The 56,939-nt window shown below is 70.7% G+C and carries 54 protein-coding genes and 3 riboswitches (2 of these 57 only partly in view); of the genes, 15 read left to right on the forward strand and 39 right to left on the reverse strand.

All coding sequences use genetic code 11. From position 1 onward, the window contains the following. The 3 genes in view from HFP48_RS20610 to HFP48_RS20620 are tightly spaced (at most 59 nt apart) and all read right to left on the reverse strand, a layout consistent with a single transcriptional unit that may run on beyond the window. Positions 1-369, reverse strand: partial view of a superoxide dismutase family protein gene (locus HFP48_RS20610; RefSeq protein WP_006938245.1) — the 5' portion only. Its footprint begins 279 nt before the window's first position; the window shows 369 of its 648 coding nt (coding positions 1-369); it begins with the start codon at positions 367-369; the stop codon falls past the left edge of the window. Positions 370-428: 59 nt separating this feature from the next. Further along, entirely contained in the window at positions 429-977 is a 549-nt protein-coding gene (locus tag HFP48_RS20615; protein ID WP_006938242.1) for a LytR C-terminal domain-containing protein, read from the reverse strand. Positions 978-1,025: 48 nt separating this feature from the next. Beyond that, positions 1,026-1,406 (reverse strand): DUF3263 domain-containing protein, encoded by a 381-nt coding sequence (locus HFP48_RS20620; protein WP_006938240.1) that lies wholly within the window; start codon positions 1,404-1,406, stop codon positions 1,026-1,028. A gap of 134 nt (positions 1,407-1,540) precedes the next feature. Between HFP48_RS20620 and HFP48_RS20625 the strand changes: the two genes are divergently transcribed. From HFP48_RS20625 to HFP48_RS20635, 3 genes are read left to right on the forward strand one after another with little or no spacing between them, the layout of a single operon-like run. Continuing rightward, on the forward strand, positions 1,541-2,140 hold the full coding sequence (locus tag HFP48_RS20625; RefSeq protein WP_006938238.1) for a peptide deformylase: 600 nt from the start codon (positions 1,541-1,543) through the stop codon (positions 2,138-2,140). Between the two features lie 7 nt (positions 2,141-2,147). Next, on the forward strand, positions 2,148-3,116 hold the full coding sequence (locus HFP48_RS20630; protein ID WP_065922267.1) for a GNAT family N-acetyltransferase: 969 nt from the start codon (positions 2,148-2,150) through the stop codon (positions 3,114-3,116). Between the two features lie 9 nt (positions 3,117-3,125). Further along, the gene (locus HFP48_RS20635) at positions 3,126-3,929 is read left to right on the forward strand and encodes an exodeoxyribonuclease III (RefSeq protein WP_029545336.1); all 804 of its coding nucleotides are present in this window, start codon (positions 3,126-3,128) and stop codon (positions 3,927-3,929) included. Positions 3,930-3,963: 34 nt separating this feature from the next. On the opposite strand, the gene HFP48_RS20640 is transcribed toward HFP48_RS20635, so the two are convergent. Beyond that, the gene (locus HFP48_RS20640) at positions 3,964-4,314 is read right to left on the reverse strand and encodes a GNAT family N-acetyltransferase (protein ID WP_029545338.1); all 351 of its coding nucleotides are present in this window, start codon (positions 4,312-4,314) and stop codon (positions 3,964-3,966) included. Between the two features lie 181 nt (positions 4,315-4,495). Then, positions 4,496-4,605, forward strand: a riboswitch (TPP riboswitch). On the opposite strand from HFP48_RS20640, the gene thiC reads away from it, so the two are divergent. Continuing rightward, complete coding sequence (gene thiC, locus HFP48_RS20645) at positions 4,597-6,213, forward strand: phosphomethylpyrimidine synthase ThiC (protein ID WP_006938227.1); 1,617 nt, start codon at positions 4,597-4,599, stop codon at positions 6,211-6,213. It overlaps the preceding riboswitch by 9 nt. Further along, a complete protein-coding gene (gene thiD / locus HFP48_RS20650; protein ID WP_006938226.1) occupies positions 6,210-7,052 on the forward strand; it encodes a bifunctional hydroxymethylpyrimidine kinase/phosphomethylpyrimidine kinase in 843 nt (280 codons plus the stop codon). The genes thiC and thiD overlap by 4 nt, the downstream gene beginning before the upstream one ends. Here thiD and HFP48_RS20655 read toward each other — a convergent pair. The 5 genes from HFP48_RS20655 to HFP48_RS20675 form a co-directional block, all read right to left on the reverse strand. After that, positions 7,024-7,854 (reverse strand): adenylate/guanylate cyclase domain-containing protein, encoded by an 831-nt coding sequence (locus HFP48_RS20655; RefSeq protein WP_168579940.1) that lies wholly within the window; start codon positions 7,852-7,854, stop codon positions 7,024-7,026. The two genes, thiD and HFP48_RS20655, sit on opposite strands and share 29 nt — an antisense overlap. Next, positions 7,847-9,307, reverse strand: coding sequence for a M28 family peptidase (locus HFP48_RS20660; RefSeq protein WP_185712937.1), 1,461 nt, complete (start codon positions 9,305-9,307; stop codon positions 7,847-7,849). Before HFP48_RS20660 ends, HFP48_RS20655 begins: the two co-directional genes overlap by 8 nt. A gap of 13 nt (positions 9,308-9,320) precedes the next feature. Continuing rightward, on the reverse strand, positions 9,321-10,130 hold the full coding sequence (locus HFP48_RS20665; protein WP_050035671.1) for an ABC transporter permease: 810 nt from the start codon (positions 10,128-10,130) through the stop codon (positions 9,321-9,323). Beyond that, the gene (locus HFP48_RS20670; RefSeq protein WP_006938220.1) at positions 10,127-11,071 is read right to left on the reverse strand and encodes an ABC transporter ATP-binding protein; all 945 of its coding nucleotides are present in this window, start codon (positions 11,069-11,071) and stop codon (positions 10,127-10,129) included. The genes HFP48_RS20665 and HFP48_RS20670 overlap by 4 nt, the downstream gene beginning before the upstream one ends. A gap of 71 nt (positions 11,072-11,142) precedes the next feature. Beyond that, complete coding sequence (locus HFP48_RS20675) at positions 11,143-11,664, reverse strand: XRE family transcriptional regulator (protein ID WP_006938219.1); 522 nt, start codon at positions 11,662-11,664, stop codon at positions 11,143-11,145. Positions 11,665-11,812: 148 nt separating this feature from the next. Between HFP48_RS20675 and HFP48_RS20680 the strand changes: the two genes are divergently transcribed. Continuing rightward, positions 11,813-12,598, forward strand: coding sequence for an aldolase (locus tag HFP48_RS20680; RefSeq protein ID WP_006938218.1), 786 nt, complete (start codon positions 11,813-11,815; stop codon positions 12,596-12,598). Positions 12,599-12,663: 65 nt separating this feature from the next. Next, entirely contained in the window at positions 12,664-13,545 is an 882-nt protein-coding gene (locus HFP48_RS20685; protein ID WP_006938217.1) for a dihydrodipicolinate synthase family protein, read from the forward strand. Positions 13,546-13,624: 79 nt separating this feature from the next. Here the strand turns inward: HFP48_RS20685 and HFP48_RS20690 are convergent, their stop codons facing one another. The 3 genes from HFP48_RS20690 to thiO form a co-directional block, all read right to left on the reverse strand. Continuing rightward, entirely contained in the window at positions 13,625-14,419 is a 795-nt protein-coding gene (locus tag HFP48_RS20690) for a thiazole synthase (RefSeq protein ID WP_006938216.1), read from the reverse strand. Beyond that, positions 14,412-14,627 carry a sulfur carrier protein ThiS gene (gene thiS, locus HFP48_RS20695; protein WP_029545344.1) on the reverse strand — a complete coding sequence of 72 codons (216 nt, stop codon included), beginning with the start codon at positions 14,625-14,627 and terminating at the stop codon, positions 14,412-14,414. Before thiS ends, HFP48_RS20690 begins: the two co-directional genes overlap by 8 nt. Then, the gene (gene thiO / locus HFP48_RS20700) at positions 14,624-15,688 is read right to left on the reverse strand and encodes a glycine oxidase ThiO (protein WP_006938214.1); all 1,065 of its coding nucleotides are present in this window, start codon (positions 15,686-15,688) and stop codon (positions 14,624-14,626) included. The genes thiS and thiO overlap by 4 nt, the downstream gene beginning before the upstream one ends. After that, a riboswitch (TPP riboswitch) is annotated at positions 15,688-15,800 on the reverse strand. Its footprint overlaps the gene before it by 1 nt. Before the next feature lie 26 nt (positions 15,801-15,826). On the opposite strand from thiO, the gene thiE reads away from it, so the two are divergent. Continuing rightward, a complete protein-coding gene (gene thiE, locus HFP48_RS20705; protein WP_006938213.1) occupies positions 15,827-16,516 on the forward strand; it encodes a thiamine phosphate synthase in 690 nt (229 codons plus the stop codon). 65 nt (positions 16,517-16,581) lie between these two features. Here the strand turns inward: thiE and HFP48_RS20710 are convergent, their stop codons facing one another. Continuing rightward, positions 16,582-17,433, reverse strand: coding sequence for an NUDIX hydrolase (locus tag HFP48_RS20710; RefSeq protein ID WP_006938212.1), 852 nt, complete (start codon positions 17,431-17,433; stop codon positions 16,582-16,584). Positions 17,434-17,561: 128 nt separating this feature from the next. On the opposite strand from HFP48_RS20710, the gene HFP48_RS20715 reads away from it, so the two are divergent. The 3 genes from HFP48_RS20715 to HFP48_RS20725 are packed head-to-tail and all read left to right on the forward strand — an operon-like array spanning position 17,562 to position 22,221. Next, entirely contained in the window at positions 17,562-18,923 is a 1,362-nt protein-coding gene (locus tag HFP48_RS20715; RefSeq protein WP_006938198.1) for a hypothetical protein, read from the forward strand. Next, the gene (locus tag HFP48_RS20720; RefSeq protein ID WP_029545345.1) at positions 18,920-19,885 is read left to right on the forward strand and encodes a glutamate ABC transporter substrate-binding protein; all 966 of its coding nucleotides are present in this window, start codon (positions 18,920-18,922) and stop codon (positions 19,883-19,885) included. Before HFP48_RS20715 ends, HFP48_RS20720 begins: the two co-directional genes overlap by 4 nt. Positions 19,886-19,893: 8 nt before the next feature. Next, positions 19,894-22,221: a serine/threonine-protein kinase gene (locus tag HFP48_RS20725; protein ID WP_029545346.1), complete on the forward strand. Its 2,328-nt coding sequence runs from the start codon at positions 19,894-19,896 to the stop codon at positions 22,219-22,221. 81 nt (positions 22,222-22,302) lie between these two features. Here the strand turns inward: HFP48_RS20725 and HFP48_RS20730 are convergent, their stop codons facing one another. From HFP48_RS20730 to HFP48_RS20755, 6 genes are all read right to left on the reverse strand, one after another. Then, a complete protein-coding gene (locus tag HFP48_RS20730; RefSeq protein ID WP_065922264.1) occupies positions 22,303-23,172 on the reverse strand; it encodes a DUF559 domain-containing protein in 870 nt (289 codons plus the stop codon). A gap of 146 nt (positions 23,173-23,318) precedes the next feature. After that, entirely contained in the window at positions 23,319-24,518 is a 1,200-nt protein-coding gene (locus HFP48_RS20735; RefSeq protein WP_006938194.1) for an acetate kinase, read from the reverse strand. Beyond that, the gene (gene pta / locus HFP48_RS20740; RefSeq protein WP_006938193.1) at positions 24,515-26,599 is read right to left on the reverse strand and encodes a phosphate acetyltransferase; all 2,085 of its coding nucleotides are present in this window, start codon (positions 26,597-26,599) and stop codon (positions 24,515-24,517) included. Before pta ends, HFP48_RS20735 begins: the two co-directional genes overlap by 4 nt. A gap of 80 nt (positions 26,600-26,679) precedes the next feature. Further along, on the reverse strand, positions 26,680-27,528 hold the full coding sequence (gene catA / locus HFP48_RS20745) for a catechol 1,2-dioxygenase (protein WP_168579941.1): 849 nt from the start codon (positions 27,526-27,528) through the stop codon (positions 26,680-26,682). 19 nt (positions 27,529-27,547) lie between these two features. After that, positions 27,548-29,167, reverse strand: a complete 1,620-nt coding sequence (locus tag HFP48_RS20750; protein WP_029545350.1) for a 4-hydroxyphenylacetate 3-hydroxylase N-terminal domain-containing protein — start codon at positions 29,165-29,167, stop codon at positions 27,548-27,550. 31 nt (positions 29,168-29,198) lie between these two features. Continuing rightward, positions 29,199-29,771, reverse strand: a complete 573-nt coding sequence (locus tag HFP48_RS20755) for a flavin reductase family protein (RefSeq protein ID WP_168579942.1) — start codon at positions 29,769-29,771, stop codon at positions 29,199-29,201. A gap of 237 nt (positions 29,772-30,008) precedes the next feature. On the opposite strand from HFP48_RS20755, the gene HFP48_RS20760 reads away from it, so the two are divergent. After that, positions 30,009-30,953 carry an AraC family transcriptional regulator gene (locus tag HFP48_RS20760; protein WP_168579943.1) on the forward strand — a complete coding sequence of 315 codons (945 nt, stop codon included), beginning with the start codon at positions 30,009-30,011 and terminating at the stop codon, positions 30,951-30,953. Positions 30,954-31,031: 78 nt separating this feature from the next. Here the strand turns inward: HFP48_RS20760 and fgd are convergent, their stop codons facing one another. The 10 genes from fgd to HFP48_RS20810 all read right to left on the reverse strand — a co-directional run bounded on the left by fgd (position 31,032) and on the right by HFP48_RS20810 (position 43,814). Then, positions 31,032-32,045 carry a glucose-6-phosphate dehydrogenase (coenzyme-F420) gene (gene fgd, locus HFP48_RS20765; RefSeq protein ID WP_168579944.1) on the reverse strand — a complete coding sequence of 338 codons (1,014 nt, stop codon included), beginning with the start codon at positions 32,043-32,045 and terminating at the stop codon, positions 31,032-31,034. Between the two features lie 70 nt (positions 32,046-32,115). Beyond that, on the reverse strand, positions 32,116-32,583 hold the full coding sequence (locus HFP48_RS20770) for an RDD family protein (protein WP_168579945.1): 468 nt from the start codon (positions 32,581-32,583) through the stop codon (positions 32,116-32,118). Continuing rightward, complete coding sequence (locus HFP48_RS20775) at positions 32,580-33,371, reverse strand: hypothetical protein (protein WP_043802318.1); 792 nt, start codon at positions 33,369-33,371, stop codon at positions 32,580-32,582. Before HFP48_RS20775 ends, HFP48_RS20770 begins: the two co-directional genes overlap by 4 nt. Positions 33,372-33,446: 75 nt before the next feature. Next, positions 33,447-33,929, reverse strand: coding sequence for a hypothetical protein (locus HFP48_RS20780; RefSeq protein ID WP_168579946.1), 483 nt, complete (start codon positions 33,927-33,929; stop codon positions 33,447-33,449). A 140-nt stretch (positions 33,930-34,069) separates the two neighbouring features. Continuing rightward, positions 34,070-35,872, reverse strand: a complete 1,803-nt coding sequence (locus tag HFP48_RS20785) for a helix-turn-helix domain-containing protein (RefSeq protein WP_246872443.1) — start codon at positions 35,870-35,872, stop codon at positions 34,070-34,072. A gap of 108 nt (positions 35,873-35,980) precedes the next feature. Further along, entirely contained in the window at positions 35,981-36,793 is an 813-nt protein-coding gene (locus HFP48_RS20790) for a hypothetical protein (RefSeq protein ID WP_168579948.1), read from the reverse strand. A gap of 116 nt (positions 36,794-36,909) precedes the next feature. After that, positions 36,910-39,237, reverse strand: a complete 2,328-nt coding sequence (locus HFP48_RS20795) for a hydantoinase B/oxoprolinase family protein (RefSeq protein WP_006945517.1) — start codon at positions 39,235-39,237, stop codon at positions 36,910-36,912. A 24-nt stretch (positions 39,238-39,261) separates the two neighbouring features. After that, positions 39,262-41,388: a hydantoinase/oxoprolinase family protein gene (locus tag HFP48_RS20800; RefSeq protein WP_006945516.1), complete on the reverse strand. Its 2,127-nt coding sequence runs from the start codon at positions 41,386-41,388 to the stop codon at positions 39,262-39,264. A gap of 30 nt (positions 41,389-41,418) precedes the next feature. Next, positions 41,419-41,841 carry an acetone carboxylase subunit gamma gene (locus HFP48_RS20805; protein WP_006945515.1) on the reverse strand — a complete coding sequence of 141 codons (423 nt, stop codon included), beginning with the start codon at positions 41,839-41,841 and terminating at the stop codon, positions 41,419-41,421. A gap of 53 nt (positions 41,842-41,894) precedes the next feature. Further along, a complete protein-coding gene (locus HFP48_RS20810; protein ID WP_168579949.1) occupies positions 41,895-43,814 on the reverse strand; it encodes a hydantoinase/oxoprolinase family protein in 1,920 nt (639 codons plus the stop codon). Positions 43,815-44,220: 406 nt separating this feature from the next. On the opposite strand from HFP48_RS20810, the gene HFP48_RS20815 reads away from it, so the two are divergent. Then, entirely contained in the window at positions 44,221-44,991 is a 771-nt protein-coding gene (locus HFP48_RS20815) for a sulfite exporter TauE/SafE family protein (protein WP_006945513.1), read from the forward strand. Between the two features lie 65 nt (positions 44,992-45,056). After that, the gene (locus tag HFP48_RS20820) at positions 45,057-45,815 is read left to right on the forward strand and encodes an HAD-IIA family hydrolase (protein ID WP_044476465.1); all 759 of its coding nucleotides are present in this window, start codon (positions 45,057-45,059) and stop codon (positions 45,813-45,815) included. A gap of 200 nt (positions 45,816-46,015) precedes the next feature. Here the strand turns inward: HFP48_RS20820 and HFP48_RS20825 are convergent, their stop codons facing one another. The 10 genes from HFP48_RS20825 to HFP48_RS20870 form a co-directional block, all read right to left on the reverse strand. Continuing rightward, positions 46,016-46,705, reverse strand: a complete 690-nt coding sequence (locus tag HFP48_RS20825) for an MspA family porin (protein WP_168579950.1) — start codon at positions 46,703-46,705, stop codon at positions 46,016-46,018. 63 nt (positions 46,706-46,768) lie between these two features. Continuing rightward, positions 46,769-47,476, reverse strand: coding sequence for an MspA family porin (locus HFP48_RS20830; protein WP_168579951.1), 708 nt, complete (start codon positions 47,474-47,476; stop codon positions 46,769-46,771). A gap of 353 nt (positions 47,477-47,829) precedes the next feature. Then, positions 47,830-49,176: a bifunctional adenosylcobinamide kinase/adenosylcobinamide-phosphate guanylyltransferase gene (locus HFP48_RS20835; RefSeq protein ID WP_168580618.1), complete on the reverse strand. Its 1,347-nt coding sequence runs from the start codon at positions 49,174-49,176 to the stop codon at positions 47,830-47,832. After that, complete coding sequence (locus HFP48_RS20840) at positions 49,176-49,982, reverse strand: ABC transporter ATP-binding protein (protein WP_102799912.1); 807 nt, start codon at positions 49,980-49,982, stop codon at positions 49,176-49,178. Before HFP48_RS20840 ends, HFP48_RS20835 begins: the two co-directional genes overlap by 1 nt. Next, positions 49,979-51,007: an iron ABC transporter permease gene (locus HFP48_RS20845; protein WP_006945506.1), complete on the reverse strand. Its 1,029-nt coding sequence runs from the start codon at positions 51,005-51,007 to the stop codon at positions 49,979-49,981. The genes HFP48_RS20840 and HFP48_RS20845 overlap by 4 nt, the downstream gene beginning before the upstream one ends. Beyond that, positions 51,004-51,978 (reverse strand): ABC transporter substrate-binding protein, encoded by a 975-nt coding sequence (locus HFP48_RS20850; protein ID WP_168579952.1) that lies wholly within the window; start codon positions 51,976-51,978, stop codon positions 51,004-51,006. Before HFP48_RS20850 ends, HFP48_RS20845 begins: the two co-directional genes overlap by 4 nt. A gap of 79 nt (positions 51,979-52,057) precedes the next feature. Continuing rightward, a riboswitch (cobalamin riboswitch) is annotated at positions 52,058-52,201 on the reverse strand. Positions 52,202-52,290: 89 nt separating this feature from the next. Further along, positions 52,291-53,241, reverse strand: a complete 951-nt coding sequence (locus HFP48_RS20855) for a DUF808 domain-containing protein (protein ID WP_029545373.1) — start codon at positions 53,239-53,241, stop codon at positions 52,291-52,293. A 212-nt stretch (positions 53,242-53,453) separates the two neighbouring features. Further along, positions 53,454-54,677, reverse strand: coding sequence for an O-succinylhomoserine sulfhydrylase (locus HFP48_RS20860; protein WP_006945502.1), 1,224 nt, complete (start codon positions 54,675-54,677; stop codon positions 53,454-53,456). Continuing rightward, entirely contained in the window at positions 54,674-55,084 is a 411-nt protein-coding gene (locus tag HFP48_RS20865) for a rhodanese-like domain-containing protein (RefSeq protein ID WP_006945501.1), read from the reverse strand. Before HFP48_RS20865 ends, HFP48_RS20860 begins: the two co-directional genes overlap by 4 nt. A gap of 62 nt (positions 55,085-55,146) precedes the next feature. Continuing rightward, positions 55,147-55,575, reverse strand: a complete 429-nt coding sequence (locus HFP48_RS20870; protein WP_029545375.1) for a membrane protein — start codon at positions 55,573-55,575, stop codon at positions 55,147-55,149. A 293-nt stretch (positions 55,576-55,868) separates the two neighbouring features. Here HFP48_RS20870 and HFP48_RS20875 point away from each other — a divergent pair, with 293 nt between their 5' ends. Continuing rightward, a protein-coding gene (locus HFP48_RS20875; protein WP_050035686.1) for an FAD-dependent oxidoreductase crosses the window boundary here: on the forward strand, positions 55,869-56,939 show its 5' portion. It continues 315 nt past the right edge of the window; the window shows 1,071 of its 1,386 coding nt (coding positions 1-1,071); the start codon lies at positions 55,869-55,871; its stop codon lies beyond the right edge, outside the window.

A 56,939-nucleotide genomic window follows, 5' to 3' on the forward strand; every position in this document is an offset into this window, starting at 1 on the left:
GTGGACGTGGACGCCGCGGTAGCCGACCGGCATGCCCTCGAGCTCGACGGTCGCCTCGACGCGTCCGTCGACCTCGGTGAAGGTGACCGTGCCGGCGGCCGCACCGGCCGGGGTCCGCAGCTCGGCGGAGTGCTCCGCGCCGCCGGTGCCGCCCGCCGCGCCCGTCGTGGCCTCCCCCGGGACAGCGCTGCCGCCGTGGGCCTCGTCGGCGCCCTCCGGCGCCGCGGAACCCGTCCACACCGGCGGGGTGGTGCCGGGGGTGTCGCTCGGCTCCTCGCTGTTCGAGCACGCGCTCAGGCCCACCGCAGCGATCGCGACGATCGGGGCCAGGGCACGCCAGGACATGCGACGGGTGGAACTCGAGGCCATCAAACCGCTCCTTCGAAGTGGCGAAAAGTCACCTGATCATAGCCGGGGGGCGGAAGCCCTCACGGCGAGGTGACGATGACGATGACGCCCGGCGACGAGTCCCGGATCCCGGCGAAGCGCGGCTGGGCCGTCACCCCCAGCGCCTCGGCCACCGCCTCCGCGGTCTGCCGCTCCCCCGGGCCCGTGCCGTAGTACACGGACGTGGTTTCGATCACGCCGTCGCTGTAGTTGCCCGTCTCCGCAACGGTGAATCCCTCGTCCTCGAGCAGGCCGGCCGTCTGGGCGGCCAGGCCCGAGACGTTGCTGTTGTTGAGCACCCGCACGGGGGCGGCGGCCCCCGCCGACGTGGTGGCGGAGACCGTCGTCGTGGCCGACGGAGCCGCACCGGGGGCGGTCGTCCTCGCCGACGTCGCGGCGAGCGGCGCCGACGTCGCGGACGTGGTCGCCGGCGCGGCCGCGGGCTCGGTCGTCGGCTCGGGAGCCGGGCTCTCGGAATCGGAGCCTCCGAGCGAGGCGAGACCGAGGCCGGCGAACAGGATGGCGAGAGAGATCAGCACCATCGCGAGCGCTCGCAGCGGCGGACCCGACGATTCCGAGGTTGTGCTCACGCTCTCGACCTTAGTTGCCGCGCCCGCCGGATCACCGTCGTACTCGTACTACTTGGTGATCTCGAAGCCGAGCCGGCGCGCGGCGCGGGCCTTCTGCCGGCTGGCCCGCAGCCGGCGCAACCGCTTGACGAGCATGGGGTCGGCCGCCAGCGCCTCCGGCCGGTCCACCAGCGCGTTGAGGACCTGGTAGTAGCGGGTCGCGGACAGACCGAAGAGTTCCTTGATCGCCTCTTCCTTGGCACCGGCGTACTTCCACCACTGCCGCTCGAAGGCGAGGATGTCGCGCTCCCGGCGAGAGAGACCGTCCGTGCCGGCCTCGTCCGGGCCGGCCGCGGGGTGGTTGTTCTCGGCGTGGTTGTTCTCGGCGTGGTTGCTCCGGTCGGAAACCTGCTCGGATTCGTTACCGATTTGCGCTGCTGCGCCGTCCATCTCACTCCTCGACTGCCTCGAATCACGCCGAGGTCCGATCGGACCCGGGTGTTTCCGAGGGCAATTCAACCACGGTGGTACGACAGGTACCGGCTCAACGGACAGGCGAGTCCTGCCCACTATCCTCTTGCACCATGGCAATACTTCCGATCCGGATCGTCGGTGACCCCGTCCTGCATCACCCGACGAAACCGGTCACCCAGTCGCCGGCCGAACTGGCCCAGCTGATCGCCGACATGTACGAGACGATGGATGCGGCGAACGGCGTCGGTCTCGCCGCCAACCAGGTCGGTGTCGACCTGCGGCTGTTCGTCTACGACTGCCCCGACCTGGACGAGGCCGGCAACGTGGTCCGCCGCCGCGGCGAGGTGATCAACCCCGTGCTCGAGACGTCGGAGATCCCGGAGACGATGCCCGACCCCGACGACGACGTCGAGGGGTGCCTGTCGGTCCCCGGCGAGCAGTTCCCCACCGGGCGCGCCGAGTGGGCGAAGGTCACCGGCACCGACGCCGAGGGCAACCCGATCGAGATCGAGGGCCACGGCTTCTTCGCCCGGATGCTGCAGCACGAGGTCGGCCACCTCGACGGCTACCTGTACGTCGACAAGCTCATCGGACGCAACGCCCGCGCCGCCAAGAAGACGATCAAGCGGGCGGGGTGGGGCGTGCCCGGCCTCAGCTGGGTGCCCGGGACGGTCGAGGACCCGTTCGGCCACGACGACGACGAGGACTGACGCGCCGGTGACGACCGAGCAGTCCGTACCCGTCGGCACCCGGGTGGTGCTGCGCTACCGGCTGCCCGCCGGCTACAGCCACCCGATGACCGACGTGATCGGCGAGCTGGTCTCCCTCGAACCGGCCGTGGTGGTGCGCACCGCCGGCGGCCGCCTCGTGCAGGTCGCGCCCGAGGCCGTGGTCGCGCTCAAGGCCCTCGGTGCCCGGCCGATCCGCACCGGTGAGATCCGCGCCCTCGAGAACGCCGCGGCTGCCGCCTGGCCCGGGCTGGAACAGGGCTGGATCGACGGCTGGCTCCTGCGGGCCGGCGCCGGCTTCACCGGCCGCGCGAATTCCGCCACCCCGCTCGGCGACCCGGGCACGGTCGCCGACCCCCTCGATCCGGACGCGCACGCCCGGATGCGCGAGTGGTTCGCGGTCCGCGGCCTGCCGCTGCGGCTCCTGCTGCCGGACCGGCTCGCCCGGCTCCCGCACGGGTGGGCACCGAGCGACGAGGTGCAGGTGCTGGCCGCCGACCTCGACAACGTGCCGCTGCCCGGCGTCGCCACCCCCGTGACCGTGAGCGCCGGCCCGGACCCCGGGTGGCTGTCGCTGTACCGCTACCGCGGCGCGCCGATGCCTGCCGATGGCCGGGCGGTCGTCGAGTCCGTCCTGGGCGGCGTCCTGGGCTTCGGCCGCATCGGCGGCGACACGGAGACCCTGGCGATCGCCCGGGCCGCGGTCACCGACGCCCCCGACGGCCGCCGCTGGGTAGGCCTGACCGCGGTCGAGGTGGCCGCCGCGCACCGCCGGAACGGCCTCGGCACGCTCGTGTGCGGGGCCCTGCTGCAGTGGGGTCGCGACCACGGCGCCACCCACGCATACCTGCAGGTCGCGGCGGGGAACACCGCCGCTCGGGGCCTGTACCGGGCGCTCGGATTCGTCGAGCACCACCGCTACCGGTACGCCACGGAACCTGTCGGTCCGCTCGCCTAGAGTGGGGACGTGCGTCTTGCTACCTGGAACGTGAACTCCGTCCGTGCCCGTACCGACCGGATCCTCGACTGGCTGCAGCGGACGGGCACCGATGTGCTCGCCATGCAGGAGACCAAGTGCAAGGACGAGCAGTTCCCGTACGAGCGGTTCGAAGAACTCGGCTACCGGGTGGCGCACGTGGGGCTCTCCCAGTGGAACGGCGTCGCCATCGCCTCCCGCATCGGTCTCGACGACGTGCAGGTCGGGTTCGAGGACCAGCCCGGGTTCACCAAGGACCCGGACGCCGACCCGGCTCAGGAGGCCCGGGCGATCGGCGCGACGTGCGGCGGCGTGCGGGTGTGGAGCCTGTACGTGCCCAACGGCCGTGAGCTGGCCGATCCCCACTACGTCTACAAGCTCGAGTGGCTGGCGAAGCTGCGGGCCGACGCACAGGCCTGGCTCGCCGCCGACCCGCAGAAGCAGATCGCGCTCGTCGGTGACTGGAACATCGCTCCCACCGACGAGGACGTGTGGGATCCGGCGTTCTTCGAGGGTCGGACGCACACGTCGGAGCCGGAGCGGGAGGCGTTCCGCGCCTTCCTCGACGGCGGCTTCACCGACGTGGTGCGCCCGCACGCCCCGGGCCCGGGTGTGTACACCTACTGGGACTACACCCAGCTGCGCTTCCCGAAGCGCCAGGGCATGCGCATCGACTTCGTCCTCGGCTCCCCCGCGCTCGCGGCGCGGGTCTCCGGCGCGGAGATCGACCGCAACGAGCGCAAGGGCAAGGGCGCGAGCGACCACGCGCCCGTCGTCGTCGACCTCGCCGACTGAGGCGACCCGGTCACGGCGGGGCGGAATCCGCGCGTCAGCGACGGCCGGCGGTCGGCTCGAGCGGCAGGACGACGTCCCGGTACTCGGGGTGGGCGGTGAGGAACCGTTGCACGTAGGTGCACACGGGCCGGACCCGCCAGCCACGCTGACGCGCGAGATCCAGGGAGTGGCCCACGAGCACCCCCGCGAGCCCACGGTGCCCGAAGTCCTCGACGATGACGGTGTGCAGGAAATCGACGACGGGATGGTTGCGCCCGGGCACGCCCGAGGGACGATCCGTGTCGAAATACCCGAGGATCCCGACAAGATCCCCGTTGAGGCGTAGCTCGAAGCGGTTCTGATCCTTGTTGTCGGTCACCTCGGTACGCGGCGAGTTGACGAGCATGATCCCCTCCGTGGTGCCGTAACCGAACTGTGACCTACGCCACTATAGAGCATGCAGGGTGTATCCGCCGAGACGTAGGCGGCAAATATCTGTCCTGCCCCCGACACGGTGCTGCCCTGCCACCCCCCGCGCGGTGCCGTCCTGCCCCCGGCACGGTGCTGCGCTATGGTGGCACCGCACATCGCAACCACACGGGAGCTCGCACCAGCGGGCTGAGAGGACGGCTCGGGGCCGTCGACCGTAGAACCTGACCGGGTAATTCCGGCGTAGGGAGATCATCTCGTGAGCACAGCTGTATCCGGCTCGTCCGCGTCCGGCGCGGGCGCCGTCACCACCGGCCCCATCGAGGGCAGCACCAAGCACTACGTCGCCGTGCCCGGGGAACCGGGGATGTCGGTCCCGGTACGCCGGGTCCACCTGACCACCGGCGAGCACCACGACCTGTACGACACGTCCGGGCCGTACACCGAGTCCGACGTCGTGGTCGACCTGGCCGCGGGCCTGCCGGCACTGCGGGCCGGGTGGCCGCGGCACCCGGGCACGCAGCTCGCCGCCGCCCGTGCGGGCGTCGTCACCCCGGAGATGCGCTATTGCGCCGCCCGGGAGGGCGTACCCGCCGAGACGGTCCGCGCCGAGGTCGCCGCCGGCCGGGCCGTGATCCCGGCGAACCACCGCCACCCCGAGCTCGAGCCGATGGTCATCGGCAAGGCGTTCGGGGTGAAGGTCAACGCGAACATCGGCAACAGCGCGGTGACCTCCTCGATCGCCGAGGAGGTCGACAAGATGGTGTGGGCGACCCGGTGGGGGGCCGACACCGTCATGGACCTGTCCACCGGCCCGCGCATCCACGAGACCCGCGAGTGGATCCTGCGCAACTCGCCGGTGCCCGTCGGCACGGTGCCGATCTACCAGGCCGTCGAGCAGGCCGGTGGCGATCCGGCCGCGCTGACCTGGGAGATGTACCGCGACACCGTGATCGAACAGTGCGAGCAGGGCGTCGACTACATGACCGTCCACGCCGGGGTGCTGCTGCGGCACATCCCGCTCACCGCGCACCGGGTGACCGGCATCGTCTCGCGCGGCGGCGCCATCATGGCCGCATGGTGCCTGGCGCACCATCGGGAGTCGTTCCTGTACACACACTTCGCCGAGCTGTGCGAGATCCTGCAGCGCTACGACGTGACGATCTCCCTCGGCGACGGCCTGCGTCCCGGCTCCGTCGCCGACGCCAACGACGCCGCCCAGTTCGCCGAGCTGCGCACGCTCGGGGAACTCACCCGCGTCGCGAAGTCGCACGGCGTCCAGGTGCTGATCGAGGGTCCCGGACACGTGCCGATGCACCTGATCGAGGAGAACGTGCGGCTCGAGGAGGAGCTGTGCGAGGAGGCCCCCTTCTACACCCTCGGGCCGCTCACCACCGACATCGCTCCCGCCTACGACCACATCACCTCGGCGATCGGCGCCGCGATGATCGCCCGGGCCGGCACCGCGATGCTCTGCTACGTCACGCCGAAGGAGCACCTGGGCCTGCCCGATCGGGACGACGTCAAGACCGGGGTGATCGCGTACAGGATCGCCGCCCACGCGGCGGATCTCGCCAAGGGCCACCCGCGCGCCCGGGAACGCGACGACGCGCTCTCCCGCGCCCGGTTCGAGTTCCGGTGGCACGACCAGTTCGCGTTGTCCCTCGACCCGGACACCGCCCGCGCGTTCCACGACGAGACGCTGCCGGCGGAGCCGGCCAAGAAGGCCCACTTCTGCTCGATGTGCGGCCCGAAGTTCTGCTCGATGCGGATCTCCGCGGACGTGCGGGCCGGGCTGGCCGGCAAGGCCGCCGAATTCGCCGGCGCGGGTGGCCAGGTCTACGTCCCGATCGAATCGGTAGGGTCGCAGCCGTGAAGCTGCTGCCCCTGGCCCCGAAGGGCCGAACCCCGGTCCGTGCCCTCACCATCGCCGGAACCGACTCGGGTGGCGGGGCCGGCATCCAGGCCGACTCGCGCACCATGGCGATGTGCGGCGTGCACGCCTGCGTCGCCGTCGCGGCCGTGACCGTGCAGAACTCCGTGGGCGTCAGCGGCTTTCACGAGATCCCGCCCGAGACGGTGGCCGCGCAGGTGCGGTGCGTGGTGGAGGACATCGGGGTCTCGGGCGCCAAGACCGGCATGCTCGCCTCCACCGGGATCATCGAGGCGGTCGCCGCGGTGTGCGCGGAGGTCGGCATCGGCCGCGATCGGCCGGTGCCGCTCGTGGTCGACCCGGTGTGCGCGTCGATGCACGGCGATCCCCTGCTGCACGCGGAGGCTCTCGACGCGGTGCGGCACACCCTGATACCGCAGGCCACGGTGGTCACGCCGAACCTCGACGAGGTGCGGCTGATCACCGGCATCGAGGTGGTCGACGACGCCTCCGCGCGACGCGCCGCCGAGGCGCTGCACGGCCTCGGCGCGCAGTGGGCGATCGTCAAGGGCGGGCACCTGCGCACCTCCGACGTCAGCACCGACCTGCTGTTCGACGGGGACCGGTTCCTCGAGTTCACCAGCCCCCGCATCGACACCGGCAACGATCACGGCGGCGGCGACACGCTCGCCGCGGCGATCGCGTCGGCCCTCGCCCACGGGTGGTCGGTGCCCGAGGCCGTGGAGTTCGGCAAGGAGTGGGTCACCCGGTGCCTGGAGTGGTCGTACGACCTCGGCGCCGGGCACGGCCCGGTCAACCCCCTGTGGCGACTGCAGTCCTGATCCGCCAGATCCCGAGTTCGGGCGGTACACCCTTGGGGGCCGACGCGAACAGCCCGCGCCGGTGCGGGCGCACCTCGAGGCCGAGCGTGTCGACGGCACCGGCCGGCAGTGCGTCGAGCGTCGCGGAGGACACCACCACGTGCCCGTTCCCGGCGAGCTCCATCATGCGGGCCGCGACGGTGACGTCGACGCCCAGCCAGTCGCTGCCGATCCGCCGGGGCCGACCGGTGTGCGCGCCGACCCGGATCCGCGGCCGGTAGCCGTCCGCGGTCACCGCCGTCAGGGCGGCGCGGGCCGCGAAGATCGCGTCCAGCGCCCGTTCCGGCCGGTCGAACACCACCATCAGACCGTCGCCGAGCCGCTTGACGACGGTGCCGCCGCGGTCCGTGAACGCCGGCTCCAGCGCCCGGGCGACGCGCCGCAGCAGGTCGAGGGTGGCGACGTCGCCCGCGGCGAGGGACCACGTCGAGAACCCCACGAGGTCGGTGAAGACCACGGTGACCTCCCGGTCGCCGCGGCCGGCGCCGGCGCGTTCGAGCAGCGCCTGCCAGGCCTGCAGCGCGCCGAATCCGAGTTCGTGCACCGCGCTCGGTTGGTCGACGTCGCGCCACCGTCCGGCCAGCCGGGCGACGGCCTGCGGCCCGCTGGTCCCGGCGGTGGACAGCGGATCGCCGAACCCGGGATCGCCGGGGAGCGCGCGTCGCAGCCGCCGGGCCAGCCGGACCAGCTCGGGCCGCCGGTCCACGGCCGAGAACCGGTCCGCGAGGCGACGACCGAAGCCCGGGGCCGGCGTCTCATCCATCGGAGCGGACCTCGGCGCGCTGCGGCCCGACGGGAACCCCGTCCGGTCCCGTGACGGTCCGCGCATACGTGCCCACCCCGTACCCGACGGCCGAGGCGGCGACGGCGAGCGCGGCCCGGTCGATGTTGGCGAGCGTGTCCTGCGGGCTGTGGTAGTTCGGGTCGAACGGCGCGTCGCCGGTGCCGCCCCACTTGCCCGCCTGCTCCGGGGTCTTGCGGTCGTCGGCACCGGAGAACACGCCCCCGGAGGGGATGCCCGCGTCGACGAACGGCCCGTAGTCGGAGCGGCCGTCGAAGTCGGTGCCGTCCGCGGCGACGCCCCGCGACGTCAGGTAGCCCAGGAAGGTGCGCTCGATGCCGGCCGAGCCTTCCGGTCCCGGTCCGGCGCCCACCGCGTCGGAGTCGTCGCCGTCGTAGACGAGGTAGCCGGGATTCGGCGACCCGAGCATGTCGAAGTTCAGGTACAGGGCGATGTCCTCGCGGGCGGCGTCGTCCAGGGAGGCCACATAGTCGGTGGAGCCGACCAGCCCGACCTCCTCGGCGCCCCAGAACGCGAACCGCACCGCGTTGGTGACACCCGGGTCGCTGCCGAGCTGCAGGGCCGTCTCGAGCACCGCGGCGACGCCGGTGCCGTTGTCGTTGATGCCCGGTCCCTCCGGGACGCTGTCGAGGTGGGCGCCGACGACGACCACGTCGTCGGTCGAGCCCGTGGTGGTCTGCGCGAGCACGTTGCGCGAGCGCACGCTGTCGACGCGGGTGTCGAGGACGAGGGTCACCGTGGTGGGTGCGGCGGCGAGCGCGCGGCCGTCGGCGCCGCTGATCCCCGCGGCGGGCACGAGGTCGTTGCCCTCCTCGCCGAGGGTGGCGCCGGCGAGCGCACCGTCCTCGTTGTTGGCGACGAGGAGCGCCGCCGCACCGCGTTCGGCCGCGACCTGCTGCTTGACGAAGAACGGGCACACCCCGCGCGTGACGAGCACGACGGCGCCGGAGACGTCGAGACCGTCGTAGTCGGAGGCCTCGCACCCGGGCGTGTCGTCGGCGGGCACCGGCACGAGCCGGGCGGTGAGTCCGTCCGGACCGGTGGACGGCGAGAACTCGAGGGCCCGGACCGGCACCGGCGCGCCGGCGACGGTCAGGGTCTCGGTCTCCACGTCGAAACTGCGGACGTCGAACTCCGGGGTCTGCACGTCGAATCCCGCGTCGCGCAACCGGCCGGCGACGTAGTCGACGCTCGCGTCGTAGCCGGCGGTGCCCACGGCGCGGTTGCCGTCGTGCTCGGTGGCGATGCGTTCGAGTTCCGTGAGGTGGCCGACCACCGCGTCGATTCCCACGGCCCCCGCCAGCGCGGCCGGGTCCACCGGCGGCGGCGCCGGCGGCTCCTCCGAGCATGCCGCCACCAGCAGCACGATCGCCGCGACGGCGCCCCCGGCCCGTACCCGCGCTCCCCGGTTCATCCGCCGAGAATACTCACGCGTCGCGCCGGTTCACCACGACCAGCGCGGCCGCGAACACCACGGCGACGAACACCGCGAAGTACACCAGCGAACCCCACGGCCCCCAGTGGAAGTCGATGCCCTGCTCGCTGCCGAGGAAGTGGTTGGCATTGGCGAACGGCAGGAAGGGCTGCACCTGCCGGCCGAACGAACCGAACAGCGCGAACAGCGACTCGATCAGCAGCGGCCACAGCAGCAGCAGCGCGATGGTGCCGGCGGACTGGCGCAACAGCGCCCCCACCGCGACGGCGAGCACCGCGCACAGCAGCGCGTAGATCGCGACGCCGTAGATCGACCGCCACGCATCGTCGCCCTCGAGCACCAGGTCCCGCCCGGCCTCCGGGCCGGCGAGGGCCTTGGCGAGATAGAACGAGGCGAGGGCCAGCACGCCGGTCAGTACCGCGCCGAACACCCCGATCAGCAGCGCCTTGACGACGAGGACGGCGCTGCGGTTCGGCATGGCCTGGAACGTGGTACGGATGACCCCGAACCGGTACTCGCTGGTCACCGACAGCGCCGCGAGGATCATCAGCACGAGCACGCCGAAGCCGGCGACGCCGCTGACCGCGACGTCGACGGTCGGGTAGAACCGGCCGACCTCCTCGTCGACGGACATGCTCGCCTTGGACGCGGCGCCGAGGATCGCCGCGAGGCCGAGGCCCAGCGCGACGATCACGACGGTGCACCACCACGGCGACTGGGTGGAGGTCAGTTTGATCCGTTCCGCCTTGACGGTGTCCACGACCACGCTCGTCGTGCCGGCGTTGTCCACGGCCACGCTCATCGCAGCTCCCCCTTCATCGGCTGCACAGCCGGGCCCCCGGCCACGGCTCCCTGGTACTGCACGTCGTCTCCGGTCAGTTTCATGAACGCCTCCTCGAGCGACGCGTTCTGGCCCGCCAGTTCGTGCAGCACCACCGAGTGCGCAGCTGCGACCTCACCCACCTGCGCGGTGGTGACGCCGCTGACGATCAGCGCGCCCTCGTCGTCCCGGACGGTGTGGCCCTGCCCGGTCAGTGCCGTCCGCAGCGTGTCGAGCTGTGGGCTGCGCACCCGCACCGTCGCCTCCGACGCCCGCTCGACGAACTCCGCGACGGACGTGTCCGCGATGAGCCGGCCCCGGCCGATCACCAGCAGGTGGTCGGCGGTCTGCGCCATCTCCGACAGCAGGTGGCTCGACACGAGCACGGTGCGGCCCTCCGTCGCGAGGGCCTGCATGAACCGCCGGATCCACACGATGCCCTCGGGGTCGAGGCCGTTGACGGGCTCGTCGAACAGCAGCACCTTCGGGTCGCCGAGCAGGGCACCGGCCAGTCCGAGCCGCTGCGACATGCCGAGCGAGAAACCGCCCGCGCGCTTGTCGGCCACCTCGGTCAGGCCGACGAGCGCGAGCACCTCCTCGACCCGCGAGTTCGGCAGGCCGTTGGACGCGGCGAGCCAGCGCAGGTGTGCCCGCGCCGACCGGTTCGGGTGTACCCAGCGCGCGTCGAGCAGCGCCCCGACGGTCCGCAGCGGCCGCTTCAGCTGCCGGTAGGGGACGCCGTCGATCAGCGCGGTCCCGGCGGTGGGCCGGTCGAGGCCGAGGATCATCCGCATCGTCGTGGATTTCCCGGCGCCGTTGGGGCCGAGGAATCCGGTGACGATCCCCGGCCGGACCGTGAACGTCACATCGTCGACGGCGACGGTGGAACCGAAGGTCTTCGTCAGTCCGGTCACTTCGATCATGACCCACAGCCTGCCCGATTCGGGCGGATCGCGCCGCGCGGGGTCGCCCTACGGTCCTGCAGGCGTCTCGATCAGTGGTTGTCGTTGCATGCGACGACGAGGACCTCGGCGTCCACCGGGCCGGTGCTGCGGAGCCGATGATCGAGGGAGGCGTCGAAGTAGGCGCAGTCGCCGGCGTCCAGGGTGACGATCGTCCCCCCGTGGTCGAGTTCGATCGATCCGGAGACGACGAACACGAACTCCTGGCCGCTGTGCTCGGGGTGCGGGTCGTCGGCGAAGTCGCGTCCGGGCCGGACGACGAACGGGGACATCGCTTTCCCCAGCATTCCCGCGGCGACGGGGTGGTAGCGGTCCGCCCCGGCCCGGGCGGGGGCGCGCTCGATCGTCATCCGCGAACGCGACGCGTCGTCCGCGAACAGCTGCCCGACGTCGACGTCGAGGGCGCGGGCGATCCTCATCGCCACCGCGATCGACGGTGTGCTGCGCTCGCGCTCGATCTTGGACAGGTAGCTCTTGGTCAACCCGGTCTGCGCCGCGAGGGCCTCGAGCGTGAGCCCCCGCTCCTTGCGTAACGCTCGCACCAGCGCGGTCACGGCCCCGTCCTTCCGTCGTCACCCCTCACACGGCGAGTCTACAAAGTGTCCTGTCGAGGGCTCTCCCGACGAAAGTAGTTGTACATGACACAAAGTGTCCTATAGTCTCCCTCGTGTCCACCACAGTCGAGATCGAGGAGGCCGATCGATGTCCGGGACGTTCACCGCTACGAAAGCGGAGTTGATGCACCAGGCCCAGGCCCGCATGCGGACCCACCTTGCGGAGTCCGGCTGGACGACGCGCCAGAAGCTCGCCCTGACCTGCCGAATCCTGTTCGACGCCGGGCACGACTCCGGCCTGGCGGGCCAGATCACCGCCCGCGCCGAAGAACCGGGGACCTACTACACCCAGCAGCTGGGCCTCGGGTTCGACGAGATCACCGAGGACAACCTGCTGTTGGTCGACGAGGATCTCCAGGTTCTCGACGGCTCCGGGATGGCCAATCCCGCCAACCGGTTCCACAGCTGGATCTACCGCGCGCGCCCCGACGTGCAGTGCATCGTCCACACCCATCCGTTCCATGTCGCCGCACTGTCCATGCTCGAAGTCCCGCTCGTGGTGTCCCAGATGGACATCGCGCCGCTCTACGACGACTGCGCCTTCCTCCCCGCCTGGCCGGGCGTGCCGGTCGGCAACGAGGAAGGCGAGATCATCACTGCCGCGCTCGGTTCGAAGAAGGCGATCCTCCTGGCCCACCACGGCCACGTCGTCGCCGGGGCCGGCATCGAGGAGGCGTGCTCGCTCGCCGTGCTGATCGAACGCGGCGCCGAGCTGCAACTCGCCGCCATGGCGGCCGGCACGATCGCCGAACTTCCGGACCGGCTCGCGCGGGAGGCGCACGACTGGACCCTCACCCCGAAACGCAGCCAGGCCAACTTCGCCTACTACGCACGTCGCGCCCTGGCCCGGCACCCGGACGCGATCGCCGGCTGAGCGCCCACCGGCCCCCGGCGAGGTTGCTCGCCCCTGCTTTCACGAGACGAAAAGGATTCTCTGCCTTGACCACACTGGAAGGCATCATCGCCTACCCGATCACCCCGTTCACCTCCGGCGCCGATGCGACGGTCGACACCGGCGCGCTCACCGCGCTCGTCGACCGTCTCGTCGGGGACGGTGTGCACGCCGTCGCCCCACTCGGCAGTACCGGCGAGAGCGCCTATCTCACCGAGAAGGAGTTCGACACCGTTCTCGACACCACGATCGCCGCCGTCGCCGGCCGCGTCCCCGTCGTCGTCGGAGTGTCCGACCTGACGACGGCGAACACCGTCCGCCGGGCCCGTCGCGCGCAGACGGCGGGCGCCTCGGCCGTCATGGTGCTCCCCGTGTCGTACTGGAAGCTCACCGATCGCGAGATCGCCTGCCACTACGCCGCCGTCGGTGCGGCGATCGACATTCCCGTCATGGCGTACAACAACCCCGCCACCAGCGGCATCGACATGAGCCCGGAACTGCTGGTGTCGATGTTCGACACCATCGACAACCTCACCATGGTCAAGGAGTCCACCGGCGATCTGTCCCGGATGCAGCGCATCGCCGAGCTCAGCGAGGGCCGCCTGCCGTTCTACAACGGCAGCAACCCGCTCGTGCTCGAGGCGCTGAGGGCCGGGGCGTCCGGCTGGTGCACCGCCGCGCCGTGCCTGCGGCCCGAGCCGTGTCTCGCGCTGTACACGGCCGTCGAGGACGGCGACCTCGCCCGCGCTCAGGCCCTGTACGCCGAACTGCGGCCCCTGCTCGAGTTCATCGTCGCCGGCGGCCTCCCCACCACGATCAAGGCGGGCCTCGGCATCCTCGGCTCGGACGTCGGGGATCCCCGAGCGCCGCTGCTGCCCCTCGAACCCGAGGGAAGAGCCACCCTCGCACGGCTGCTCTCCGCCGCCTGACGGCGCGTGTGGTGCCGCGGCCCGTGCGGCACCACACGCACGTCGAGCGACCACCCGGTCACCGTTCCCTCGGGTCGCCCTACGGTTCGAGCGGCGAGGAGGCCTGCGCCCAGAACCGCTTCGGGATGCGGCCCGCGTGCCGGGCCCGGAAGCCCGCCTCGACGGCGTGCCGCATCGCCGACGCCATGAGCGCCGGGTCCTTCGCCCGCGTCACCGCGGTCGCCAGCAGCACCGCGTCGCACCCGAGTTCCATCGCGAGCGCGGCGTCCGAGGCGGTGCCGATGCCGGCGTCGAGGATCACCGGCACCCCGGCGGCCTCGACGATCATCTCGATGTGGTGCGGGTTGGCGATGCCCAGTCCGGTCCCGATCGGCGAGCCGAGCGGCATCACGGCGGCGCAGCCGACGTCCTCGAGCCGTCGCGCCAGCACCGGATCGTCCGTGGTGTAGGGCAGCACGACGAACCCGTCGTCGACGAGCTGCTCGGCGGCGGAGACGAGTTCGATCGCGTCGGGCAGCAGGGTGCGTTCGTCGGCGATGACCTCGAGCTTGACCCAGTCCGTCCCGAGGGCCTCGCGCCCGAGTCGGGCGGTGAGCACCGCCTCGGCGGCGCCGCGGCAGCCGGCGGTGTTGGGCAGCGGCGCGATGCCGAGGCGGCGCAGCAGATCGAGCACGCCGGTCCCGGACGCCGCGTCCACGCGGCGCATCGCCACGGTGGTCAGCTCGGTGCCGGAGGCGACGAGCGCCTCCTCGAGCACCGCGAGGTTGGCGGCCCCACCGGTGCCGGTGATGAGCCGCGACGAGAAGGTCCGCCCGGCGATCGTCAGCGGCGGCAGGTCGTGGCCGGGGTCGCGGCCGGTGTTGTGCTCAGCCACCCTGCACCGCCGTGAGAACCTCGATCTGCCAGCCCTTTTCGACGCGTTCGGACCAGCGCCCCCGCGGGAACACGGCACCGTCCACGGCGACGGCGACGCCCTTGTCGGGCAGACCGAGTTCACTGAGCAGTTCGGCCATCGTCGGCGCCTGCGCGAACCAGCGCTCCTCCCCGTTGACCGTGACACCCACCGTCGGCGCACCGTTCATGACCTTTTCCCCTTCGAAAATCGTTGTGGATCAGCATGTTTCGAGACAGCGAGGGGTTCGTCCGCGAGCTCCGCGACCACCGCGTCCGCGGTGACCGGGGTCAGCAGCACCCCGTTGCGGCCATGCCCGGTCGCGGCGATCACCCGTTCGGACAGCCGGCCGATGAGCGGCAGATTGTCCGGGCTCATGGGCCGCAGCCCGGCGCTCGCCTCGTGCAGTTCGTACTCGCCGATCGCCGGGAACAGCGCCTCGGCGTCGGCGATCAGGTCCCGCACCCCCGCGACGGTGACCTGCGTGTCGTCGGCCTCGTACTGGGTCGCGCCCACGACGAGGCCGTCCGCGCGCGGCACCAGGTATGCCGGCCGGCCGTGCACACTGCCGCGGACCGTCCGGTGCGGGGCGGGCGCCGCACCCGGGCGGGTCCGCAACCGCAGGATCTCCCCCTTGACCGGCCGCACCGGCAAGCCCGGCCACAGGCGGGCCGACGCCGCGCCCGCCGCGAGCACCACCCGGTCGGCGTCCAGGTCCGCGACGTCGCGCACCGGCACATCGACGAAGGCCACACCGGCCTCGGCGACGGCCCGCCGCAGCGCATCGACGAGGATCCGGTTGTCCACGGCCAGCTCGTCCGGGGCCAGCAGGCCCAGGCGGATGCGCGGCCCCAGCGACGGCTCGAGCTCGCGCACCTCGGCGCGACCGAGCACGCGCATCTCGTGCCCCTGAGCCGAGACCCACTCGGCGATCGTGCGCAGATCGGCCGCGTCGGCCGCGTCCAGCGCGACGGTCAGCGACGCGTCGGCGGTGAACAGGTCCAGTCCGGTCTCCCGCAACAGCTCGGCGCCGAACTCCGGCCAGCGGGCCAGCGACGCCGCGCCCAGTTCGAGGACGTGTTCCTCCCCCGGCCAGCCCTCCGACAACGGTGCCAGCATCCCGCCGGCCACCCACGACGCCCCCGCCCCCGGGGACGGGTCGTGCACGGTCACGGTCCAGCCGGCACGGGCCGCGCGCCACGCGATCGACAGCCCGATCACGCCTCCGCCGACGACGGATACGGTTCCCACAGTTCGTCCACCTCACTCCCTGCGCCGGCATGATCCGGTTCAGGTGCTGACGGTCGGGGCCGGCAGGCCCCCTCTCAGCCCCGCGATCCCCGGGACTCCCGTGTCGATTCGTTCAGTGCAGAGACTACCGTCTTCGCCGTGACTACCTACCGCGGCAACCATCCCGCCCCCCGGGAACGCCTCGCGCAGGCCCGGCTCTACCTGTGCACCGACGCCCGTCGCGACACCGGAGACCTGGCCCGATTCGCGGAGGAGGCCCTCGCGGGCGGAGTCGACATCGTCCAGCTCCGCGACAAGGGTTCGGCGGGCGAGAAGAAGTTCGGCCCGCTCGAGGCCCGCGAGGAACTCGCGGCACTCGAGGTGCTGGCGGCGGCGTGCCGCCGGCACGGTGCGCTGCTGGCCGTCAACGACCGTGCCGACATCGCGCTCGCCGCGGGCGCCGACATCCTGCACCTGGGTCAGGGCGACCTGCCGGTGCGGTACGCCCGGCAGATCCTCGGCGAGGAGATCGTGATCGGCCGGTCCACCGGCAGCCGCGCGCAGGCGAGCCTGTCCGACATCGAGGAGGGCGTCGACTACTTCGCCCACGGGCCGGTGTGGTCCACCCCCACCAAGCCGGGGCGCACCCCGGCGGGACTCGAGGTACTGCGGGAGGTGGCCCGGTCGCAGCCGCAGCGGCCGTGGTTCGCGATCGGCGGCATCGACGCCGAGCGGCTGCCCGAGGTGCTCGCCGCCGGCGCCACCCGCATCGCGGTGGTCCGGGCCATCACCGCGGCACCGAATCCGCGGGCCGCGGCGGCGGCGCTGAAAGCCGCGCTGCCCGGCTGACCGTCCGCTGGAGCCGGCCAGCCGTCCGGCAGTCCGCTGGAGCCGGCCCGCCGGCCGGCAGTCCGCTAGAGCCAGCCCAGGACCGTCGACGGCGACAGGGTCGGCACGTCCCCGGGCAGCCGGGCGCGCAGTCCCCGGTCGGCCGTCACCACCACGGTGAGCACCTGGTCCAGCACGGCCGACGTGCCCGTCGCCAGGGAGGCCAGCTCGTCGTCCCCGCTGCCGACGGCGGTGTGCACCGGGGTCCGGTCGTCGTGGATCACCGCCGCGCGGGCCTGCCCCTCGAGGACCGCCTCGATGCGGCTCACCCAGCCGAAACACCCGTCGGGCAGCTCGACGGTGCGGGGCAACGCCTCCGCCAGCTCCGCGAGCAGTCGTGCGGTGGCGCCCGGGCGGTCACGCCACCAGCCTGTCGGCCGCGACCCGAGGACGTTGGCGGTGTCGAGCAGCATCCGCACCGCACGGGTCCGCAGGTCCGGCCAGGCCGCCGCGAACCCGGTGTGCAGCGGCATGGTCTCGACGTCGGCCTCCGGCACCCAGCGCAGTTCGGTGCTCTCCCCGTTGAGGGTCGTCTCCATCGGGCTCGGGGTGTCCGCGACGACCGTCGTGTACGTCCACCCCCCGGCCACCCCGGAGGTGACCCGCTCGGTGCGCACGCTCAGCGCCGCCGGGTCGATCCCGGTCTCCTCGTTCGCTTCCCGCACGGCCGCGGCGACGGGACTCTCGTCGCTGTCGCGGGCGCCGCCGGGTAGCGCCCACGTGCCGCCCTGATGGCTCCACGCCGCGCGGTGCTGCAGCAACACGGCCGGCGTGCCGTCGGGCAGCGGCGCGCGCAGCAGCAGTCCGGCCGCGCCGAATCTGCCCCACCGGCGATCACCGTCGGGTCCCACGGCCCAGCCGTCCCCGTCACCTCGCATCGCGTCCGCCTCCCTGCCGCCCGACCGCCGACCGCGAGCCGGGCGTCCACCGTCCTCGGACGGCAACAACATCCCGTTACTGCTTATATGCTCGCCACACACAGTGCCACATCGGAAGGGGTGCTCTCGTGGACGTGCGCGTGACCCCCACGCTCGGTGCGGTGGGGAGTCGCCTCCAGCGTAACGACGTGCCGGCCGCCGCGACCGCCCACGCCGGCCCCTCCGACGAGGTGCGCGACCTGCTGCGCTCCACCCCCGCCAAGCTCGTCACCCTCGGTGTGCTGCTCGCCGTGCTCCTCCTCGTCTCCGGGGTCGCGGCGGGCCAGACGGTCACCGGCCGCAAGGCCACCCACGATCGGTTGCTCGCCACCACCGAACCGCTCGCCGATGCCGCACAGAACCTCTACAGCGCACTGTCGGTCGCGGACGCGGCGGCCGCCACCGGCTTCATCTCCGGCGGCATCGAGCCGAAGGAGGTCCGCGACCGCTACGCCCAGGCCGTCGGCGAGGCGTCCGCCCAGCTCGTCGCCGCCGCCGGCGGGATTCCCACCGGCGACCGTGCGGGCACCCGGCTGCTGTCCGGCATCGCCGAACGCCTCACCGTGTACACGGGCCTGGTCGAGACGGCGCGGGCGAACAACCGCGTCGGCAACCCGGTGGGTGCCGCCTATCTCGGCGAGGCGTCAAACCTGATGCAGTCGGCGCTGCTGCCGATGGCGCAGGAGCTGTACACGCAGAGCGTCTCGGCGGTCTCGTCGACGCAGCGCGCGTCGGTGCAGCCACCGTGGACGTCGATCGGTCTGCTGCTGGTGACGGTCGTCGCGCTCACCGCGGTGCACGTCATCATCTCCCGGATCAGCCGTCGCACCCTCAATCCCGGTCTGCTGCTGTCGATCGCGGCGACGGGAATCCTGCTGTGCTGGTTGCTCGTGGCCGGACTGATCTCGTCGAGCGCGACCGAGCGGGCGATCGTGCACGGGGCCGAGCCGCTCGGGGTGTTCACCGACAGCCGCATCCTCGCGCAGCAGGCACGCACCGCGGAGACCCTGCAGCTCGTGCGCCGCGACGCCACCGGCGAGTACGACGCGACGTTCGACCAGAGCATGTCCCGGCTCGGCGAGCTGCTCGCCGGGTATGCGTCCGGCGAGGAGGTGGAGATCGTCACCGATCCCGCCGTGCGTGCCGCCGAGGCACGCACCGCATGGCTGGCGTCGCACAATCGCATGCAGGCCGCGCTCGACCGCGGGGACTTCCCGGCCGCCGCGATCCTCGCGACCGGTCCCGGTCCCGACGAGGCCGTCGCCCAGTTCGCCACCCTCGACCGCGCCCTCGAACGCGGCATCGACCTCGCCCGCGCCGAACTGCGCGGCAACGAGGACCGCGCCGCGCAGACCCTGTCCGCGCTCGCCCCCGCCACGACGGCGTTGACGGGGCTGGCGCTGCTCGGCATCGTCGTCGGGCTGTGGCCGCGCCTGCGGGAGTACCGGTGAACGTGCGTCGTCTCGTCGCCGCGACGGTCGTCGCCGTCGCCGCATTCACGGGCGGCTGCGCGACCTCACCGCCGGAGATCCTCGCCGACCCGGACCCGTCCTACACAGAGCCGCCCCTGCCGGAACGCGCCACCGTCGCGCCCAGTGCGGCGCCCGTCCCCCCGGAACCGGACTGCGGCGACCCCACCGCCGGTCTGCGTCCCGACGGCGCGACGACCGGACCGACCCTCGACGCGATCCGGGCGCGCGGCCGGCTCGTCGTCGGGCTCGACACCGGCAGCAACCTGATGAGCTTCCGGGATCCGGCGACCGGCCGGATCACCGGATTCGACGTGGACGTCGCGCGGGAGATCGCGCGGGACCTGCTCGGCAGCCCGGACCTGCTCGACTTCCGGATCCTCAGTTCCGCGGACCGCGAGCAGGCGCTGCAGGACTCCACCGTCGACATCGTCGCCAAGACGATGACGATCACGTGTGCCCGCCGCGAACGGGTCGACTTCTCCACCGTCTACTTCCGGGCCCAGCAGCGCGTCCTGGTGGTCAAGGGGTCCGACGTCCGCGACGTCGCCGACCTGGCGGGCCGGCGGGTGTGTGTCGTGCAGGGAACCACGTCGCTCGACCGCCTCCGGCGGCTGCAGCCGTCCGCGGCGATCCTCACCGTCCCGACGTGGGCGGACTGCCTCGTGGTGCTGCAGCAGCGTCAGGTGGACGCGGTGAGCACCGACGACACGATCCTCGCCGGCCTCGCCTCGCAGGATCCGTACCTCGAGCTGGTCGGGACGTCGATCGGCAGCGAGCCGTACGGCATCGGCATCGCCAAGGGCCGCGAGGACCTGGTGCGGTTCGTCAACGGCACCCTCGAGCGGATCCGTCGCGACGGGACGTGGACGCAGCTCTACAACCGCTGGCTCCTCGTCCTCGGACCCGCCCCGGCGCCGCCGACCCCGACGTACGTGGACTGAGAGGCCGCATGTCCGACACCGAACACGACCCGGGCGCGGCGACGCAGCGCAGTGCCCCGCCGGACGGCGGGCCCGCCACCGAGCGCAGCGCCGCGCCGGAGACGGGACCCGCGACGCAGCGCAGCGCCCCGCCGGAAACCGCACCCGCCGCCCAGCGCAGCGCCCCCTCCCGGGGCAGCGTCCCGTCGCAGCGGTCGTCGCGGCGGTCCCGGCCGCGCGTGCCCTCGCGGCGGCGCCTCGCCGGGCTCGTGGACATCCCGGTCCCCGCACCCGTCGACCCGGCCTCCGTGGTGCTCCCGGATCCGCACGTGGCCGAGGGCAAGCGGTTCTGCTGGAAGTGCGGCAAGCCGGTCGGCCGCAGCACGCCGAACGGACCGGGCCCCACCTCCGGGCGCTGCCCCTCGTGCGGCACCCCGTTCGAGTTCGTCCCGATGCTGCCGCCCGGCGCCATCGTCGGCGGGCAGTACGAGGTGCAGGGCTGCCTCGCGCACGGCGGGCTGGGCTGGATCTACCTCGCCGTCGACCGGAACGTCAGCGACCGGTGGGTCGTGCTCAAGGGCCTGCTGCACTCGGGCGACGCCGAGGCGCAGGCCGTCGCCGTCGCCGAGAAGCAGTTCCTCGCCGAGGTGACGCACCCGAGCATCGTGAAGATCTTCAACTTCATCGAGCACCCGCGCCCGGACGGCACCCCGATGGGCTACATCGTCATGGAATACGTGGGCGGGCATTCGCTGCGCGAGGTGCTCGACAGCTGTCCCGAGCCGGCCCGGATGCCCGTCGAACAGGCCATCGCGTACGTCCTCGAGATCATGCCGGCGCTGAGCTACCTGCACTCGATCGGACTCGTCTACAACGACCTCAAGCCCGAGAACATCATGGTCACCGAGGAGCAGCTCAAGCTCATCGACCTCGGGGCCGTCACCGGCGTCGAGGACTACGGCTACCTGTACGGCACGCCCGGCTACCAGGCGCCGGAGATCGTGCGCACGGGCCCGACCGTCGCCACCGACATCTACACCGTCGGCCGGACCCTGGCCGTGCTCACCCTCGACATGCCGTGGCAGCAGGGCCGCCTGGCCGACGGCCTGCCCACCCCCGAGAAGGCACCGCTGCTGGCGGAGTACGAGTCGTACCACCGGCTGCTGCTGCGGGCGACCGACGCCGATCCGCAGCAGCGGTTCCGGTCGGCCGACGAGATGGCGAGCCAGCTGACGGGGGTCCTGCGGGAGATCCTGTCGCAGCAGACCGGCGAGGAGCATCCCGGCCTGTCGTCGGTCTTCAGCCGCCAGCGGACGACGTTCGGGACGGACGAGGCCGTCGGACGCACGGATTCGATCGTCGACGGCGTCGCGCGGGACGAGAACCTCTCGGCCCGCGACGTGGCGGCGGCGCTACCGGTGCCGCTGCTCGACCCCAACGATCCGAGCGCCGCGCTGCTCGCCGCCGCGGTGCACAGCGAGCCCCAGCAGACCCTCGACTCGCTGCGGCACGCGCGCGACAACGGGCTCGAACGCGTCGTCGGCACCGCGGACGTCTCGTTCTCCCGCGAGATCACCCTCGCGGAGGTGCGCGCCCATCTCGACCTGGGCCACGGCACCCGCGCCGCGGAGATCCTGCGCAAGCTCGAACGCGACCTCGGCGCGGACTGGCGCATCGACTGGTACGCCGGGCTGGCCGAACTCGTCAACGGCGAATTCGAGTCCTCCTTCGGCAGATTCGAGAAGGTACTCGCGGCAATGCCCGGCGAGACCGCACCCAAGCTGGCGCTCGCCGCAACCGCGGAACTCATTCTGCAGCACTGGGAGAGCGACGATCCCGAGGCCTGGCGCCGATTCTGCGAGAGCTACTACCGCACCGTGTGGCGCACCGACCACAACGTGGTCAGCGCGGCGTTCGGCCTCGCCCGGCAGCTCACCCGCCGCGGCGACCGGGCCGGTGCGATCGCGGCGCTCGACCAGGTGCCTGCGAGTTCCCGGCACCACGCCGTCGCCCGCATGACCACGGTGCTGATCCTGTTGCACGACAGGCCGATCGACGAACTCGAGGAAGCCGACCTGCGCGAGGCCGCGCGCCGGGTGGGGACGTTGTCGCCCGACGAGAGCCGGTTCCTGCAGATGCGCACCCTGGTGCTGTCGACGGCGCTCGACTGGGTGCGCGCCGGCCACTCCGCCCGCCGCGAACTCGACCCGATCCTCGACGTCCCCTTCACCGAGAAGGGACTTCGCGCCGGCACCGAGTCCGGCCTGCGCGCCCTCGCCCGCAACGCCCCCGCCCGCACGCACCGCTACACCCTCGTCGACCTGGCCAACGCCATCCGCCCCCGCAGCATCCTGTAGCCCGTCTCCGCGCCGAACGTTGAAGGGGTCGTTATGAAGACATCGGGCGAGTAGCACTCCCGACAACCGCCCCCTCGCGCGTCACCAACGGGCACCAGCCGCGTCCAAAGCTCGGCGGACACGTTCGACAACGATGTGCGGCCGTTCCCTGAGGAGCACGGCGCCCACCCGCACAACTCTCCAACCGTTCTCCTCGAGGACCGCATATCGATCGATGTCCCGCGCTCGCTGCCGCCGGTCCGTCCAGTGGTGCTCGCCGTCGTATTCGACGATCACCTTCCACCGTCCCCATCCCATGTCCGCTCTCGCCAGGAATCGTCCGGAGCCGTCTCGGATGATCAGCTGCGTTTCGGGCGCAGGCAGCCCGTGTCGAACGAGCAGGAGGCGAGTTCGCGTTTCGGGTGGAGACTCGGCTCCACCGTCGACGACGGCCAGCACGCGCCGGAGCTGTGCCACGCCCCTGGCGGCTCCGCGACTTGCCGCCACGTCGAATACGTCCGTCACCGGCAACCCCGTGGCGTTGCACAGGGCGTCCAGGGTTTCCACGGCGTGGTCGAAGCCGAGCGCGCGACCGAGATCGAACGCGGTGCGTGCCGGGGTCGTGACAATCAAGCCGCCGATCGTGCATACCTCGTGTGCGGCCAGGTCGGCCTTCCGCACGAGGATTGCCTTGGGCGCCCGCACGTGAGCACCGAACGCCAACTCTGGGGGCACTTCGTCGTCGATCCATCTGGTGCCGTGCACCGCCGCGGCCGACATGCCGGCAAGTACGCCTTTCCGTCCCGACCACAGCCACGCCGCGTGCGCACGGCCGACCGCGTCGAGCACGGTGCCCTTCGATACGTACACATTGCGATGGATGCGATCGAACCGGCAGCGCAGATCGTGAGCAGTGACCCGGCCCGAAGCCACAGCTTCCGTGCCGAGGAAGGGTCGACCGGAGAAAGTCATGCGCGCAGCATGCTGGTCGCGCCGCGGCCGGGAAAGCCCGCTCACGCCACTCTGTGGACAACTCGGAGCTGTCCACAGGTACCACCTCGAGGGGGCGGCCTTCGGGAGTGGCACCTGTACGATGTCGCGCCCTCGCCCCCTTCGGCCTACACCAGCGCCGCGGCCGCCCGCGCGATGGCGAGCTCCTCGTTGGTCGGGATCACGAGGATCTCCACCTGCGACGTGTCCGCCGAGATGCGCCGCTCGCCGCGTGCGGAGGCGGCGTTGCGGGTCTCGTCGACGGCGATGCCGAGACGCTCGAGGCCGGCGAGGGCGTCGCGGCGGACGTCGACGTTGTTCTCTCCCACCCCGCCGGTGAACACGACGACGTCGACGCCGCCCAGTTCGACGAGATACGCGCCGAGGTACTTGCGCAGGCGGTGCACGTAGACGTCGTAGGCGAGCTTCGCGTCCTCGGAGCCCTCGGCGACGAGCCGCAGCAGGGCGCGGAAGTCGTTGACCCCTGAGAGGCCCTTGAGCCCGGAGCGCCGGTTGAGCAGATCGTCGATGGAATCGACGTCCATCCCGGCGCTGCGGTTGAGGTGCAGCAGCACGCCGGGATCGATGTCGCCGCACCGGGTTCCCATGACGAGTCCTTCGAGCGGGGTCAACCCCATGGACGTGTCGACGGGCCGGCCGCCGGCGATCGCGGAGGCCGACGCACCGTTGCCGAGGTGCAGCACGATCTGGTTCAGTTCCGACAGTTCACGTCCGAGGAACCGGGCGGCGCGCTCGGACACGTACTGGTGCGACGTCCCGTGGAAGCCGTACCGCCGGATGCCGTGCGCCCGGGCGACGTCCCGGTCGATCGCGTAGGTGGCGGCCGCGGCGGGCAGTGCGTGGAAGAACGCGGTGTCGAACACCCCGACGTGCGGAATGCCGGGCAGTTCCTCCCGCGCGACCTCCATGCCGATGACGTTCGCCGGATTGTGCAGCGGCGCAAGAACGGCCAGTTCCTTCACGGTGCGCACCACGTCGTCGTCGACGAGGGTCGGCTCGTGGAACACCTCGCCGCCGTGTACGAGGCGATGGCCGACGGCGATGATGCCGGCCTCGCGCAGGGGGCGGCCCAGCGCCTCCACCCAGTCGAGGACGATCCGCAGTCCGGCGCGGTGGTTCTCGATGGGACCGACGTGTTCCTCGGTGCCGGTGGTGTGGTGGAACACGACCCTGCCCTCGGGCTCACCGATCCGCTCGATGAGCCCGTGCGCCACCGAGTCTCCGGTCTCGGGGTGGACGAGCTGGAACTTGATCGACGACGAGCCGGAGTTGAGCACCAGCACGGTGCCGTCCGTCTGGGAGCTCATTCGCCGGCCTCCTGCGCCTGGATGGCGGTGATCGCCACCGTGTTCACGATGTCCTGGATCAGCGCCCCACGCGACAGGTCGTTGACGGGCTTGCGCAGGCCCTGCAGGACCGGACCGACGGCCACGGCTCCGGCGCTGCGCTGCACGGCCTTGTAGGTGTTGTTGCCGGTGTTGAGGTCCGGGAAGATGAACACGGTCGCCCGGCCGGCGACCTCCGAGTCGGGAAGCTTGGCGCTGGCCACCGACGGTTCGATCGCGGCGTCGTACTGGATCGGTCCCTCCACCGGCAGGTCCGGCCGGCGCTCGCGCACCAGGGCGGTGGCGGCGCGGACCTTGTCGACGTCGACGCCCGAACCGGACTCGCCGGTCGAGTAGGACAGCATCGCGACGCGCGGTTCGATGCCGAAGCGGGCGGCGGTGGCGGCGGAGGAGATCGCGATGTCGGCGAGCTGATCGCTGGTGGGATCGGGCACCACCGCGCAGTCACCGTAGGCGAGCACCCGGTCCGACAGGCACATGAGGAAGATGCTCGACACCGTGGACACGCCGGGTTCGGTCTTGATGATCTCGAAGGACGGCCGGATGGTGTGCGCGGTGGTGTGCGCGGCACCGGAGACCATGCCGTCGGCGACGCCGAGGTGCACCATCATCGTGCCGAAGTACGAAATGTCGCTCATGATCTCGCGGGCGCGTTCGATCGTCATCCCCTTGTGGGCACGCAGCCGGGCATACTCCTCGGCGAACGGCTCGGCGTGTTCGGACGACCTGGGATCCAGCACGGTCGCCGCACTCAGGTCCACCCCGAGTTCGGCCGCCCGGCGCCGCACCTGCGTCTCGTCGCCGAGGATCGTCAGGTCGGCGATCTTGCGTTGCAGGACGCGGCCCGCCGCGCGCAGGATCCGGTCGTCGTCGCCTTCGGGCAGCACGATGTGCCGGCGCTGACGGCGGGCCCAGTCGATGAGCTGGTACTCGAACATCTGCGGGGTCGTGACGGACGGCCGGGGCACGTCGAGGCGGCTCAGCAACCGATCCGTGTCCACGTGCTGTTCCATCAGCGCGACGGCGGTGTCGATCTTGCGGTGCGCGCCGAGCGCCATGCGGCCGCGCGTCCGGTCGGCGGCCGACGCGGTGTCGAACGTCCCCAGGGTGGTCGTCAGGATCGGCAGGCTGGGCCTGAGTCCGGCGACGAGTTGCGCCATCGCCGGGTGCGGCAGGAGCCCACCGTTCATGATGATGCCGGCCAGCGACGGAAATCCTTCGGCGGCATTGGCATTCACAAGGGCGAGGAGCACGTCGGAGCGGTCGGCGGGGGCGATCACCACGACCCCCTCGGTGATGCGTTCGAGGATGTGTTCGGCGGTCATGCCGCCGACCATGACGCGCAGCGCCTCGCGGTGCAGCAGCTCGGGATCGCCGCTGTAGAGTTCGCCGTCGATCGCGGTCAGCAGTTCGCCCATGGTCGGCGCGACGAGGATCGGCACCTCCGGCAGCGTCCACAGCGGCACACCCCGGTCCCCGACGGCCGCGGCGATCTCGTCGAGCCGGTCGGAGGGACAGCGGTTGACGACGATTCCGGTCAGGTGGGCGTGCTGGGCGGCGAGTTCGGCCGTGCACACGCTGGTCAGTTGCGCCACCTCGTCGGGGGTGCGCCGGGAGCCGCGCAACACGAGCAGAACGGGCGCGTCGAGATTCGCGGCGATGCGCGCGTTGTAGCCGAGCTCGCTGGGGTTGGCGATCTCGGTGTAGTCGCTGCCGACGATGACGACGGCGTCGCACCGGTCCGCGACGGCGTGGTACTTGACGACGATCTCGCTGAGGGCGGCCTCGGGATCGGCATGCACGTCGTCGTAGGTGGCGCCGACGCACTCGTCGTAGTCGAGGTCGACGGTGATGCGTTCGAGGAGCAGTTCGAGGATGTAGTCGGTGTCGCCGTCGGAGCGGGCGATGGGGCGGAAGACGCCGACCCGGGCGGCGGAGGCACACAGCGCCTGGAGCAGGCCGAGCGCGACGGTGGACTTGCCGGTGTCGCCCTCCGGCGCAGCGATGTAGATACTCGACACGGACTCGGCGGCGGCGCTCATGGCTCACACCCTAACGCTGCGCCGGTGCGTCCTCTGGGCGGTGGGAGCAACCCAAAAGACGCACCGGCGGCGCAGCCGCGTCAGTCCGCGAGCGGGTCGAGCGCGAAGTCGTACGTGGCCACCTTGCGGCCGGCGTCGTCGACCTGTGGTTCGAGGACGAGTTCCGGTTTCGTCGCGGTCGCGACGTCGTCGTCGAGCCACTCACCACCGGCGAAGTACAGCTGGGTGATGATCGGCTGCCTGCCGGGTGCGGTCACCCGCAGGTGCAGGTGCGCCGGGCGCCACGGGTGCCATCCGGCTGCCTCGATGAACTGCCCGGTGGGCCCGTCGGTGGGGATCTGATACGGAGCCGGCTCGATGGTGGTGATGTCGTAGCGGCCCTCGGCGTCGGCGACGACGGTGCCGCGCAGATTCCATTGCGGAAGGTGCGGGGCGAACTGGGAGTAGTAGCCTTCGTCGTCGGCGTGCCAGATCTCGATCCGGGCCCCGCCGAGGCCCCGGCCGTCGAGGTCGGTGACCTGTCCGCGCAGGACCAGCGGGGGGTGGACGCGATCCTCGTCGCGCATCGGGAGTGTGCACCGCGCCGGTAGTTCCGGTGCGCCCGGAACGTAGTACGGCCCCTCGATGCTGCCCTTGGTGCCGCGGAACCTCCGAGAGTTGACGTCCTCGATCTCGTGCTCGACGAACACGTCCAGCAGCAGCGGCCACTCGCCGCCCTCGCCCACGTCGATGAGCCACTGCTTGAGCACGCGGTACTCGTCGTAGGTGACGGCATGTTTCCGGATCAGCGCGCCGAATCCCGCGAGGGCTTCGGTCGCGATGGCGGACAGACGCTCCGGTGAGGTGTCGGCGGTGCAGCGTTCGCCCTTGAACTTGTCGGTGGCGGCGTTGCCGGATGCGGCAGCGGTGGGGTTTTCGGTGATGGTCATGGTGTCTCCCGGGAAGTGGTCAGGCACGGCGGAAATGGGACACGTCGTCGTTGCCGACGAGGTCGGGCACGGTCCAGCCGTCGAGGTCGTACTCGCTCATGAACTGCTCGGCCAGGCCCTTCATGGCGGACACGTCCCCACGGCCTTCTGCGGCGAACAGCAGCTCGGCCTTGACGTTCTCGTGGTTGCCGGCGTAGTTCCGCTCGTACAGTTCGTGGCGGCCGCCGAACTCGGAGCCGATCGAGTCCCACAGGGCCTTCATGACCTTGACCCGGTCCACGGCGGTGATGCCGTCGGAGCCGCGGACGTACTTGTCCAGGTAGGGGCGCACCTCGGGATTCTTGAAGTCCGCCGCCGACGAGGGCAGGTAGATCAGGCCCGAGGCGACGTCCTGCTCGATGATCTCCTTGATGCGCGGGTAGCCCTGCATCGCGAACATCCGGTAGGTCAGGCCGTACTCGAGCTTCGGGATGACGGTGTCGCCGATCCACGGTTCCGGGTTGTTGACCATCGCGTCGGTGAGCGACCAGAACAGGTTGCGCCAGCCGATGACCTCCCCGACACGGGTCTGCACCCCGCGGAAACCGCCGGCGCCGGTCGCGTCGAGGGCCTTCATCAGCAGGCCCGCGATGAAGTCGAGCTTGACCGCAAGGCGCGTGCAACCCTGCAGCGTGAAGCGCTGGAGGAAGCCCGAGCCGCCGAGGAAGTTGTTGATCTTCTCCACGTCCCCGTACATGAACACGTTCTCCCACGGCACGAGCACCTTGTCGAAGATGAAGATCGCGTCGTTCTCGTCCATGCGCGAGGACAGCGGGTAGTCGAACGGGGATCCGACGACGTTGGCGTTCTGGCTGTAGGAGGCCCGCGAGATCAGCTTGATGCCGGGCGCGTCCATCGGCACCGTGCAGATCAGGGCGAATTCCTTCTTCTTGATCGGCAGGCCGTAGTGGGCGATGAAGTTGTAGTTGGTGATCGCCGAGCCGGTGGCGACGACCTTGGCGCCGGAGACGATCAGGCCCGCGTCGGTCTCCTTCTCCACCTTCATGAACACGTCGCCCACCTCGTCCGGCGGCAGCGACCGGTCCACCGGCGGGTTGATGATCGCGTGGTTCCAGTACAGGACCTTCTCCTGCGACTCGCGGTACCAGCGCTTGGCGTTGTCCTGGAACGGCGAGTAGAACTCGTCGTTGGCGCCGAGGGTGCCGAGGAAGGAGGCCTTGTAGTCGGGGGACCGGCCCATCCAGCCGTAGGTCATCCGCGCCCAGGTGGCGATGGCGTCGCGGTCGGCTCGCAGGTCGTCGGCGGACTTCGGGGTGCGGAAGAACGGCATGGTCACCCCGCCGTTGCCGGTGTCGGTCGGGGCGGTGAGGGTGCCGACGTGCTCGCCGGTGTGCAGCGCGTCGTAGAGGCGCGCCGTCATGCGGATGGAGTTGCGGAACGCCGGATGGTTGGTGAAGTCCTTGACGCGCTCGCCGTGCAGGTAGATTTCGCGACCGTCGTCGATCGACGCGATGTACTCGTCGCCGGTCATCGGCCGCGAGGCGAAGGTCTGCTGCTGATTGGCCGGGTGGTCCGCGGCGACGTTCACCTTCGACCGGTCGACGGTGCCGGTAGCGGGGGCTGCTTCGGTGGTGGTCATGGTCTTCCCTTCGAAAGAGGTGGGAGCGGGGTCAGGAGGCAGTGCGGGCGAGCTGCGAGGGCAGTGGGGTGAATGTGGTGGTGGCGTCGAACCATCCGCTGTGCGGATCGTCGAGGCACCCGTTCCACGCGGTCGAGCCGGACCGGTCCCCGAGGTCGTGGAAGGTGCTGCGGAAGAACAGGAGCGGGTCCTTCTCGGCGTCGACGGAGGCGTCGACGATCTCGCCGACGAAGATGACGTGGTCACCGCCGTCGTATTCGGCCCACGGGCGGCAGATCAGGGTGGCCGCGTTGCCGAGGAGGGCGGGTGCGATTCCGGTGTCGTCCCATGTCGGCGCGACGGCCTGCGGTCTGCCGGCGAAATGCAGTGCGGTGGAGAGCTGGTCGGCCGCCAGGATGTTCACGGCGAACGGCGCGTCGTCGAGGTAGCCACACGCCTTCGACGTCCGCGTCAGCGTCACCTGGCACAACCTCGGCTCCAGCGAGATGGCGGTGAAGGCCGTGACCGTGGCCCCGTGCGGAGCGCCCTCGGCGTTGGCGCACGTGACCACAGTGACCCCGCTGGCGAACTGACCGAAGATGTTGCGAATTGCTCGCTGGTCCATGAGGAGACCGCCTTTCTGCACGATGTGCGATCGCAGGTCGATCCGGAACGAGAACCAACGTATGACCCGGATCACACCCCGTCGATCCGCATTGCGAAGGTGCGATCCGCATTGCGAAGCGGGCTCGGAACGCACCGGATCATCCGGGCGGCACGTGACTGTCGTCACAGTACGGTGCTAGCGTGGGGAGCTGCCTACATACCGGCACGGCACCAGTTGGGAGGGTTGGAAGGGCGAATGCGAGCACCGGAAAGCCGCGGCTTCACGGACTGGGACGAAGTGCACGACGTGGTGTCCCAGGCGTACTTCCCGCACCAGCTGACGCTCCTCAGCCGCGGGCCCGCCGCCCGCACGTCGCTGGAATCGACCCAGCTCGGCGCCGCGCGGCTGGCGCGGATCGGCTTCGGCGTGGACGTGTCGATCCGTTCCGAGCATCCCGGCGCGTACGGCATCAACATCCCCCTGACCGGGCACCTGGTCACCGCCGTCGGCCGCGACGAGGTCGTGTCGGCTCCCGGGCTGGCGACGGTCTGCCCTCCCGACACCCCCACCGTCATCACCCGGTGGAGCAGTTCGTGCGAGATCATCGGGTTCAAGGTCGACCGCGACTACATGCAGCGCGAGATGGACCGCCTGCTCCCCCGTCCGGGTAGGCAGCTGCCCGCGCAGCTGGATCTGCGGGCGGGAGCGGGGGCCGACTGGCTGCGCCTCGTCCGAGCGGTCGCCGACGAGTCGCTGCGGGACAACGTCCTGCTGCGCAGCGTCCAGGTGGCCGAACAACTTTGCCGCGCCGTCACGACCGCGCTCGTGCTCGCCGCCGCACCGGACGACGGTGACGGCCCGACCGGGGTGCGGCCACGGATCGTCAAACGGGTGGTGGACGCGGTCCAGCAGGATCCGGCGCGCCCGTGGACCGCCGCGGAGATGGCCGAGCTCGTCGGCGTCAGCGTCCGCCGCATCCAGCAGGGCTTCCGCGAGTGCGTCGGCATGACGCCGATGGAGTATCTCGCCGACGTCCGGCTCGAGCGGGTGCACACCGATCTGTCCCGAAGCGATTCCAGTGCAACGGTATCCGATGTCGCCCTTCGCTGGGGCATCATGCACACCGGGCGGTTCGCCGCCGCGTACCGGCGCAAGTTCGGCGCCAGCCCGTCCGAGACGCTGCGCGGCGGGACCGCCTGACCTACAGGCGACGTCGTCGCCGGTGTGTCCTTCGGGCGGCTGGAACAGCCCAAAGGACGCACCGGCGGCGCAGCCGCGTCAGGCCAGCGCGCGCAGGCGCGGCGCGAGGTCGCGCTCGAACAGGTCGAGGAAGCGCCGCTGATCGTGCCCCGGCGCGTGGAACACCAGATGGTTCAGCCCCGCGTCGACATACGCCGCGACCTTCTCCACCGCCTCGTCCGGATCCGACGCCACGATCCACCGCCTGGCCACCTGCTCGATCGGCAGCGCATCGGCCGCCGCCTCCATCTGCACCGGATCGTCGATGCTGTGCTTCTGCTCCGCCGTCAGCGACAACGGCGCCCAGAACCGGGTGTTCTCCAGCGCCCGCTCCGGATCGGTGTCGTAGGAGATCTTGATCTCGATCATCTTGTCGATCGCCCCGGCGTCCCGCCCGGCCTTGCCCGCACCCTCGGCCACCGCCGGCAACAACTTCCCGGTGTAGAGCTCCATCCCCTTACCCGAGGTGCAGATGAACCCGTCCCCCGCCCGGCCCGCATACCGCGCCACCACCGGACCCCCCGCCGCGATGTACACCGGGATCCCGCCGGCGGGCACGTCGTAGATCGACGCCCCCCGGGTGCTGTAGAACTCGCCCTCGAAATCCACCCGCTCCCCGGTCCACAACTCACGCATCAACGCCACCGACTCCCGCAACCGCGCGAACCGCTCCTTGAACTCCGGCCACACCCCCGCATACCCGGTGGCGATCTCGTTGAGCGCCTCCCCGGTGCCGACCCCGAGCATCACCCGCCCCGGATACAGGCACCCCATCGTCGCGAACGCCTGCGCGATCACCGCCGGGTTGTACCGGAACGTCGGGGTCAGCACCGAGGTCCCCAACTGCAGCCGCGAGGTGCGCTCGCCGACCGCGGTCATCCACGCCAACGAGAACGGCGCATGCCCCCCGTTGTGCCGCCACGGCTGGAAATGATCCGACACCGTCGCCGAATCCATCCCGTGTTCCTCCGCCAGCACCGCCAGCTCCACCAGCTCCCGCGGCCCGAACTGCTCCGCCGACGCCTTGTACCCCAACTTCAGACCCTGCGACACCACGAACTCCTACCCGTCTACGAATCCGGCCGGGTTCGAGTATGCCCAGACACGTGTGACGGACGCGACGTCACCTCTCGGCCTCGGCAAGATGCAGGTCGGGTTTCCAGTCGTAGACGACGCTGGTGCGCAGCAGGATGTCCTGCAGGGACCGGCGGCGGCGATCCACCGCCACCCACAGCAGCCCGAACCCGAACATCACGCACAGCCCGGCGCGCAGCCCCGCCCGGACCCATCCGACGAGGTCGCCGTTGCGGCTCACCATCCGCAGCCCCATCACCACCGCGCCGACCGTGCGACCGGTGGTGGCCCAGGACACCGTCAGGTACAGCGACGCGACACCGACGAACACACCGACGGACAGCAGAACGTGTGCGTCGGGGAAGGAGAACTCCTGCGGCGAGAACAGCAACCGCACGAGTACCACGGCGAGATAGATCGCGCCCATCACGGTCAGGACCACGCCGAGGTCGATGGCTGCGGCGATGCCCCTCGTGACGATTCCGGCGGGTCGGTGGGATGGTTCCCGGTTGCTCATGCCGGTTCTTCCGGGATCTCGGCGCGCCCGAACAACCGGCCGACGAACCCGGATACCGCATCGTCGGCGTGCATACCCTGGCTGCGCACGCCGCGCATCGCCTCGGTGGACATGGACCCGGTCGACTCGCGGATGATGGTCGGCAGGTCGACGCCTTCGATCACCGCGTTCGCCAGGCCGATGAGGTCGACTCGCCCGATGATCGCATCCACGTCGATCGTCGCGGCGACGGCGTCCAGGTCGACCCGATCGATGATCGCGCCCACGTCGATCGTCGCCGCAACCGCATCCAGGTCCACCCGATCGATGATCGCGCCCACGTCGATCGTCGCCGCAACCGCATCCAGGTCCACCCGATCGATGATCGCGCCCACGTCCACCCGTTCCGCCACCGCGTCGATGTCCACGCGGTCCAGGATCGGTGCGATGTCGACGCGCGCCGCGATCGCGTCCAGGTCCACCCGACCGACGATCCGCTCGACGTCGACGCCCTCGGCGACGGCATCGAGGTCGACGTGGTCCCGCACGACGGCGGTGATGTCGACCTCGTCCAGCGCGGCGCTCACCACCCGGCGCACCACAGCGCGCAGCAACCGGTCCGCGATCTCGTCCCCGGCGCGCAGGGTCTCGGCGCCGCGCGCCTCGAGCGCGACGAGCGCGGGGTCCACACCCGGTAGACGACGTGCCGCGTCGACACCGAACAGGAGCATGCGACGAATCCCGTCGCCCACGGTCGCGGCGGCACCGACCGCCACGCGTACCGGGTCGGGGCCGGTCCTGCCGTTCATACCGACATCAAAGCCCTCCGGCGCCCGAAATGCACGTGGTTCGCGATCGGCCCGTCCGAGGGTCGATCGCACGGTTCACGCGGAGCGGTCCAGCTGCGGCGCAGCCCGGAGCGACGCCGGGCCGAATTCGACGGTGACGGACACGGCACCGGAATGCACGAGGAGGGCATGCACCGCCCCGCTGTACCGGCTCCGATGGTCCGCGAGGCGCCGCACATTCGGTACCGGAACCGCGGGGGCCTCCGACACGGGCAACAGGATCTCCGCGTCGAGCCGGCTGCGGCTCCCCTCGATCAGCAGGCCCTCCGCGACCACCCAGCGAACCGGCACATCATGCCGCTGCTGCACGTCGCCCACCACCAGTGCCACGTGCTCTTCGTCGTCGTCCACGACGGTGAGCAGACGCCCTCTCCGGGTTCCGACCGTCAGCGGCACGTCCGATACGAGTTCGGGACCGCCCGAGTCGATCCCCGCCTGATCGAGGAACGGACATCCGTTGGTGCGCAGGATCATTCGCCTCGTGTTCCAGCTGAAGAACGGCTCGTCTGTGGTGTTCACGACTCTCGTTCCTCCTTCACGCAGTCGACGAGATGTGCTATCTCCATCTTCGGCGGGAGGAGCGGTCGCGAACTGTCCCAGATCCGGACAGGGATCCTCGTCGCGGCAACCGGCGCGGCGCGACGATCGCCCGTAGGTGACTACTCGCCGGTGAATCCGAACAGAGTCAGCTTCCGGTACAGCGACGACCGCGAGATTCCCAGCGCGCGCGCAGCGTGCACACGGTTGCCTCCGGTTTCCCGCAGGATCTTGGCGATGAGATCCCGTTCGGCGGACTCGACCGCGTTGAGTTGCCTGCGCGGACCGTGCCGGCACCATTCGGGCAGGTCCTCGACGGTGATGGCGCCCGCAGGCCGTTGTGCGACGGCGCTCCGCAGTGCCGCCTCGACCTCGTGGATGTTGCGCGGCCACGGATAGCGCGCCAGCACCCGCATGGCGTCGGGAGCGACCGCTCGGCTCTGCGATCCGCTGATCTTGCGGAGCACCTGCGCCACGACCCCGGCGATGTCGTCGGTGCGGTGCCGCAGCGCAGGAACGTGCACGGTCCGGTCGAGCGCCGCCAGCAGCGGTGCCAGGGCCTCGGACGGCGGCTCCTCGGACTCCTCCATGGTGGCCACGACGAATATGTGCTCGGGGACGGGTTCCGCCAGGGTCTCGGCCAAGGTCGTCGTGAGCGGGGCGGGCATGGCCTGGATGTTGCGCAGCACGTACAGGGTGGGGTTGGTGGAGGACACCGTGAGCCCGGACAGGTCGGTCTCGCTCCCGTCCACGAGGATGCTCCGCCCCCCGGTGTACAGGGAGTGGAAGATCTCCGACGCGAGAGACGCCTTCCCCGTGCCCGGTTCGCCGGTGAGGAGCAACTTCGCCCCGGCGGACAGGGCCTCCTCGATCTCGTTGCAGGCGCGCATCCACAGCGCGGAGGAACCGCTCGAGCGGAGACGATCGGTGCCGGCAGCGGCCAGACCGACCCGCCCGGAGTGCAGCCGGTGCTCGCGGACACGGTTCGGAACGGACGGAAGCGGTGCCGCGGCCGCGGCCGCCTCGGAGACCTCGACGAGGTATCCGGCGGTGTCCTCGCCCGCCAGGATCCGGGTCGCGCGAACCCGGACGGACAGGCCGGTGCCCAGCTCGACCAGTTCGTCGATGCGCGCGCGGTGCCCGATGACGTAGTCGACGTGTTCACCGACACGGCGTTGGTCCTCCGGCGCGAGGAGGGTGTGGGCGAGCGGATTCGCGAGCGACATCGCGCTCCCGATCGCCATGAGGGCCGTGCCGCCGCGAGCGTCGGCCCGCACGAACGCGTCGAACAGCGCGTGCTGGCGGGCGCTCCGGTCCCGGAACAGATTCTGTTCGATCTCCGCCGCCGCGGTCCGCACGACGGTCGTGAGCAGCGGCGAGGAATGCTCGGTGAGGCAGCTGATGTCGATGACGCCGGCGACGCGTCCGCTGAACGGGTCCCGGATCGGCGCCCCGGAGCAGGCGAACGGCTGGAACCGTTCGTGGAAGTGCTCGGCGCCCTCGATCTGCACCGGGCGCCCGGATTCCAGCACGGTGCCGACGCCGTTGGTGCCGATCTGCCCCTCGCAGTAGTCGAATCCCGGCGCGAGGGAGACATGGTCGAGCAACCGTCCGATGGCGCGGGCCCCGTCGAGGCGCATCAGCACCTGTGCCTTGGCGTCGGTCAGGGCGATGCTCACCGGGACGTCGACGGTCTCCTCCGCGAGGCGGTCCAGGACCGGCAGCGAGCACTGGACCAGCCGAGAGGTCCGGTCCACCTCCCCCGCGAACCGGACCTCCCCACCGGACGGTCGCACGCCCGCCGCGGCGGAGCGCCGCCACGACGCGGACACGACGGAGGAGACCAGCGAATCGTCCGGTTCGCCGGAGTCGAGGAATCCGGCCCGGGCGACCGCCACCCGCAGCCGTCGGTCCGCGCTCTTCATCGGGCGCCTCGCCCCGGCACTCTCGTGATGCACGTCACGCCTCCAGGGTAGCGTCCGCCCCCGGGCCGGTGCCCCTCCCCGCGGCACCGGCGTGCAGGTAGTCCACGTTCAAGCACCGTGGCCGTCGAGCCGGGCCAGCCGGGCGAGCACCGTCTCCGGGACCGCATCCGCCGGCAGGTGCGCGAGCCGGAACGCGCCGCGGGCGTCCGGTACGGCAGCGTCGTCGGCGAGCCAGTAGCCGGAGCCGACGACGTCACCCTCGTGCGCGCCGACCGAGACGGTGTCCTCGCCGCGCAGTCCGATCTCCCACCGGTAGTGCGCGGCCACGTTCGTCACCGGCACGTACGACTGCGGATCGACCGGCGGTAGCGCGGCGGCGTCGGCGCCGGGCGCGATCCGCTCGTCGAGCAGGACCGCCGAGACCGGCACCTCGGCGAAGCCGCGCAGCCAGTCGGCGACGTACATCGCCGCGGCCTCGACGCGGTCCGCGTCCAGGTCCGCGACGTCTCCGGGGTGGGTCGCCGCCAGCCAGGCCCGCGGCGAGGGGATCTGCAGCACCAGCGGCAGCCGCGTCGTGCCGGCCACGGTGGCGGCGAGCGTCGCCACGGCGCGGGCGGTCGCGGCGTCCGCCAGCAGTGCCCGCAACGCGTACCCGGTCCGGGACCGTGCGGCCATCGCCTCGCGCAGGCGCGGGTCGTCCGCCGCGAGGCGGTAGTACTCGCCGAGATCGAGCAGCGTGACGTCCGGTCGCAGCAGCCCGTGGGCCTGGTTGAGGAAGTTCGACAGCGCGGTGGGATCCTCCCAGGGCACCGGGTTGCCGCGGAGCAGGACCCGGCGGCTGTAGTCGAGATGGTCGACGACGAGCGGGACCCGGCGCCCGGAGACCGGCGCGTCGAGTACGGCGGGAAACGAGATGGTCATGTTTCTGACTCCAGGGAGTGGGTGCCCGCACGGTGAGGGGAGCACACGTGCGGGCACCCGGCTTGGGTGGATCCGGTGGCCGGAGCCGGCCGGAACCGGCTCCGGCCGGACCGGTTTCAGGACTTGCGGTGGACGATCTCGCCGTGCTTGGACTCGAGTTCCTTCACCCGGGCCGTGAGCTCGGCGATCTTCAGCTCCCGCCGGTCGGGCATCATGATGATCGGCATCTTGTCGATCGTCGTGGTGACCCGCTCGGCGCCGTGCACGGTGAAGTGCGTGGCGGTCAGTTCCTCGGTGTCGCCCCAGGATCCGTAGTACAGCAGGTCCTGCGGCGGTTCGGGCGTCACGAACTTCTCGACGAACTCGCCGTAGGGCACACCGCGGGAGAGCCGGTCGCGCCGCATCGACGCACGTAGCGTCTCCGTGGCGTCGACGTCCACGACGAACGTGTCCGGCGCGTACACGACGCCGTAGATGTCGTGCGCCACCTTCGCGGAGATCCGGTCGATCTCGAGATCCGCGACCACGTCCTCCGGGGCGCGTTCGAGCGGATCTCCGTACCCTCCGCCCGTGCCCTGCGAAATCATGTACAGCTCACCGTCCTTGGCGACGTCGAACTGCAGACCCATGTGGCTGGTGCTGTACTCGGCGCCCTCGAAGGGCTGTTCGTTCATCACCTTCTCGATGGACAGGTCGAACCGTTCCGGGTTGCGGCGCAGCTCGTCGTAGACGTTGACGCCCTTGACCGTCGCGAGCGGGTAGGTGTTGCAGCCGTACCCGCCGAACTGTCCGCTGATGGAGGAGAACTTGGCACCGGAGGTCACCGTCATGAAGCCCCACAGCGGGGTGCCCTCGGCCGCCACGATCATCTCGTAGCCCATGCCGCCGCGGTACTTGCCGAAGCCCTGGTTGTCGCGGACGATCCGCTTGCTCACCAGCTGCATGAAGGGCACCTCCTCCTCCATGACCTCCTGCTCGGCCGTGTCGGCCATCGCGCAGAAGAGCGGGGAGACCGCGTCCTCGCCGTCCCGGAACGCCTTGGCGCCGCCGCCCATTCCGTTCAGGTCGGCGCACAGGTTGCCGACCTGGTCGCCGTGCTGGGTGACCCCGCCCCACAGGAAGGTGTTGATCTGGTTGAACCAGGGCGCGATGACGTTGGAGAACTTCTCCGGGTTGGAGAATTGCAGCTTGGCCCAGGGATTCTGGAGCGCCGAGAAGCCGCGGAAGGAGGCCTGCAGCGACTGGCCCATGGGGGCGTCGTAGCCGGCGTCGGACCACGTGTGCTCGTCGGAGATGATCTCGATCGGGCTCATCGCGGAGGTGCAGCGCGGCAGGTCCGGCCACCAGAACGCGAGGATGGCCTGCATCATCATCGACTTGACCGAGCACAGCGGCGAGTTGATGGCCCGGTTCAGGATCTCCGGTCCGCTGCCCCGCAGGTCGATGGTCATCTTGTCGCCCCGGACCGTGATGGAGCAGGCGAGCTTGATGAGGATGTTCTCCTTGAGGGTGGAGTCCATGAACTGGTTGAACCGGACTGTGCCGTCGGGCAGTTCCCGGATGCGCCGGCGCACCTCGGCCTCGACGTCCTCGACGGTGATCCGCAGCGCCGCGACGAACGTCTCCACGCCGACCTCGTCGATGATCTTGTCGACGCGTTCCTGGATGCGCTGGACCGCACCGATCTTCACCTTCAGGTCGGCCAGCTGGAGCTTCGGGTCGCGGACCGAGTGCTGCAGGAAGGTGAGCAGGTCGCGGCGCAGCTCGCCGCGCTCGACGATCTTGAACGGGCTCATCCGCAGGCCGTCGTCGAACGGGGTCTCCGAGCCGGAGGGCATGCCGCCCGGTTCGCAGGCGCCGTTCTCGCCCTCGTGGATCGTGGCGGCCACCCAGGCGATGATGCGGTCGTCCCGGATGATCGGCATGATCATCGACTGGTCGGTGTTGTGGACGTTGCCGAAGCGGGCGTCGTTGTGGATGAACCCGTCGCCGGGGTGGATTCCGACGGTCGGCTCGTCCTTCCAGTACTTCATGATGTACCGGATGGGGTGGTGCAGGATCGCGGAGAAGGCGATCACGCCGTGGCAGGACAGGTAAGTGACGTCCCCGGCCGCCGTGTAGATGGCCGTGGTGAGGTCGCCCCACTTGGCGCCCGGCGCCGCGCCCATCGCCTCGCACATCTCGAAGCCCTCGTCGAGGGCGCCCGCGAGGCGCTTGCGGATGCGGTCCACCTGGAGGGGGTCGACCCCGTCGGCGAGGCATTCCTGCTCGAACTCGCTGCGGGAGGTGATGTGGTGCGAACGCATGATCTCCCGGTCCGGCCCGAGGAACAGCGTCGTCTCGTCCATGAAGTCGTCGACCCACTGCTGCTCCTGCTCGTTCAGCGAAGCGGTTGCAAGGCGCTGCTCCGCAGCGGCTGTGAGGTCGTCGTGAAGTGCGGTCATGGCTGTGTCTCCTGTGTTTCTGCGCTAGTCCTTGAGGAACCAGACGGCGCCCTGCGGTGAGGGTTCGAGGCGCCAGCCCGGCTCGACGAGGTAGGTCGTGTTCTCGGTGGTGACGATCGCCGGACCGGGAATCACGTGGTGGTGACTCAGCGCGTCGGCGTCGTAGATCGCGGTGGTGATCGCCCGGGGATGCGCGACGAAATGGACGTCGCGGTGCCCGACCGGCGTCGGCAGCGTCCGCTCCCCGTCGTGGTGCAGGGAATCGAACTCGACGGTCTCACCGTTGACGTAGGACGCGACCCTGATGGTCTGGACGCGGATGCCGGCCTCGGGTGCGGCCGACCCCTCGCCGTAGCGCTTGGAGTAGATGTCGGAGAACGTACGGATCAGGTGGAGCACGTCACCGACGCCGTGGATCCGGTTGATGTCGAAGGCCACTGCCGTCGTCACGAGCTGGTTGCCGTAGCGCAGGTCCATCTCGAGGCGGTGCTCGATCGCCCCGTCGCCGACACCCTGGCGTCGCAGATCCTCCGCGCCCCGGGCCTCGAGCGCGGCGACGATGTCGTTGAATTCGTCGTAGCTGTCGTAGAGCCCGCGGGTGGTGGCGTTGTAGAGCACCACGTGGACGCCGCGCTCGTGGATGTGCAGCTGCTTCATGTTGCCGGCGCCGCAGGCGGAGAACACCGAGGAGAACGGCGGGGCGAGGATCTTGCGGATGCCGGCCTGGTCGGCGATCCCGCACGCATGCAGCGGGCCGTTGCCGCCGTACGCGAGCATGGTGAAGTCCTCCGGCAGATAGCCGCGCACCCGCAGCTCCTTGGCGATGCCGATCGCCATCTGCTCGTCGACGGACCGCTTGATGACCTTGGCGACGTCGATGACGTCGAGGTCGAGCTCGTCGCACAGCTGTTCCTCGACGGCGAACACCGCCCGCTTGCGGTTGAGCTTGATGAAGCCGTTGGCGTAGTTGTCCGGATCGAGGTAGCCGAGCAGCAGGTCGGCGTCGGTCACCGTGGGGCGCAGCCCGCCGCGGTCGTAGCAGGCCGGACCGGGGTCCGAGCCGGCGGACTCGGGCCCGAGCCGGACCGAGTGGTGGATCCGGTCGTAGCTTGCGATGGAACCACCACCGGCGCCGAGGGTTTCGAGGTGGATCATCGGGACCGAGACCAGCCAGCGGTCGATCGTGGGCTGGAAGTCGTAGTGCTTCACGCCGCCCGCGGGTACCAGTCCGATGTCGAAGGACGTGCCGCCCATGTCGGTGGTGATGATGTTGCCGATCCCCGAGGACTCCGACAGATGCTCGGCGGCACTGACACCCGCGACGGGACCCGAGTGGATGGTCTGCAGGGCATCGGTCGAGTTCATCTGGGCCATGCCGCCGGAGTTGTGGATGATGAGCATCGGCTTGTCGTAGCCCGAGTCGCGCAGGTTGTTCGCGAGCTGGCTCATGGCGTGGAACATGATGCCGTGCAGGAAGCCGTCGACGATGGTGGACGTCGCGCGGACGTACTCGCCCTTGCGCCCGGAGACCTGGTGGCCGAGCAGTACCGGGATCGCGCCGAGCTGATGCTCCGGGTACTCCTCCTGGATGATCTCCATGATCCGCAGCTCGTGGGTGGGATTCTCGGTGGCGTTCACCAGCGACACCACGAGCGCCTGCGCACCGGCGTCGACGAGTTCGCGCACCATCGTGCGCACGTTCTGCTCGACGAGCGGAACGACGATCTCGCCGGCGGAGTTGACCCGCTCCTGGACCGACCGGATCAGGCTCCGGTGGACCAGCGGTTCGGGCCGCTCCGCGGCCGGCAGGTTCTGCTGCATCGACGGATCGAGTCCCTCGCCGTATCCGCGGCCGCGGGAGAGCGGGATGGTGTCCTCGAAGCCGTGGGTGACGATGGCACCGACGCGCGGGCCCTTGCGCTCGATGAGGGCGTTGGTGCCGAGCGTGGTCGCGTAGCGGACCGAATCCACCTGGGACAGGACGTCGTCCCGGTCCAGTTCGGCTCGGCGGCAGGCGAGGTCGAGTGCCTCGTTGAATCCCTGCGCCAGGTTGTGGTGGGTGGTGAGGGCCTTGGCCTCGACGTACTTGTCGTCCCAGGCGAAGAAGCAGTCGGTGAAGGTGCCGCCGATGTCGACGGAGATTCGTTTCATGGTGACGAGGTTCCTTGCGGGTCGCGGTGACTAGTGGTGGTTGTGGCGCCGGCCTTCGAACTCGCCCTCGGCGTCCTGGCCGGGGCCGTACGTGACGACCTGTCCGGGATCGGTGCCGCGTTCGAGCCACTGGGCGCGCAAGGCGTCGACGTCCCATTCCATGTCGACGGTCGGGGGGTGTCCCGGCGGGATGTACTCGGTCTCGATCTGGGTGCCGCAGCCGGGGCAGTAGTACTCGAGGATGCGGCAGTAGGCCGGGTCCGGCGAGAAGGTGAACTCGTAGCGGTCGGGATCGATGATCGGCTGGTGGATCTCGCGCGGGTCGCGGTCGTAGACCAGGGTGCCTTCCTTGTAATTGCCGCGGGCGCTGCCGAGTTCGTGCCGGCACACCCGGCACACCCACAGTTCGCTGTCGAGGTCGATGACCAGGTATTCGGTCATGGGGATCTGCATGTCGTGCATCCTTCGAACGAGCCTGCGGTCGAACAGGCTTCGGGCTCTGTCGGTCAGTGGGTGTCGGTGAGCAGCAGGTCGCCGCCGGCGGTGACGTCGAACTTCCAGCCCTCCTGCACGCGGGCGGTGAAGAAGGGGCCTTCGACGATGGCCGGGCCCTCGGCGGTGGCGCCGGGCTCCTGGTCGGCCAGCGCGAACACCGGCACCGCCCGTCGGCCGCCGGCTCCGAGCACGGTGCGCTCCCCGGCCGCCCGGGGATCGCGGGCCTCGGCGAAGGAGCCGTGCGGGAGCTCGATCCGGTTCATCCGGCGGGTGGCCACCAGGGTCAGCGCGGTGGACGCGCCGGGCAGGAGCTCGACGTACTCGCCGGGTTCGTACGACGCCTCGTCGACCGTGGCCCCGTGCGCATCCTCGGTGGTCAGGGTCCAGGAGAGTTCGCAGTCGGTGAGGGCGTGCCCCTCCTGGAACATGTCCCGTTCGGCCTTGGCCAGCAGGTCGGCCACGGCCGCGGCGAGCGTCGCCTCCGCCGTGTCCGCGACGTCGGCCTCGTAGCTCTGCCCGATGTCGGAGAACCCGATCCCGAAGGCGGAGAACACCGCCGCGAGCTTGGGGACGAGCACGCTGCGCACGCCCGCGACCCGCGCCGCGCCACACGCACTCATCGGGCCGGCGCCGCCGAACGCGGCGATGGTGGTCTCGTCGGCCTCCGACACCGCGGGCGCGACGGCGTTGCCCATCGCGGTGAAGTACGCCTGCTCCATCGCGAGCAGCGCCTCGTCGAGGGTGAGGCCGAGAGGTTCGGCCACCGTGGCGGTGACGACGGCGCGGGCCCGGTCCGCGTCGAGGGTGAAGTCGCCGTCGAGGTAGGTGGTGGGGTCGAGGACGCCGAGGAGGAGGTTGACGTCGGTGATGGTGGCGGACGTGCCGCCGAAGCCGAAGCAGGCCGGTCCGGGTGCCGCACCGACGCTTTCCGGTCCGACGGTGATCGCCCCGTCGGTGACGGTGATGATGGAGCTGCCGCCGATGCCGGCCGACTCGACGTTCGACATCGGGAAGGAGATCGGGATGCCGGCGATCGAGCCGCGGCGGTCGGTGAGGATCTCCCGCCCGGCCACCGTGCCGATGTCGGTCGTGGTGCCGCCGACGTCGATCATGAGAACGTGCTTGAGGCCGTAGATCTCGGCGAGCGCCCGGGTGCCTTCGAGGCCGCCGCGCGGGCCGGACGAGTACGTCTTGAGGGCCACGGACTTCGCGACGCGCGAGGAGGCGCCGTCGTTGCGGTAGATCAGCAGCGGGTTCTTGACGCGGTGGTCACGCAGCCGGTGCTCGGCGTTGTAGAGGAACCGTTCCATCGTCGGGTGCAGGAACGTGTTGATCACGGCCGACCAGACCCGCCGGGCCGGCGTGCGGTCGGTGGTGAAGTCCCACGAGTACAGGAACGGAACCGAGCCGAGCAGGTGGCGCGGGAACTTGCGCAGCAGGATGCCGCGCAGCTTCCGCTCGCGTCCGTCGTCGGTGTCCCCGACGGCGACGACGATGCGGGCGGCACCGTCGGTGGTGAGACGGTTGACCCGGGCGACCAGCTCCCCCTCGAGGTCCGCGGCCTCGGCGTCGACGACGGCCACCCGGGCCCCGACGAGGTCGTCGAACAGCGCCTGCTGCTCGGGGGTGCGGCGCAGCTCGTCGACGAGGGCGGCCGAGTCGGTGATGATGCCGATGCGGGGGCCCTTGCGCTCGACGAGCGCGTTCGTCCCCTGCGTGGTCGAGTAACGGATGTGCGCCGTCGAGTGCAGCAGTGCAGGCAGGTCCTCGGCTCCGTAGATCTCCTTCGACACCTTCGTCAATCCGTCGAACAGGCACTGCGACAGATCGAACGGTGTGGTGAGGGTCTTGGTGAAGCTGAATTCGTGGCCGTCCCAGGCGCAGATGTCGGTGAGCGTGCCACCGTTGTCGATGTTGATGAGTCTGTCCATCGGGTGTCCCCCGTTTCGGGTTGCGGTGATGCGGTTCGAATGAGGAAGAGCATGCGTCCGGACCCGAAGATGTGAAGTGTGCCACTTTCGGACACCCGCTATGACGTGGCTCATTTCCCGCCCTCGGACGCCCCTCGACCTGCGGATTCGAGCGCGCGTCGCCGGAACGGGGCCGTTCGGCCCCCGAACCGGCGGGAGGGGTGGGCGGCTCCCGCGGACGGGGAGTGTCCGGAATTGGGACGGTGCACCGGCGGGCCACGACGGCGGGACACCGGCACCCGCGGCGACCGGTGCCGTCCGCCGTCGATCCACGCGAAAGCCTTGTCGAGACAGCGTATTCGGTGGCACCCGACGCTCCGGGGTGGCGACGACAGGCCACGGCGGCGCCTACCGTAAGGTCGGCTCGGTGACACCGCTCGAACTGTTCCTCGTCGCCCTGGCCGGGCTGGGCGCCGGCGCGATCAACGCGCTGGTCGGCTCCGGGACCCTCATCACCTTCCCGACCCTCGTCGCCTTCGGCCTGCCGCCGGTGACCGCCACGATGTCCAACGCGGTCGGGCTCGTCGCGGGTGGGGTGTCGAGCACGTGGGGGTACCGGCGGGAGCTGCGCGGACAGTGGCCCCGGCTACGGTGGCAGATCCCCGCGTCGGTCTCCGGCGCGGTCCTCGGATCGTGGCTGCTGCTGAACCTGCCCGAGTCGGCCTTCGAGACGATCGTGCCCGTCCTGCTCGTGCTGGCGCTGCTCCTCGTCGTGTTCCAGCCGAAGCTGCAGCAGTGGGTGCTGCGCCGCTCCGGCGGCCCGGAGGAGCAGATCGGCCCCGCCCGGATGACGGCGCTGATCGTCGGCACCTTCGCAGTGGGCGTGTACGGCGGCTACTTCACAGCCGCGCAGGGCATCCTGCTGATGGGCCTGTTCGGCGCGCTGCTGCACGATCACATCCAGCGGCAGAACGCCGCGAAGAATCTGCTCTCGCTGCTGGTGAACGTCGTGGCCGCCACCGCCTACACGCTGGTCGCGTTCGACCGGATCGACTGGACGGTGGCGGCGCTGATCGCCGTGGGCTCGCTGATCGGCGGGGCCCTCGGCTCCCGGTACGGCCGCCGGCTCTCGCCCACGGCGCTGCGTGCCGTCATCGTCGTGGTCGGGTTGATCGGCTTGTACCGGCTGCTGGCCTGAGCGGTCGGTGACACACTCGAACGGTGAGCGACGAACCCACACCCGCGCCGGTCTGGAACTACCTGATGGACATGGACGGCGTCCTGGTCCACGAGGAACACCTGATTCCCGGCGCCGACGCGTTCCTGACCGAGCTGCGCGAGAACGGCACGCCGTTCATGGTGCTCACCAACAACTCGATCCGCACTCCGCGGGATCTGCGGGCCCGGCTGCTGCGCACCGGGCTCGACGTCCCGGAGAAGTCGATCTGGACGTCGGCGCTGGCGACGGCGACGTTCCTGGCGAATCAGCGCCCCGGTGGCAGCGCATACGTGGTGGGCGAGTCGGGGCTGACCACGGCCCTGCACGACATCGGCTACGTCCTCACCGACAGCGATCCGGACTACGTCGTCCTGGGGGAAACCCGCACGTACTCGTTCGAGGCGATCACCACGGCGATCCGGCTCGTCGAGCGGGGTGCCCGGTTCATCGCGACCAATCCGGATCCGACCGGACCGTCGCGGGAGGGCTCGCTCCCCGCCACCGGGGCCGTCGCGGCCCTGATCACCCGCGCGACGGGCCGCGAACCGTACTTCGTGGGCAAGCCCAATGCCCTGATGATGCGGTCCGCCCTGCGCGCGATCGGCGCGCACTCGGAGCACACGCTCATGATCGGCGACCGCATGGACACCGATATCGTCTGCGGCCTCGAGGCGGGCCTGCAGACACTGCTGGTCCTCACCGGCATCTCCACCCGCGAGTCCGTGGAGATGTTCCCCTACCGGCCCACCCGCGTCATCGAATCGATCGCGGAACTGGTGGGGCGCACCGCGAATCCGTTCTGAGCGGCATCGAGCGGGCGGTTTCGACGCCGAAGGGGAGGTTGTCGCGCATGCCACTCGGGCGATGCCGCAACAACCTCCCCGTCACCGTTCATCCATGACGCCACTGCCCGGCCCCCACCGGACCGGGCAGCGACGACGCCCCGCCGACGAGAGGATGAGGTTCTCGTCGGCGGGGCTGCTCACCTCTGAAGGCGCCTCGCTCAGCCGATGCTGAAGGGCTGGCCCCAGAGGGTGACCTGCTGGACATTGGTCCCGGTGTCGACGGTGACCTTGATGTAGTTGCGAGCCTGCGCGTAGCCGGCGCAACCGGACACGGCGAGGGTCGAATCGGTCCACGTGACGCTGCCGTTCGGGCCCTTCACGACGTTGAACGGAACATGCTGCTCTTCGTCGAAGGCGTTCGCGATGGTGCGGTCGAGGATCTTGAAGTCCTGGGCCTGGCCCGGGCCGAGCGTGACCGTGCCGTTGCCGTTGATCGACGGGGTGATCGAGGCGCTCTCACCCGCGTAGCCGGCCTTGACGCCGGCGCCGCCGCCAGCGGTGCCACCCAGGTTGATCTGGCAGGCGACGATGTAGCCCGGCTGGAACTTGGTGGTGGCCTTCTCGGCACCCTGGCCGCTGATCTCGACCTTGGCGGTGCCCGAGACCCACACGTTGCGGTGCAGCGCCGTCGCGCCCATCGACGGGGAGATATTCGCGGTCTCACCGACGCGGCTGACGGTCACCGTGGTGCCGTTCAGCGTCTCGGTGATGCTGCCGTCCGGCAGCGGGACGAAGGTGTCGGCGTTTGCCGCACCGGCAGAAGCGAATCCGATGGCGACGGCGACGGTGGCGCCGATGCCGGCCGCCTTCAGACCACGGCGCAGGCCGTTGGCGATGCTGGTCTTCATGTTCTCTCTCTCGAGGGTTCGATGTTCGCGGGAGCGAAAAGCCGGAGGGAAGGGCGGTGGCGATCAGCCGATGCTGAACGGCTGGCCGTACAGGGTGGTCTTGGAGTAGTTGGCTCCGGTGACCTCGAGGACCGTGTACGCGCGGGCCTGTGCGTAGCCACCGCAGCCCTGAACCTCGATCTGGGCGTCCTGGTACCGGTAGCTGTACTTGCCGTCCTTGAGGATGTCCTTGCCGTCGATGCGCGCGAACTTCACCTGACCTGCAGAGATCGGAACACTGATCGAGCCGCTGAGGCTTCCGCCACCCGACGAGGGGCCCATGTCGAATCCGGCACCGAGATTGCCCTTCAGGCCCGTGATGTCCATCTGGCAACCAATGATGTATCCGGTCGTCAGGTGCGGAACCTCGTTCGTCGAGGTGCCGTTGGTGCCCTGCGTACCGGTGGGATCACCGGTGGCGATGCCGCCATTGGTCGGGCCGGCCTTGAGATCGGCGGGAAGGCCCTTGACGTCGACCTCGATCGTTCCGGACACCCACGCCACGCGACCAGCGCCGTTAGCAGCCAAGGAGGGCGAGATGAGGGCGCTCTCCGCGGTGCGCTTGATCATGGCATTGCCGTTCGCGGCGACGATCTCGCCGTCGGGCAGCGGGACGAAAGTGTCGGCGTTAGCCGCACCCGCGGACAGGAAGCCCAGGGCGATCGCAGCAGCAGCTGCGACACCACCGATGCGTGCGCCGCGGCGAAGGCCGGACGTGTGCTTGATGCTCAATTCATTCCCCTACTCAGGTGTGCGGTTACCCGGGCGCCCCCGGGCACGGCTGATCACGGCCGCGGGCGGCCGCCGCGGTCGATTCGGATGTGCCTTCTGGTCAGGTCGGGCGAGATACCGGTCGGTTTCTCGCACAGGCGGATTCAGGTGTCGTTGGCGTGCTGCCCCGAAGGGCACTGTGGACCGACACCCCCGCTCGGACCCCAGTTCGTTTCGGAACGATAACACGCCCGATGCGAAGGGTCACTAAACAGTTACGGCTGTGTTCCAGATCACATCTGCACACAATCGTGTGCGATCGGAGGTTTATGTGTGACCGGGAATCCGACTTGCACAGAACGAAGTTCGATGCTCTAGCGCAACCGCATCGGAATGCCCGCCACGACCAACGTCACCGCCTCCGACTCGGCGGCCACCCGCGCGTTGAGCCGCCCGAGCAGGTCGCGGAACAGCCGGCCCGACGCCGTCGGCGGCACCACGCCGCTGCCGACCTCGTTGCTGACCGCCACCACCGGCACGGCACACGAACGCCACGCCTCGAGCAACTCCTCGACGTCCGCCTCGACCGCGGCGACGTCGCCGCCCGACCACACGTCGTGACGGTCCAGGCGGGCGGTGAGCCAGGTCCCGAGGCAGTCGATCAGCAACGGCTCGCGCGACCCGCGCAGTACGGATGCCACGTCGTCGGTCTCCACCGTCGTCCACGACCGCGGCCGACGGACGCGGTGCAGCGCCACCCGCTCGGCCCACTCCGCGTCGCCGTCGCGCGTGCCGCCGGTCGCCACGTACGTCACCGCCGGGAACGATTCGAGCAACTCCTCGGCGTGCCGCGACTTGCCGGAGCGGACACCGCCGAGTACCAGGGTGCGCTGCGTCGCAGCGGCTTTGCCGGTCGTTTGTCCCACCGTCGTCACCTCACCGTCGTCGCCCGGTCGCGCCCCGCAGGCCGCCAGGCGGATCCGCAACTGCGCGACCGGCGGGTTGTGGTGCCCCAGATGCACGGCCACCACGTCTGTCCGCTCGGTCACCGCCCCGCACGCGCGCAGCGCCCCCACCGTCTCGCCGAACGCGGGCAGCGTGTGGTGCGCGTCCCCCAGATCGATGCGGTCACCGAACGTCTCCTCCAGGAAGACCGCGTCGTACCCCGCGCCGGCGACCCGCTCGAACCAGTCCGCGGGCAGCGGGCCGGTGTCGCACGCCCACAGCAACCGGTCGCCGCCCGGGCCCTGCACGTCGTAGAGCACCGAGTCTCCCTCGCTCAGGACCCGGTGGGCGGCGGGCAGGACCCGCACCCGATACTCGCCCACCGTCAGCACGTCCCCGGCCGCGACGGGCACGAACCGCACCGCGTCGGTGGGACCCACCCAGTCCCGGCACTGGTCCAGCGTGTCGGGGGGTCCGATCACCTCGATCTCGAAATCCACTGTCGCCCAAGCACGGAACAGCAGCGCCTGCGGGCCGAGATGGTCGGGATGCGAATGGGTGAGCAGGATGTGCCGCACCCCGGCGAGGGTGCGGCCGTGGCGCAGGGCCGCGCGCGGCGCCTCGGGCCCGCAGTCGAGCATGAGGACGTCGTCCACCAGCGCCGCCGTCTGCCCGCGTATCTCGCCGCGGGCGGCCGCGTCCGAGCACGATGCGCACGTGCAGAACGGGTTCGGCCAGCCGTCGGCCGCACCCGTGCCCAGCAGCAGGACCTCCATCACGAACCCTCCGATTCGGTTCGGCCGGAACAGCTCCCGCGAACCGGAACGATGGCCGGTCCGGAACCGGGTCGGTCCAGCACCTCGACGCGCGCGCCGTACACGTCGGCGATCCGCCGGGCCGTCAGCACCTGCCGGGGCGTGCCGTCGGCGACGACGCGGCCGTCGGCGAGCAGCACCAGCCGTCCGCCGTACAGCGCCGCCGAGGTCAGGTCGTGCATGGCCGCGAGGACGGTGAGCCCGTTCTCCGCGCGCATCGACTCCACCAGGTCCAGCACGTGCTGCTGGTGGCCGATGTCGAGGGCGCTGGTGGGCTCGTCCAGCAGCAGCACCTTCGGCTCCTGCGCGAGTGCGCGCCCGAGCACCACCCGTTGCAGCTCACCGCCGGACAGCTCGGTCGCCGGCCGCGCAGCCAGCCCGCGCAGGTCGAGGCGGTCGAGCACCGACTCGACCACCTCGCGGTCGTGCGCCGACTCGGTCGCGAACCGCGGCATGTGCGGGGTACGGCCGAGCCGGATCAGGTCGGCGACGGTCATGCCTTCGGGCACCACCGGCCGCTGCGGCATGAGCGCCACCGTCCGGGCCATCGCCCGGCGTCCGGCGTGGGCGGGGTCCAGGCCGCCGACGCGGATCCGGCCGGTCGCGGGCACCAGGCCCGCGAGCGCGTGCAGCAGCGTGGTCTTCCCACCGCCGTTGGGCCCGACGAGCGCGACCCACTCCCCCTGTCCGACAAGCAGGTCCACCCCGTGCAGGACGGTCTTGCCGCCGCGGGCGACGCTGAGGCCGTGGCAGTCGACGGCGTTCACGACACCCCCCGATGCCGGCGCAGCACGACGAGGAAGAACGGGGCGCCGACGGCCGCGGTCACCACGCCGATGGGCAGTTCGGCCGGGGACATCACGGTCCGGGCCAGCACGTCCGCCAGGACGAGGAAGGCGGCCCCGATCATCAGCGACAGCGGCAGCAGCAGCCGGTGCCCCGGGCCGACGATCAGCCGGATCGCGTGCGGCACCACGATTCCGACGAAGCCGATGAGCCCGCTGGCGCCGACCACGGCGGCGGTGCCGAGGGTGGCCACGCACACCAGGACCAGCCGGACCCGGGCCGGGCTCACGCCGAGGCTCGCGGCCTCCACGTCGCCGACCGCCATCACGTCGAGCATCCGGCGGTGCAGCAGGATGACCGCGGCGGACACCACGACGTACGGCAGCACGACGACCACGTCGGACCAGCCGTCGGTGCTGAGGCGGCCGAGCAGCCACGTGTACACCTGCCGCAGGGTGTCGTCGTAGAGCTGCTGGACGAACGTCTGCGCCGCATTGGCGAACGCCGCGACCGCGACGCCGGCCAGGATGATGACGACCTCCGAACGCATCCCGCCGACGCTGCGCCCGAGCGCGTACGTGGCGGCGACGGCCACCAGGCCGCCGGCGAACGCGGCGACCGGCACCCCGGCGGCACCGAGCGCCCCGCCGAGCGCGATCGCGAGGGTGGCGCCCAGGCCCGCCCCGCTCGACACACCGAGCAGGTATGGATCGGCCAGCGGGTTGCGGAACACCCCCTGGTAGGTGGCACCCGCGATGGCGAGCATCGCGCCGACCAGCGCGCCGAGCGCCACCCGCGGCATCCGGATGTTCCACAGGATGGCCTGCTGCCGCGTCGTCAGTCCGGAGTCGACGTCGACGAACGGCAGGGCGTCGATCAGCTCGAGGAACACGCCGCGCACGGTGAGCCCGGCGGGGCCGACGAGCACCCCGACGTGCAGCGCGACCACCAGGACGAGGGCTGCCGCGCCGAGCACCAGGGCCGGGTGGCGCGCGGCGCGGGTCACCGGGTGGGCTGCGCGGCGGGTTCGGACGCGGGCGCGGCGGCCACGATCGTCCCGAGGTGCCGCACGAGGTCCACGACCCGGGGTCCCCAGCGGCTGGCGACGTCCTCGTCGAGCACGTGGACCTGGCCGGACCGGACGGCCGTCAGCTCGCCCCAGCCGGCGCGGGCGGCCACGGCGTCCGGGGTGACACCGCAGCACTGCCCGTCGGCGAGGAAGATCAGGTCGGGGTCGGCGTCGAGGACGTACTCGGCGGACAGCTGCGGGTAGGCGTCGGCTCCGGCGGCGTCGCCGATCGAACGCAGGCCGAGCATCGAGTAGATGCCGCCGATGAAGGTGCCGCCGGTGACGCTGTAGTAGGTGTCGTCGAGCTCGTGGTAGTAGGTCAGCGGGGCCGGGCGCGGGGGCAGCCCGGCGACGACCTCGTCGATGTCGCTGCGCATCGAGGCGACGAGTTCGGCCGCGTCGCCGACGTGCCCGGTGGCGGCGCCGAGCTGCTCCATCTGCGTGTACGCCTCGTCGAGGGTGGTGGCGGCGGGCAGCAGCAGCGTGGGGACGCCGGCCGCCTCGAGGCCGGAGACGAGGTCGCCGACGTCGTCCATGGCGACCACGAGGTCCGGTTCGTAGCCGAGCACGGCCTCGACGTTCGGCGAGTATCCGGACAGGGCGGTGACGGGCGCCTCCGCGGGGAAATCGGACTGGTCGTCGACCGCGACGACCTGGTCGCCGGCGCCGACGGCGTAGAGCATCTCGGTGGCGGTGGGGCTGAGGGAGACGATCGATCCGGGGACCGCGTCGAGGGTGATCGCGCCGTCGCCGGAGCCCACGGTGACCGGGAAGGTGCCGTCGCCGGACGACGCGGAGGCCGGGTCGGATCCGCCGCTCGAGCCGCACGAGGCGGCGAGCAGGGCGAGCGCGGCGAGTCCGGTAGCGAACAGCCGGCGGGCGGGCGCAGTGGGGGCAGGCACAGCCATCCTCCGTGAGGCGGAGGACGAAAACAGCACGGCTGCAACGGATCACCGTTGCGGCACGACACCGTCCTTCGTCCGAGGACCAGTACGTGACCGCCGCGCCGGCCGACCTGACTCGTCCGGCAGCGCGCTGCCGGCCTCACAGTTGCGGGACAGTGCCGGATTACACCGGACTTCACCGATACGCTGCGGCACCCCGCCGGCAAGCGGGGTCACCGCAGCGTATCGCAGGACGCCGGGTCCGGGGACGGCGGCCCGACGCCGTCTTCGACCGGTTCCCCACCCCGGTGACCCCATCGGAGGACGTCGACATCGTCAGTGCGCCGCGCCGCGCTTCTTCCGTTTCGGAATCAGGTGCGCGATCAGGACGATGATCGCGCCCACGACGAGCCCGACGAGTGCGGACGCCACGGTCCCGGCAGTCCAGGACAGCACACCGCCGAAGCCGCCGTGCACGAGATCGCCGAACCAGTGTTCGAGATCGTGGAGGCGGTCGGCCGGCCAATGGAATCCTGCCTCGCCGACGTTGACGAGCAGGATGTGGCCACCGACCCACAGCATCGCGGCGATCCCGACCACGGTGAGCACCGTCATCACCTTCGGCATCGCGGCCACGAGCCCCCGCCCGAATCGTCGGCTGAACGACGATCGGCGTCGGGCGAGCGACAGGCCCACGTCGTCCATCTTCACGATCAGCGCGACCGCGCCGTACACCAGGGCGGTGATGAGGATCGCGACGACGACGAGCACCAGCAGCCGGGTGAGGAACGGTTCGTCCTCGACCGACGCCAGGGAGATCACCATGATCTCGGCCGACAGGATGAGGTCGGTGCGGATCGCGCCGCTGACCATCGACTTCTCGAACTCCGGCCCGCTCTGCCCCGCAGTCGCGTCCTCGTCGTGGTGACCACCGGTGAGTGCTTCGTAGACCTTCTCGGCCCCCTCGTAGCACAGGTACAGACCACCGGCGATCAACAGGTAGGGCAGCGCCTGGGGCAGGAACTGGCTCAGGAGCATCGCCACCGGCAGGATGATCAGGAGCTTGTTGCGGATCGACCCGGTCGCGATCTTGCGGATGATCGGCAGTTCTCGATCGGGGGTGAACCCGTGCACATAGCGCGGGGTGACGGCGGTGTCGTCGACGACGACACCGGCCGCCTTGACCCCGGCCTTGCCGGCCGCGGCGCCGATATCGTCGATGGACGCCGCGGCCGCCTTCGTCAGTGCCGCGACGTCGTCCAACAGGGCGACGAGACCACCAGCCACGGGAACCTCCCACAGTTCGGCTGTGCAGAGCCGATCGAACGACACGCAGTTGCGGGTCGACTTGTACGTTACCGAAGCACACCCGACCGCCGAGCCGGCTCTCCTTCGGTGTCCGGTACGGCCGGTGTCATCGACTCGGCAGGCCCAGGGGGTCGGAGTCCGCGATGCCGGTACGGCCTCGACGTGGCTGTCGCCTCCGACGCGGCAGCGGGCTACTTCAGCGCCTGCTCGAAGTCCTCGAGCAGGTCCTCCGGATCCTCGAGCCCCACCGACAACCGGACCACACCGTCGGACAGGCCGATTGCCGCCCGGCCCTCCGGACCCATCGCCCGGTGCGTCGTCGTCGCGGGGTGGGTGATCAGCGACTTGGCGTCGCCGAGGTTGTTGGAGATGTCGACGATGCGCAGCCCGTCGAGCAGTTCGAACGCGCGCTTCTTGCCCTCGCCCTCCGGGGCGTCCAGCTCGAAGGTCACGACCGTGCCGCCGCCGCTCATCTGGGACCGCGCCAGGTCGTACTGCGGGTGCGACTCGAGGAACGGGTACTTGACCCACTTGATCGCGGCGTGGTCCTGGAGGAAGCGGGCGATCCGCCCGGCCGACTCCACCGAGTGCCGGATCCGCAGCGGCAGTGTCTCGAGGCCCTTGAGCAGGGTGTGGGCGTTGAACGGGCTCAGCGCCGGGCCGGTGTGCCGGATGAGCTGCTGTACCGGGCCGTCGATGTAGTCCTGCGGGCCGAGGATCGCCCCGCCGAGCACGCGGCCCTGGCCGTCGATGTGCTTGGTGCCCGAGTACACGACGATGTCGGCGCCGAGATCCAGGCTGCGCTGCAGCAGCGGCGTGGCGAAGACGTTGTCGAGCACCACCTTGGCACCGGCGGCGTGGGCCATCTCGGAGACCCGGCGCACGTCGACGAGGGTCTGCATCGGGTTCGACGGCGTCTCGAAGAAGACCGCGGTCGTGGGCACGGACAGCGCCTGTTCCCACTGGTCGAGGTCCTCGCCGTCGACGAACACCGTCTCCACGCCCCAGCGGGGCAGGATCTCGTTGCACACCACGAAGCAGGAGCCGAACAGGCTCCGGGCCGCGACCAGGCGATCGCCCTTGCCGAGCAGCGCGGCGAGGGAGGTGAACACCGCCGACATGCCGGAGGCGGTGGCGTAGCAGCCCTCGGCGCCCTCGAGCAGCCGCAGCCGCTCCTCGAACATCTTCACGGTCGGGTTGCCGTACCGGGAGTAGACGAAGTGGTCCACGTCGCCCGTGAACGCCTGCTCCGCGGCCTCGGCCGATTCGTAGACGAAACCGGAATTGAGGTAGATCGCCTCGGAGGTCTCCTCGAATCCGGACCGCATGGTGCCGCCGCGCACGCCGAGCGTGGCGGGACGCACCGATGCCGGCAGCGGCCGCTCGAAGGCGCCGCCCCTGGGAATTGCGCTCACGACTGCCTCCACGGCAGGCCCGCGGCCCGCCAGCCCTCGGCTCCGCGATGCCTCTCGGCATCGAGGCCGCCTTCGAATCCTTCGACGATGTTGTACGACGGGGCCAGGCCCGCCGCGGTGGCCGCTTCCGCGGCCGCGATGGAACGCTGTCCCGAGCGACACAGGAACACGACCGGCCCGCCGGTCACGCCGGCGTCCTTCAGCTGCTCGACGAACCCCGCGTTGCGGGCACCGTCCGGGTAGCGCACCCACTCGACGAAGACGGTGCGGCGCCCGATGGGAGAGGTCTCGGGAACCCCCACGTATTTCCATTCGGCGTCGGTACGCACATCGACGAGCACGGCGTCCGGGTTCTCGCGCAGCAGCTCCCACGCTTGCTGCGGCGTTATATCACCTGCGTAGCTCACCGCACCAGCTTTTCACAGTTCGCGGCGAGCCGACCAGGCGGGCGGGTGGCGCCGGTCCCCGATCAGAAGGTGCAGACCCGCCAGACGTCGTCGATCCGGACGAACTGCCACGTGGCGGTCTGCTCGTTCCCGTCGAACCGGGCGCGCACGTCGGCGGTTCCCCGGTCGCCGTCCGCCTCGACGTTCTCGACGCCCTCGAGCTGCACCTCGCCGTCCACGCCGGCCAGCGGGGCCCGGTCGGCAGGGAGCCCGTCGCAGCGCAAGCGGTCCTGCGCGGGGGCGTCACCGGCGTTGTGCGCGCGGACGTAGTCGTCGACCGTTCGCACGACGAGCTCGGTCCCGGAGGTGCTGCTGTCCGACGGCGACACCAGCTGGGCGACGAACACCCCGACGACGAGCACCACGATGATCGCGAGCGCCGCGAGGAACGGCGTCGCGCTGCTGCGGTCCGTTTCGTCCGGGTCGGGTTCGGGTGCGCGTTCGGCTGCCATGGGGCGATCCTAGGCCGCGCGGGCACGGCCCCCCGCGGGCGCATTTGCCCCAATAAACCCTCTCGAGGTAGGAATTGCCCATGGCCTCTACGCACCTCGTTCGACGTCTCGCCGTCGACCTGTGTCGAGTGAGCGCCCACATGTGTTGTCGCTGAAGCGATTTCTCGTCACGCCCGGTTCGTCGCGCAGTTCCTGCCGCTCCCGCGTGCCCATGGCAGCCACCCCTGCCGGCTCCCTTCCTCAATTAAGCTGAACCACGTCCGTCCGCACACCGAAGAGGTAGTTGACCCCTGATGACCGATCAGACTCGTCCCCTTCGCGTCGCGATCGTCGGTGCCGGCCCCGCCGGTATCTACGCCGCCGATGCGCTCATGAAGTCCGACACCGAGGTCAGCATCGACCTGTTCGAGCGGATGCCCGCCCCGTTCGGTCTCATCCGTTACGGCGTGGCCCCGGACCATCCGCGCATCAAGGGCATCATCACCGCGTTGCACAAGGTGCTCGACAAGCCCCAGGTCCGGTTGCTCGGCAACCTCGACTACGGCACCGACATCACCCTCGAGGACCTGCGCCGCTTCTACGACGCGGTGATCTTCTCCACCGGCGCCAACGCCGACCGCGCCCTGAACATCCCCGGCATCGAACTCGACGGCAGCTACGGCGCCGCCGACTTCGTCTCCTGGTACGACGGCCACCCGGACGTGCCCCGCAACTGGCCGCTCGAGGCCGAGAAGGTCGCCGTGCTCGGCGTCGGCAACGTCGCCCTCGACATCGCCCGGGTGCTGGCCAAGACCGGCGACGAGCTGCTGCCGACGGAGATCCCCGCCAACGTCTACGAGGGCCTGAAGAACAACAAGGCCGTCGAGGTGCACGTGTTCGGCCGCCGCGGTCCCGCCCAGGCCAAGTTCACCCCGCTCGAGCTGCGTGAGCTCGACCACTCGCCCACCATCGAGGTCATCGTCGACCCCGAGGACATCGACTACGACGAGGGCTCGGAGGCGGCGCGCCGCAATTCCAAGCAGGTCGACATGGTGGCCAACACCCTGCAGGACTGGGCCATCCGCGACGTCGGCGACCGCCCGCACAAGCTGTTCCTGCACTTCTTCGAGTCCCCCGCCGAGATCCTCGGCGAGGACGGCAAGGTCGTGGGCCTGCGCACCGAGCGCACCGAGCTCGACGGCACCGGCAACGTCCGCGGCACCGGCAAGTTCCGTGACTGGGAGGTCCAGGCCGTGTACCGGGCCGTGGGCTACCTGTCGCAGAACATCGCCAAGCTGCCGTTCGACGAGCAGGCCGGCACCGTGCCCAACGAGGCCGGACGCGTCGTCGCGGACGACGCCGCCGAGGGCACCGCCCGCTACCTG

The sequence above is a fragment of the Rhodococcus sp. DMU1 genome (assembly GCF_012272955.1).
Lineage (GTDB): Bacteria > Actinomycetota > Actinomycetes > Mycobacteriales > Mycobacteriaceae > Rhodococcus > Rhodococcus aetherivorans.

What these genes read in the sequence shown, in the direction of transcription:
- HFP48_RS20655 (WP_168579940.1), bottom strand. Translation starts at nt 7,854, where the DNA reads ATGGATGAGACGCCGGCCCCGGGCTTCGGTCGTCGCCTCGCGGACCGG.
- HFP48_RS20770 (WP_168579945.1), bottom strand. Translation starts at nt 32,583, where the DNA reads ATGAGCAACCGGGAACCATCCCACCGACCCGCCGGAATCGTCACGAGG.
- HFP48_RS20870 (WP_029545375.1), bottom strand. Translation starts at nt 55,575, where the DNA reads ATGGCAGCCGAACGCGCACCCGAACCCGACCCGGACGAAACGGACCGC.
- thiS (WP_029545344.1), bottom strand. Translation starts at nt 14,627, where the DNA reads ATGAACGGTGCGCCGACGGTGGGTGTCACGGTCAACGGGGAGGAGCGC.
- HFP48_RS20660 (WP_185712937.1), bottom strand. Translation starts at nt 9,307, where the DNA reads ATGAACCGGGGAGCGCGGGTACGGGCCGGGGGCGCCGTCGCGGCGATC.
- HFP48_RS20735 (WP_006938194.1), bottom strand. Translation starts at nt 24,518, where the DNA reads ATGAGCTCCCAGACGGACGGCACCGTGCTGGTGCTCAACTCCGGCTCG.
- HFP48_RS20775 (WP_043802318.1), bottom strand. Translation starts at nt 33,371, where the DNA reads ATGAACGGCAGGACCGGCCCCGACCCGGTACGCGTGGCGGTCGGTGCC.
- HFP48_RS20835 (WP_168580618.1), bottom strand. Translation starts at nt 49,176, where the DNA reads ATGGAGGTCCTGCTGCTGGGCACGGGTGCGGCCGACGGCTGGCCGAAC.
- HFP48_RS20790 (WP_168579948.1), bottom strand. Translation starts at nt 36,793, where the DNA reads ATGACCATCTCGTTTCCCGCCGTACTCGACGCGCCGGTCTCCGGGCGC.
- HFP48_RS20795 (WP_006945517.1), bottom strand. Translation starts at nt 39,237, where the DNA reads ATGACCGCACTTCACGACGACCTCACAGCCGCTGCGGAGCAGCGCCTT.
- HFP48_RS20670 (WP_006938220.1), bottom strand. Translation starts at nt 11,071, where the DNA reads ATGATCGAAGTGACCGGACTGACGAAGACCTTCGGTTCCACCGTCGCC.
- HFP48_RS20640 (WP_029545338.1), bottom strand. Translation starts at nt 4,314, where the DNA reads ATGCTCGTCAACTCGCCGCGTACCGAGGTGACCGACAACAAGGATCAG.
- HFP48_RS20825 (WP_168579950.1), bottom strand. Translation starts at nt 46,705, where the DNA reads ATGAAGACCAGCATCGCCAACGGCCTGCGCCGTGGTCTGAAGGCGGCC.
- HFP48_RS20755 (WP_168579942.1), bottom strand. Translation starts at nt 29,771, where the DNA reads ATGGACCAGCGAGCAATTCGCAACATCTTCGGTCAGTTCGCCAGCGGG.
- HFP48_RS20620 (WP_006938240.1), bottom strand. Translation starts at nt 1,406, where the DNA reads ATGGACGGCGCAGCAGCGCAAATCGGTAACGAATCCGAGCAGGTTTCC.
- catA (WP_168579941.1), bottom strand. Translation starts at nt 27,528, where the DNA reads ATGACCATCACCGAAAACCCCACCGCTGCCGCATCCGGCAACGCCGCC.
- HFP48_RS20680 (WP_006938218.1), top strand. Translation starts at nt 11,813, where the DNA reads ATGTCCGGGACGTTCACCGCTACGAAAGCGGAGTTGATGCACCAGGCC.
- HFP48_RS20730 (WP_065922264.1), bottom strand. Translation starts at nt 23,172, where the DNA reads ATGACTTTCTCCGGTCGACCCTTCCTCGGCACGGAAGCTGTGGCTTCG.
- HFP48_RS20750 (WP_029545350.1), bottom strand. Translation starts at nt 29,167, where the DNA reads ATGACCACCACCGAAGCAGCCCCCGCTACCGGCACCGTCGACCGGTCG.
- HFP48_RS20850 (WP_168579952.1), bottom strand. Translation starts at nt 51,978, where the DNA reads ATGGCTGTGCCTGCCCCCACTGCGCCCGCCCGCCGGCTGTTCGCTACC.
- HFP48_RS20820 (WP_044476465.1), top strand. Translation starts at nt 45,057, where the DNA reads ATGGACATGGACGGCGTCCTGGTCCACGAGGAACACCTGATTCCCGGC.
- HFP48_RS20710 (WP_006938212.1), bottom strand. Translation starts at nt 17,433, where the DNA reads ATGCGAGGTGACGGGGACGGCTGGGCCGTGGGACCCGACGGTGATCGC.
- HFP48_RS20810 (WP_168579949.1), bottom strand. Translation starts at nt 43,814, where the DNA reads ATGGACAGACTCATCAACATCGACAACGGTGGCACGCTCACCGACATC.
- HFP48_RS20800 (WP_006945516.1), bottom strand. Translation starts at nt 41,388, where the DNA reads ATGAAACGAATCTCCGTCGACATCGGCGGCACCTTCACCGACTGCTTC.
- pta (WP_006938193.1), bottom strand. Translation starts at nt 26,599, where the DNA reads ATGAGCGCCGCCGCCGAGTCCGTGTCGAGTATCTACATCGCTGCGCCG.
- HFP48_RS20625 (WP_006938238.1), top strand. Translation starts at nt 1,541, where the DNA reads ATGGCAATACTTCCGATCCGGATCGTCGGTGACCCCGTCCTGCATCAC.
- HFP48_RS20785 (WP_246872443.1), bottom strand. Translation starts at nt 35,872, where the DNA reads ATGAAGAGCGCGGACCGACGGCTGCGGGTGGCGGTCGCCCGGGCCGGA.
- HFP48_RS20665 (WP_050035671.1), bottom strand. Translation starts at nt 10,130, where the DNA reads ATGAGCGTGGCCGTGGACAACGCCGGCACGACGAGCGTGGTCGTGGAC.
- HFP48_RS20805 (WP_006945515.1), bottom strand. Translation starts at nt 41,841, where the DNA reads ATGCAGATCCCCATGACCGAATACCTGGTCATCGACCTCGACAGCGAA.
- HFP48_RS20760 (WP_168579943.1), top strand. Translation starts at nt 30,009, where the DNA reads ATGCGAGCACCGGAAAGCCGCGGCTTCACGGACTGGGACGAAGTGCAC.
- HFP48_RS20725 (WP_029545346.1), top strand. Translation starts at nt 19,894, where the DNA reads ATGTCCGACACCGAACACGACCCGGGCGCGGCGACGCAGCGCAGTGCC.